The 57,671-nt window shown below is 47.9% G+C and carries 54 protein-coding genes (2 of these 54 cut by a window edge); 30 read left to right on the top strand and 24 right to left on the bottom strand.

The window, feature by feature from the left end; genetic code table 11:
• The 5 genes from N186_RS08275 to N186_RS08255 form a co-directional block, all read left to right on the top strand.
• Window positions 1-737: the 3' end of an ASKHA domain-containing protein gene (locus tag N186_RS08275; protein ID WP_020963356.1), read on the top strand. Its footprint begins 1,159 nt before the window's first position; 737 of the gene's 1,896 nt are visible here — the last part of the coding sequence; the start codon falls outside the window, past its left edge; the stop codon is at window positions 735-737.
• Between the two features lie 128 nt (window positions 738-865).
• Window positions 866-1,219 carry a PadR family transcriptional regulator gene (locus tag N186_RS08270; protein WP_187147015.1) on the top strand — a complete coding sequence of 118 codons (354 nt, stop codon included), beginning with the start codon at window positions 866-868 and terminating at the stop codon, window positions 1,217-1,219.
• Between the two features lie 43 nt (window positions 1,220-1,262).
• On the top strand, window positions 1,263-2,831 hold the full coding sequence (locus tag N186_RS08265) for a COG1361 S-layer family protein (RefSeq protein ID WP_020963354.1): 1,569 nt from the start codon (window positions 1,263-1,265) through the stop codon (window positions 2,829-2,831).
• Window positions 2,832-2,841: 10 nt separating this feature from the next.
• Window positions 2,842-4,023, top strand: a complete 1,182-nt coding sequence (locus N186_RS08260) for an ABC transporter permease (protein ID WP_020963353.1) — start codon at window positions 2,842-2,844, stop codon at window positions 4,021-4,023.
• Complete coding sequence (locus N186_RS08255) at window positions 4,016-4,759, top strand: ABC transporter ATP-binding protein (protein WP_020963352.1); 744 nt, start codon at window positions 4,016-4,018, stop codon at window positions 4,757-4,759. Before N186_RS08260 ends, N186_RS08255 begins: the two co-directional genes overlap by 8 nt.
• On the opposite strand, the gene N186_RS08250 is transcribed toward N186_RS08255, so the two are convergent.
• The 3 genes from N186_RS08250 to N186_RS08235 form a co-directional block, all read right to left on the bottom strand.
• Window positions 4,734-5,081 (bottom strand): hypothetical protein, encoded by a 348-nt coding sequence (locus N186_RS08250; protein ID WP_148682173.1) that lies wholly within the window; start codon window positions 5,079-5,081, stop codon window positions 4,734-4,736. The genes N186_RS08255 and N186_RS08250 overlap by 26 nt on opposite strands.
• 73 nt (window positions 5,082-5,154) lie before the next feature.
• Window positions 5,155-5,607 (bottom strand): hypothetical protein, encoded by a 453-nt coding sequence (locus N186_RS08245; RefSeq protein ID WP_020963350.1) that lies wholly within the window; start codon window positions 5,605-5,607, stop codon window positions 5,155-5,157.
• A 602-nt stretch (window positions 5,608-6,209) separates the two neighbouring features.
• Window positions 6,210-6,767 carry a formate dehydrogenase accessory sulfurtransferase FdhD gene (locus N186_RS08235; protein WP_020963348.1) on the bottom strand — a complete coding sequence of 186 codons (558 nt, stop codon included), beginning with the start codon at window positions 6,765-6,767 and terminating at the stop codon, window positions 6,210-6,212.
• A 375-nt stretch (window positions 6,768-7,142) separates the two neighbouring features.
• On the opposite strand from N186_RS08235, the gene N186_RS08230 reads away from it, so the two are divergent.
• The 6 genes from N186_RS08230 to N186_RS08205 all read left to right on the top strand — a co-directional run bounded on the left by N186_RS08230 (window position 7,143) and on the right by N186_RS08205 (window position 11,144).
• On the top strand, window positions 7,143-7,505 hold the full coding sequence (locus N186_RS08230; RefSeq protein WP_020963347.1) for a hypothetical protein: 363 nt from the start codon (window positions 7,143-7,145) through the stop codon (window positions 7,503-7,505).
• Window positions 7,506-7,536: 31 nt separating this feature from the next.
• Window positions 7,537-7,764: a hypothetical protein gene (locus N186_RS09765; protein ID WP_020963346.1), complete on the top strand. Its 228-nt coding sequence runs from the start codon at window positions 7,537-7,539 to the stop codon at window positions 7,762-7,764.
• The gene (locus N186_RS08220) at window positions 7,758-8,117 is read left to right on the top strand and encodes a nucleotidyl transferase AbiEii/AbiGii toxin family protein (RefSeq protein WP_020963345.1); all 360 of its coding nucleotides are present in this window, start codon (window positions 7,758-7,760) and stop codon (window positions 8,115-8,117) included. The genes N186_RS09765 and N186_RS08220 overlap by 7 nt, the downstream gene beginning before the upstream one ends.
• A 78-nt stretch (window positions 8,118-8,195) precedes the next feature.
• Window positions 8,196-8,705, top strand: coding sequence for a 4Fe-4S dicluster domain-containing protein (locus tag N186_RS08215; protein WP_020963344.1), 510 nt, complete (start codon window positions 8,196-8,198; stop codon window positions 8,703-8,705).
• Window positions 8,702-10,579, top strand: coding sequence for an aldehyde ferredoxin oxidoreductase family protein (locus N186_RS08210; RefSeq protein WP_020963343.1), 1,878 nt, complete (start codon window positions 8,702-8,704; stop codon window positions 10,577-10,579). Before N186_RS08215 ends, N186_RS08210 begins: the two co-directional genes overlap by 4 nt.
• Before the next feature lie 10 nt (window positions 10,580-10,589).
• The gene (locus N186_RS08205; protein WP_148682171.1) at window positions 10,590-11,144 is read left to right on the top strand and encodes a CD3072 family TudS-related putative desulfidase; all 555 of its coding nucleotides are present in this window, start codon (window positions 10,590-10,592) and stop codon (window positions 11,142-11,144) included.
• A 186-nt stretch (window positions 11,145-11,330) separates the two neighbouring features.
• Here N186_RS08205 and N186_RS08200 read toward each other — a convergent pair whose 3' ends face one another.
• Window positions 11,331-12,032 carry a diacylglycerol/polyprenol kinase family protein gene (locus N186_RS08200; protein WP_020963341.1) on the bottom strand — a complete coding sequence of 234 codons (702 nt, stop codon included), beginning with the start codon at window positions 12,030-12,032 and terminating at the stop codon, window positions 11,331-11,333.
• Between the two features lie 161 nt (window positions 12,033-12,193).
• Here N186_RS08200 and N186_RS08195 point away from each other — a divergent pair, with 161 nt between their 5' ends.
• The 3 genes from N186_RS08195 (at window position 12,194) to N186_RS08185 (ending at window position 14,941) form a co-directional block, all read left to right on the top strand.
• Complete coding sequence (locus N186_RS08195; RefSeq protein WP_020963340.1) at window positions 12,194-13,015, top strand: alpha/beta hydrolase; 822 nt, start codon at window positions 12,194-12,196, stop codon at window positions 13,013-13,015.
• Window positions 13,016-13,115: 100 nt separating this feature from the next.
• Window positions 13,116-13,460: a hypothetical protein gene (locus N186_RS08190; RefSeq protein WP_052885576.1), complete on the top strand. Its 345-nt coding sequence runs from the start codon at window positions 13,116-13,118 to the stop codon at window positions 13,458-13,460.
• Between the two features lie 89 nt (window positions 13,461-13,549).
• Window positions 13,550-14,941: a CehA/McbA family metallohydrolase gene (locus N186_RS08185; protein WP_020963338.1), complete on the top strand. Its 1,392-nt coding sequence runs from the start codon at window positions 13,550-13,552 to the stop codon at window positions 14,939-14,941.
• A 438-nt stretch (window positions 14,942-15,379) separates the two neighbouring features.
• Here the strand turns inward: N186_RS08185 and N186_RS08180 are convergent, their stop codons facing one another.
• Together N186_RS08180 and N186_RS08175 are read right to left on the bottom strand one after the other, a co-directional pair.
• Window positions 15,380-15,784 (bottom strand): transcriptional regulator, encoded by a 405-nt coding sequence (locus N186_RS08180; RefSeq protein WP_020963336.1) that lies wholly within the window; start codon window positions 15,782-15,784, stop codon window positions 15,380-15,382.
• A 2-nt stretch (window positions 15,785-15,786) separates the two neighbouring features.
• Entirely contained in the window at window positions 15,787-17,103 is a 1,317-nt protein-coding gene (locus tag N186_RS08175) for a DUF438 domain-containing protein (protein WP_020963335.1), read from the bottom strand.
• Window positions 17,104-17,337: 234 nt separating this feature from the next.
• Here N186_RS08175 and N186_RS08170 point away from each other — a divergent pair, with 234 nt between their 5' ends.
• From N186_RS08170 to N186_RS08145, 6 genes are all read left to right on the top strand, one after another.
• Entirely contained in the window at window positions 17,338-19,863 is a 2,526-nt protein-coding gene (locus N186_RS08170) for a molybdopterin-dependent oxidoreductase (protein ID WP_020963334.1), read from the top strand.
• 13 nt (window positions 19,864-19,876) lie between these two features.
• Window positions 19,877-20,473 carry a 4Fe-4S dicluster domain-containing protein gene (locus N186_RS08165; protein WP_052885575.1) on the top strand — a complete coding sequence of 199 codons (597 nt, stop codon included), beginning with the start codon at window positions 19,877-19,879 and terminating at the stop codon, window positions 20,471-20,473.
• Between the two features lie 6 nt (window positions 20,474-20,479).
• Window positions 20,480-21,325, top strand: coding sequence for an NrfD/PsrC family molybdoenzyme membrane anchor subunit (nrfD, locus tag N186_RS08160; protein ID WP_020963332.1), 846 nt, complete (start codon window positions 20,480-20,482; stop codon window positions 21,323-21,325).
• Between the two features lie 53 nt (window positions 21,326-21,378).
• Window positions 21,379-22,005 (top strand): TorD/DmsD family molecular chaperone, encoded by a 627-nt coding sequence (locus tag N186_RS08155; RefSeq protein WP_020963331.1) that lies wholly within the window; start codon window positions 21,379-21,381, stop codon window positions 22,003-22,005.
• Between the two features lie 210 nt (window positions 22,006-22,215).
• The gene (locus N186_RS08150) at window positions 22,216-22,875 is read left to right on the top strand and encodes a cobalamin B12-binding domain-containing protein (RefSeq protein ID WP_020963330.1); all 660 of its coding nucleotides are present in this window, start codon (window positions 22,216-22,218) and stop codon (window positions 22,873-22,875) included.
• The gene (locus tag N186_RS08145; RefSeq protein WP_020963329.1) at window positions 22,872-24,302 is read left to right on the top strand and encodes a trimethylamine methyltransferase family protein; all 1,431 of its coding nucleotides are present in this window, start codon (window positions 22,872-22,874) and stop codon (window positions 24,300-24,302) included. The genes N186_RS08150 and N186_RS08145 overlap by 4 nt, the downstream gene beginning before the upstream one ends.
• 479 nt (window positions 24,303-24,781) lie before the next feature.
• Here the strand turns inward: N186_RS08145 and N186_RS08140 are convergent, their stop codons facing one another.
• Window positions 24,782-25,021: a ribbon-helix-helix domain-containing protein gene (locus tag N186_RS08140; protein WP_020963328.1), complete on the bottom strand. Its 240-nt coding sequence runs from the start codon at window positions 25,019-25,021 to the stop codon at window positions 24,782-24,784.
• Between the two features lie 202 nt (window positions 25,022-25,223).
• On the opposite strand from N186_RS08140, the gene N186_RS08135 reads away from it, so the two are divergent.
• Window positions 25,224-26,477: a S8 family peptidase gene (locus N186_RS08135; RefSeq protein ID WP_020963327.1), complete on the top strand. Its 1,254-nt coding sequence runs from the start codon at window positions 25,224-25,226 to the stop codon at window positions 26,475-26,477.
• Window positions 26,478-26,486: 9 nt separating this feature from the next.
• On the opposite strand, the gene N186_RS08130 is transcribed toward N186_RS08135, so the two are convergent.
• Window positions 26,487-27,308: a GNAT family N-acetyltransferase gene (locus N186_RS08130; RefSeq protein ID WP_020963326.1), complete on the bottom strand. Its 822-nt coding sequence runs from the start codon at window positions 27,306-27,308 to the stop codon at window positions 26,487-26,489.
• A 142-nt stretch (window positions 27,309-27,450) separates the two neighbouring features.
• Between N186_RS08130 and N186_RS08125 the strand changes: the two genes are divergently transcribed.
• Window positions 27,451-28,317, top strand: a complete 867-nt coding sequence (locus N186_RS08125) for a TFIIB-type zinc ribbon-containing protein (protein ID WP_020963325.1) — start codon at window positions 27,451-27,453, stop codon at window positions 28,315-28,317.
• 416 nt (window positions 28,318-28,733) lie between these two features.
• A complete protein-coding gene (locus N186_RS08120; protein ID WP_020963324.1) occupies window positions 28,734-29,444 on the top strand; it encodes a class I SAM-dependent methyltransferase in 711 nt (236 codons plus the stop codon).
• 17 nt (window positions 29,445-29,461) lie between these two features.
• Here the strand turns inward: N186_RS08120 and N186_RS08115 are convergent, their stop codons facing one another.
• Together N186_RS08115 and N186_RS08110 are read right to left on the bottom strand one after the other, a co-directional pair.
• The gene (locus N186_RS08115; RefSeq protein ID WP_148682167.1) at window positions 29,462-30,358 is read right to left on the bottom strand and encodes a DUF58 domain-containing protein; all 897 of its coding nucleotides are present in this window, start codon (window positions 30,356-30,358) and stop codon (window positions 29,462-29,464) included.
• Window positions 30,342-31,196 (bottom strand): hypothetical protein, encoded by an 855-nt coding sequence (locus tag N186_RS08110; RefSeq protein WP_020963322.1) that lies wholly within the window; start codon window positions 31,194-31,196, stop codon window positions 30,342-30,344. The genes N186_RS08115 and N186_RS08110 overlap by 17 nt, the downstream gene beginning before the upstream one ends.
• A 79-nt stretch (window positions 31,197-31,275) precedes the next feature.
• Between N186_RS08110 and N186_RS08105 the strand changes: the two genes are divergently transcribed.
• The 4 genes from N186_RS08105 to N186_RS08090 are packed head-to-tail and all read left to right on the top strand — an operon-like array spanning window position 31,276 to window position 34,978.
• Window positions 31,276-32,334, top strand: a complete 1,059-nt coding sequence (locus tag N186_RS08105; RefSeq protein WP_020963321.1) for an AAA family ATPase — start codon at window positions 31,276-31,278, stop codon at window positions 32,332-32,334.
• Window positions 32,334-33,245 (top strand): ABC transporter ATP-binding protein, encoded by a 912-nt coding sequence (locus tag N186_RS08100; RefSeq protein WP_020963320.1) that lies wholly within the window; start codon window positions 32,334-32,336, stop codon window positions 33,243-33,245. Before N186_RS08105 ends, N186_RS08100 begins: the two co-directional genes overlap by 1 nt.
• Complete coding sequence (locus N186_RS08095; RefSeq protein WP_020963319.1) at window positions 33,217-34,017, top strand: hypothetical protein; 801 nt, start codon at window positions 33,217-33,219, stop codon at window positions 34,015-34,017. Before N186_RS08100 ends, N186_RS08095 begins: the two co-directional genes overlap by 29 nt.
• A gap of 13 nt (window positions 34,018-34,030) precedes the next feature.
• The gene (locus N186_RS08090) at window positions 34,031-34,978 is read left to right on the top strand and encodes a hypothetical protein (protein ID WP_148682166.1); all 948 of its coding nucleotides are present in this window, start codon (window positions 34,031-34,033) and stop codon (window positions 34,976-34,978) included.
• On the opposite strand, the gene N186_RS08085 is transcribed toward N186_RS08090, so the two are convergent.
• The 8 genes from N186_RS08085 to N186_RS08050 all read right to left on the bottom strand — a co-directional run bounded on the left by N186_RS08085 (window position 34,911) and on the right by N186_RS08050 (window position 44,103).
• On the bottom strand, window positions 34,911-35,888 hold the full coding sequence (locus N186_RS08085) for a vWA domain-containing protein (protein WP_020963317.1): 978 nt from the start codon (window positions 35,886-35,888) through the stop codon (window positions 34,911-34,913). The genes N186_RS08090 and N186_RS08085 overlap by 68 nt on opposite strands.
• On the bottom strand, window positions 35,885-36,847 hold the full coding sequence (locus N186_RS08080) for a vWA domain-containing protein (RefSeq protein ID WP_020963316.1): 963 nt from the start codon (window positions 36,845-36,847) through the stop codon (window positions 35,885-35,887). Before N186_RS08080 ends, N186_RS08085 begins: the two co-directional genes overlap by 4 nt.
• Window positions 36,822-37,733 carry a hypothetical protein gene (locus N186_RS08075; RefSeq protein ID WP_020963315.1) on the bottom strand — a complete coding sequence of 304 codons (912 nt, stop codon included), beginning with the start codon at window positions 37,731-37,733 and terminating at the stop codon, window positions 36,822-36,824. Before N186_RS08075 ends, N186_RS08080 begins: the two co-directional genes overlap by 26 nt.
• A gap of 196 nt (window positions 37,734-37,929) precedes the next feature.
• Complete coding sequence (locus N186_RS08070) at window positions 37,930-39,366, bottom strand: elongator complex protein 3 (protein ID WP_052885705.1); 1,437 nt, start codon at window positions 39,364-39,366, stop codon at window positions 37,930-37,932.
• 55 nt (window positions 39,367-39,421) lie between these two features.
• Window positions 39,422-40,174 (bottom strand): carotenoid biosynthesis protein, encoded by a 753-nt coding sequence (locus N186_RS08065; RefSeq protein WP_020963313.1) that lies wholly within the window; start codon window positions 40,172-40,174, stop codon window positions 39,422-39,424.
• A 57-nt stretch (window positions 40,175-40,231) separates the two neighbouring features.
• Window positions 40,232-41,086 carry an ABC transporter permease subunit gene (locus tag N186_RS08060; protein ID WP_020963312.1) on the bottom strand — a complete coding sequence of 285 codons (855 nt, stop codon included), beginning with the start codon at window positions 41,084-41,086 and terminating at the stop codon, window positions 40,232-40,234.
• Window positions 41,086-42,561, bottom strand: a complete 1,476-nt coding sequence (locus N186_RS08055) for a carbohydrate ABC transporter permease (RefSeq protein WP_020963311.1) — start codon at window positions 42,559-42,561, stop codon at window positions 41,086-41,088. Before N186_RS08055 ends, N186_RS08060 begins: the two co-directional genes overlap by 1 nt.
• A 42-nt stretch (window positions 42,562-42,603) precedes the next feature.
• Window positions 42,604-44,103: an extracellular solute-binding protein gene (locus N186_RS08050; RefSeq protein WP_020963310.1), complete on the bottom strand. Its 1,500-nt coding sequence runs from the start codon at window positions 44,101-44,103 to the stop codon at window positions 42,604-42,606.
• A 150-nt stretch (window positions 44,104-44,253) separates the two neighbouring features.
• On the opposite strand from N186_RS08050, the gene N186_RS08045 reads away from it, so the two are divergent.
• Window positions 44,254-46,311, top strand: a complete 2,058-nt coding sequence (locus N186_RS08045; protein ID WP_020963309.1) for an alpha-amylase family glycosyl hydrolase — start codon at window positions 44,254-44,256, stop codon at window positions 46,309-46,311.
• A 1-nt stretch (window position 46,312) separates the two neighbouring features.
• Here N186_RS08045 and N186_RS08040 read toward each other — a convergent pair whose 3' ends face one another.
• The 6 genes from N186_RS08040 to N186_RS08010 all read right to left on the bottom strand — a co-directional run bounded on the left by N186_RS08040 (window position 46,313) and on the right by N186_RS08010 (window position 55,949).
• The gene (locus tag N186_RS08040) at window positions 46,313-49,648 is read right to left on the bottom strand and encodes a glucodextranase DOMON-like domain-containing protein (RefSeq protein WP_020963308.1); all 3,336 of its coding nucleotides are present in this window, start codon (window positions 49,646-49,648) and stop codon (window positions 46,313-46,315) included.
• Window positions 49,649-49,784: 136 nt separating this feature from the next.
• The gene (locus N186_RS08035) at window positions 49,785-50,963 is read right to left on the bottom strand and encodes a glucodextranase DOMON-like domain-containing protein (protein ID WP_020963307.1); all 1,179 of its coding nucleotides are present in this window, start codon (window positions 50,961-50,963) and stop codon (window positions 49,785-49,787) included.
• 243 nt (window positions 50,964-51,206) lie between these two features.
• A complete protein-coding gene (locus tag N186_RS08030) occupies window positions 51,207-52,394 on the bottom strand; it encodes an MFS transporter (protein ID WP_020963306.1) in 1,188 nt (395 codons plus the stop codon).
• Window positions 52,395-52,945: 551 nt separating this feature from the next.
• On the bottom strand, window positions 52,946-53,743 hold the full coding sequence (locus N186_RS08020) for an energy-coupling factor transporter transmembrane component T family protein (RefSeq protein WP_020963303.1): 798 nt from the start codon (window positions 53,741-53,743) through the stop codon (window positions 52,946-52,948).
• A gap of 4 nt (window positions 53,744-53,747) precedes the next feature.
• On the bottom strand, window positions 53,748-54,317 hold the full coding sequence (locus N186_RS08015) for an ECF transporter S component (protein ID WP_020963302.1): 570 nt from the start codon (window positions 54,315-54,317) through the stop codon (window positions 53,748-53,750).
• A 24-nt stretch (window positions 54,318-54,341) separates the two neighbouring features.
• Window positions 54,342-55,949 (bottom strand): ABC transporter ATP-binding protein, encoded by a 1,608-nt coding sequence (locus tag N186_RS08010; protein ID WP_240366734.1) that lies wholly within the window; start codon window positions 55,947-55,949, stop codon window positions 54,342-54,344.
• 139 nt (window positions 55,950-56,088) lie between these two features.
• Between N186_RS08010 and N186_RS08005 the strand changes: the two genes are divergently transcribed.
• A complete protein-coding gene (locus N186_RS08005; protein ID WP_148682165.1) occupies window positions 56,089-56,361 on the top strand; it encodes a hypothetical protein in 273 nt (90 codons plus the stop codon).
• 155 nt (window positions 56,362-56,516) lie between these two features.
• A protein-coding gene (locus N186_RS08000; RefSeq protein ID WP_020963299.1) for an MFS transporter crosses the window boundary here: on the top strand, window positions 56,517-57,671 show its 5' portion. It continues 12 nt past the right edge of the window; only the first 1,155 of its 1,167 coding nucleotides appear in the window; its start codon is at window positions 56,517-56,519; its stop codon lies off the right edge, out of view.

Genomic DNA, 57,671 nt, shown 5'->3' with positions numbered 1-57,671 from the left:
CTTGCTCCACGCCATCTGGACCAGCCCTAGAAGGGGGACACATAACTTTCGGGATGAAGGCTGTTGAGGGGGCGATAGAAAGGGTAACAATTGATGAGGGTGGAGACGTAGAATACAGAACCATAAACAATGCCCCTCCGAGCGGCATATGCGGCTCTGGAATTATAGACGCTGTTGCCCAACTATTCCTGCGGGGCATAATAGATAAGCGTGGAAAATTTGTCGGGGGATCGGCAACTGAGAGACTTATCAGAGACGAAAAGGGCCGCGGATATGTAATTGCTTGGAGCAACGAGACAAGCATTGGGAAAAACATAGTGTTGTGGGAAAAGGACATTAGCGAGTTCCTGCTTGCAAAGGCCGCGATATATGCGGGAATATCGATAGCATTAAAGAGAAGAAAACTGGATCCAGAAAACCTTAGCGAGGTTCTCATTGCCGGCTCCTTCGGCTACCACATAGACCCATTCCACGCGAAGGTTGTCGGGATGATCCCAGACGTAGAGCTGGAAAAGATAAAATTCGTTGGTAACACGGCGATAGCTGGCGCTGATCTAGCACTACTTTCGAGAAAGGCACGCGAAGAAGCAGAAATAATTGCCAAGCGAGCAAGATACTTCGAGCTCTCCCTGGATCCCCTCTTCAACAAAGAATTCGCTTATGCGTTACAACTGCCTCATCGGGAACTGGAAAGATTCCCAAGCATCGCTGAAATAGTTGCGAGAAAGGATTTGTGAGGTCTCATCTAGATGGAAAAACTTTATATAGGTAAAACATATCGGTTACTGATATGCACATATTCATGGGTAGATTTGCGAAAAATCCTCTCACGTTAACAATCCTATCCCTATTACGGAGACGTCCCATGACAGGAATCGAGATAATCGAAGAAATAGAAGCAATGACGCTTGGCTTCTGGAAACCTTCTCCTGGAGCCGTATATCCAACACTAAAGCTCCTAGAAAAGAATGGGCTTGTGAGGCACGAGGAGAAGGGATGGCAAAAGGTCTACTATTTGACAGACAAGGGAAGACTAGAGCTCGAGAAGATGTGCATGCCTGGGCAACCTGAGACATTGGAGGATGTCTTGAGTATAATAGAGGGCTACGTTGAATACCTCAAGGAGTCAGGTTTGGCACTGAAGGTATCGGCCGAGTCGAGAGAAAAACTAAAGAAAATAGTTGAAGAACTTGCTAAGCTTTCGTCTTCTGCGCAGTAACGATAAATATATTAATATCGGTAAACGATAAGGTCCGATTAACATGTGGACGCTTAAAAACAAAAACAGATTTGCTGCCATAGCCACTGCCGTGCTTCTCGTTATCTCCGTCTCAACTTTTTCTCAACCGGTGACCAAGGGTACCCTCGGGAGCAAGGTCGTTGTCTTTACCTTGGAAGGCATCAATGTACTGGACAGTAGCTATCCCGCCAGCGTTGTACAGGTAACAGTCTCGTATTTTGGAACATATACCTTGCTAGGCTCATCCATGCAACTAAAGATTACCTGCGGCAACTCTACATATACAACGGACCCCGTTAGCTTGGGTTCCTGGCGTCCATCAACACAGAAAATTGCTACCTTCACAGTGGACACAACCAAGCTAAGTTCCAATTGCCAGAGCGAAATAGTTATTTCCTGGAGCGACTCGTGGGACGATTCCCTAAAAATGAATACAGGATACGGTGGGACAACATCTCTAGACACGACTCTCACGGCTTGCTGGGGAGAACAGCTACAGGTCTCCCTGAATCCACAGCCCACGTATTTGTCCTCTGTTAACCCTGTCTTCCTAACGGTCGTGAACAGTGGACAAAGTAGCGTTGACAATTTAGTGATTACGATTATTCCCCAAGGCTCCCTACTGCTTAACACGTCGATACCCACGGTACTAGAGGTTGGCCGGCTAGATCCCGGCATGAAAAAGAGCCTGCCCCTACAAATTATTCCTCAAAGCAACTTTCCATCTCTAGCAGTAACACTCAGCTACACTGACTGTATGGGAAACAAGAAGACATCTTCCCTCCAAATCCCATTCTATGCAACAACAGGCCAAAGCATACTCGTAGTCCCCGAGCCGTCTGTCCTCGCTTCGGGCCAGGCCTCCAACGTCAACCTAAAGGTGATAAATGCTGGAAACGTTCCAATAAAGAACCTTAACATTATACTGAGCCTCCAAAAAAGCCCGCTAAGCATTTCTCCGGCAATGCTCAGCATCGGTGATCTCCGGCCAGGAGAAGTAAAAACAATACCGATTTCCGTGTCTGTCCCAACGACGGCCTCAAGCAGCGAGACTGTCTCGTACCAGGCCCTATACACTGTTGAAGGCGGCGGAGTCGTAAATACGGCTGGAACATTCTCCTTCTATATTGCACAAACCTCTAGGGTAACAATAACTTCGACAGACATTGTGCCACAGAGCCCGCAGGTAGGGGGAAACGTCATTGTCGCAGTGGGACTCATAAACGACGGCTCTTTCCCAGTATACGGAGTAAACGTTTCTGCAACGGCATCTCAGGGACTAGCACCTCTAAGGTCAACCTACACGTATCTGGGACAGCTCAATCCACAGGTCTTAACGTCTCTACCATTCAGCTTCAAGGCTACACTGGAAGGAGTCCAGGAGGTAAAATTCATTGTAACATACAGGGATGCCTATGGCAGAGTCATGAACACCGAAAGAACAGTCTTAATAAATGTCTCCCCGGCTACAACAAGTAGCTCTACTCAGCAAGCCTCCAATTTCAGAGACAATTCTTTACTCATAGCCCTTACACTAATAATCATTGTAGCGGTTGCATTTGCCGCATATAGGAGAAGGGCTAAAAAGTAGGGGTTAGCTAATGAACCTGTCTGACTATTTCTATATTTCCTATACAAGCATCAAGGAAAAGAAGGGAAGAGCCGTAGGAGCCGTTCTCGGAGTACTTATAGCCGTTCTTGCCCTAAGCCTCGCTCTAGGGGTTGGGGAAAGCTTCCAGAAAGCATTTGTCGAGCAGCTACAGTCAACCATAGCGGCAGATAGTGTATTTGTTATAGGTGGACCAACCGGGTTAACAGATGCAGACATAGCCTACTTCAAAAGCATACCTGGCGTTAGGAACGCACATGGCATCCTCATGGCTTCTGGAACTGTTTATACCGAGAAAGGGGAGCAACAAGTAAGCATAGTAGCTGTAGATCCAGACTTCTTGCCGAGATACCTCGGCGTGTCAGACATGAGGAAAGCTGTAGCTGAGGGCGAATCCTTTCCAAAAGGGCTGGGGGTCTTAGCCTCATATAACCTTTGGATGGACCCGGGAACCGGCAGGAAGCTACTTGATGTCGGGTCGACTCTTACAGTGAGGGTTAGCGGAAAAACGATCCAGCTGTTTGTCACAGGCCTCCTTGAACAGACAAGCTCCTCCATGTCTATGGGGCACGAGTTCCAGACAGCAACAATCTACATGGACCCCGACGCTTACTTCACGTTTATAGGTAAAACGAGGAACTATCCAGTAGCCATAGTCCTAGTAGATGACCTCAACAGGCTAGACGCGATCACCGAGAACATTAGGGCTCTGGCTCCGCCAGGTGCAAGAATCATCTCTGCCGCGGCCATGGTGAAACAGTTTACCATGCTTGTAGGCGCGCTACAAGCATTTGTTGCAATTATATCTGCGGTTGGGATGGGCGTGACGGCGCTCTGGATCTTTGACAGCACGACGATAAGCGTGACCCAGAGGACAAAGGAAATAGGCATCCTCAAGGCGCTTGGATATACAAGCAGAGACATCTTGATAATTTTCCTTCTAGAGACTGCAATCGTCTCCTCGATAGGCGTGTTCATCGGCCTTTCCCTTGCCTATATGGCTTCCAACTTCATGAAGGTCTCTGCATTCGGAATAGTAATTTCCCCCGTCTTGTCTCTGAACACCATTCTGCTGGCCGCCCTTCTACCACTTGCTTCAAATGTTTTGGCGGCATTCATACCTGCAAGGAGGGGCGCTTCGCTGAACCCTGTAGAGGCGTTGAGGTATGAGTGAAATTATCAGGCTCGAGGAAGTCTGGAAGATCTACGGTAAACCACCTAGCGAGACAATAGCGCTGGGAGGAGTCTCGCTGACAGTCAGGAAGGGCGAGTTCTTCGCAATAGTTGGTCCAAGCGGTAGCGGGAAGACAACTATGTTGCACTTGATTGGGGGCCTAGACAGGCCCACGAGGGGCAAGATATATGTCGACGGTACAGAGCTGACGGCAATAAGGAGCGACTCTGAGCTGAGCAGGTACAGGAACAAGACTGTTGGCTTCGTATTCCAGCTTTTCTACCTTATACCTAGGCTGAACGTCCTCGAAAATGTAGAGCTACCACTAGTGAAGCGCGGTATGCCTAAGGCCGAGAGGAGGAGGCTAGCCCTGGAAGCGCTGAGGACAGTCGGGATAGAGATGCTTGCATACAAGTACCCAACACAGCTAAGCGGTGGAGAACAACAAAGAGTAGCAATTGCTAGAGCCATCGTTGGTAGCCCAAGGGTTTTGCTAGCGGACGAGCCGACAGGGAACCTCGACGCGGCGAACAGCCAAATAGTTATGGATCTCTTCAAGAGGCTTAACCGAGAGCTAGGAATGACAATAATAATGGTTACCCACAACCTCGAGCTTATATGGAACTGTGACAGAGTTGCCCGGATGTATAGTGGGAAACTCTTGGGCATCTATACTCCTGAAAAGTACAGCGAGCTCATAGCCAGCTTTGTCAAGAAAGGCCAGCAAGAAACCTAGTGATGTCGCTTTTCTTCTTTCTCTCCAGCGTCTCAATTATTCTCCTGATGAGCTCGTCCCACGCTATAGCGTCCCGTAAAGCCCATTGAACTATAAAACCGGTAGCCTCCTTAAGCATAGACATAAACATCTGCCAAGACACACCCTCGTGCCTAAGCGTCTCGCCCCAGTGGCTCCAAAGATACCTTGCCAATATGTTCCCCGTCCACACGGCTAGATTGTCTCCTTCCTCGCCCGGGCCCAGCGCGGAGCGAAGAGTCTTTATCTTTGCCTTTATGTCTACGGGCTCTGAAGGCACACTCAGCCTGTATTCATATGACAATATGAGCCCCAAGAGTCAATGATAAGCATAGAAATTAAATTAACGTGTAAAAAGTGAAAGAAAAAAAATTGTTTTAGGTACTGAAGGAAACCTTGACCCCGAAGAAGTCCTTCACGTGCGGCTTAAACATGTACCAAAGTATCAAGGCAGCGATCAACAATCCGATAAGCGACGTGGGGTCTCCCCTGGCTGTTCCAGCCAATCCGCTTAGAAGCCCCAACGCTTCAAGGATCACTGTTAGCCACCATGCCCATCCCTTGCCCGTCCAAAGCCCCCAGCCAACCACGAGCCCTATCAAACCAGCGATGAGGAAGCCTATTCCTAGGGCACCAACTAAAACAGAAAATATTGGTGGCAGGCCCGATGCGATTTGTGCCATTATAGGTCCGGCAGCAATGAAAACTATCCCTAATAGGATTGCTAGTCCTCCACCAATAAAGTTGAGTAGGGCAAGGACAGTTATTCCAGTTGGTCTTTGACGCGGCGGCGGAGGAGGAGTAAAAGCTATCTGTGCTCCGGGTTGCATATTTCTATCAATATATTTTTATTTTACCTGTATTTAACACTTTTGGCTTTAAAAATTTTTTAATGCAGGACGTCGTTATTTTCAATGGAAAATATCGGCTTTTAATACAATTAATTAAAATACATGTACATAAATGATATTTAAGATTCATCATTATTATCATTAATGCCTATGCTACAACCAAAAGATATTATAGAAAAGCAGTTGCACGGACTTCGAGAAGCATTGAACCGCGAGGCACAACTTATGCCAGAAGCCGACACTTATTCTTGTTCGCGAAAAGCCCGAACTCACGTATATTTCTAGGGAGACAAAAGCCAGATGCATATGTGGCCACGAAAAAGATATCGAGCCATATACTTGTCCAAGCTGTGGGAGGCAGGGACGCGGCAACTTCGAGGTCTATGTTGCCCCTGGAAGCTCTGTAAGGGTCTATGTCTGTAAGAACTGTGGTCACAGGTTTGCAGAGATACAGGATACGGGTCTAGGCGAGAAAGAGCTCCAGGTACTACACGGGGCTATTAGGCTCCTTCTAAGAGAAGTGGAGCTCTCTAGCCATGAAACTGGGTAGAAACAAGTTATAGTTGGGCTCCCTCTCTTGGTCAAAAAATTATTCTTTCTGGATGCGTATAAATGTTGAACCTATTATTCCTAGCGAAGCCTATCAGAGTTATACCGTTCTGCTCGGCGACCTGTATTCCCTGAAGGGTGGGAGCCGCCTTTGATGCTACAAGCCTTACCCCCACCGAGGCAAGCTTCTCGACGATGCTCTTTGTGAGCCTACAGGACACGGCAAATCCCACAGCTGAGGGTTCAATATTTGACTTTGCCAGGAACCCTATACACTTGTCCACGGCACAGTGCCTGCTAACGTCCTCAACATGGAACAATACTTCGCCGCTTGGCATAAAGCAAAGCGCACAGTGAAAAGCCCCCGTTTCCCGAAAAGCCGAACCCCTAGTGTACAAAGCCTCGACAGCAGAAATTATCTTTTCGACAGGGAACCTGGCTTCCCTCCTCGTGAAGACCGCCTCAACCAGCTCTTCATCCACCTTTATCTTTCCATTCTCAATCCTTATTTGTGTAGGAGACTTAGGCTTTGAGCTCCGCTCTGCTAGGAAGCCGTAGGCCAGCTCCTCTATATTATTTGGAGAACACATGTACGAAGCCTGCCTGGACCCATTTATATAAAGCTCGTATTCCTCCTCAACTGCAATCTTGTCTCTGCACCTCTCTGTTTTGCCCCCCCTGGAAACAAAGTATCTCCCGCTCCACTATCATTGAGACTTGTTGGTAAATGCTTGCTATATAACTGTTAAACCCCCTTTATCGCTACTAAGGCTTTTATATGGGTGAAAAGTTTTATCCAGGTAACAAAACTGTTACCACGATAAAACAATGAAGATATACGAGATACGCGACCATGCCCTGTCCAGCGGCAGGCTAGTTTACAGCATAAGGCAACTAGCAAAGGATCCATAGCGTTTACGCATGACACATTCATCATTGCCTCACAGCTCATAGAGCCGTCATACGTGTCAATGCACTCGGCCCTCTACCTAAGAGGCCTCATAGACCAGGTCTCAAGCACAGTGGAAGCAGTGACTACTAAGCGTCCAGCCTGGCTACGTGAGCTCGGTATAAGGTACAGGAAAATAAGTGGGAAACTCTTTTTCGGTTACGAGCGCCTAGCTAGGGCTAATAGCTACGTGTTCGTCGCTACTCCCGAAAAAGCTGTGCTAGACACTGTGTATTTCGGTGGGAGCCCAGACCCCAGCGTTTTGAACCAGCTTGACAAAGAGAAAATCCTCAAAATCTCGGAGGCATTCCTTGGCCTTCGGAGCTACCGCACCAAGAGAGTGGCGAGGTGGATAAAATGCTACGTGGAGAAGAAATAATAAAGATAGCCAGGCTGAGAAAGCTGGAGCCTTGGCAGGAGGAGAAAAGGTACCTCCAAGCACTAATATTTCCACAAACAAAGCAAGAGAGATACCTGAAGCTCTAAGGCTATTCGGAGCCGAAAGCACAGCGGAGGTACTAAAAGATGACATATACACATTGACTATACGTGTAGCTGTCAAGGGGCCGCTCTACAGGACAGAAAAAGACACCAGCTATGTACGCCTAGATATCAGCATAGGGAAAAACCATTGCTAAAACCTATAAGTGTCAGGCTGGACGAGCCCCTATATGGCATACCCATTGTATACCTTTGGGGCCTAGACCTAAAAGAGGCACTGGCAGAAAAGTTGAGGGCCTTCTACGTGAGGAAAAGCCCACGAGACCTCTACGACGCATGGTTCCTCATACACAGAGGCATCAGCATAGACTTGGGGCTACTTGAAGCAAAGCTACAGTTCTACAACCTCAGTTTTAGCACAGAAGAATTCTTCTCAGCAGTCACACAGATAGAAGACAGCTGGAGAGCAGAGATGGAACCGTTAATCATTGGCTCACTGCCCAGCATCTCAGAGGTCAAAAACACATTTTTACAGGTGCTCGGCAAATAAAAACCCGCGAAAAAATTCAATCACTTCCCCAAACATGTAGCAAACAGTTTTAATATGAGCTATGCGTAACCAGAAAACGTGTCAAGGCAACCTATCTTTATTCTACGTGACCCACTAAAATGCTCAGGCTGCAGGCTCTGCGAAGTTGCATGTAGCCTAAAACACGAGGGAACAGTCTGGCCAGAGGCAAGCAGAATAAGGGTATTCGAGTTCTTCCCAGGAGTAGACGTCCCACACCTCTGCACACAGTGCAGGGACTATCCATGCGTGAAGGCATGCAAGTACTCAGCCCTGAGGGTAGACGACTCTACTGGGGCAGTGCTAGTCGACGAGGAGAAATGCACGGGCTGTGGAGATTGTGTACGTGCATGCCCGGGAAAGGTCATGAGGCTACACCCGAAGACGAGAAAGGCACTTGTATGCGACCTCTGCGGGGGCGAGCCAGAATGCGTAAAGGCTTGCCAAGAAGCGGGCTACGGGGCCCTGAGGGTCGTGCCCTACCGGAGCGTATCCTTCAAGATATACTCTACCCTGCCCGAGGCCGTAGCACAAAGGCTCTACGAGACAATGTATGGTGGTGAGAAATGAACATACCCGGCTATAACGGGAAAATACTAGAGGTAGACCTCTCAAGAGACAAAGACAGGGTAATAGAGCTCGACGAAGAGACAGCCTACAAGTTCATAGGGGGCAGGGGCCTAGCTGCGTACATCCTCTGGAAAGAGCTCGGGCACAAGTGGGAACAAGTGGACCCGCTGGGGCCCGAAAACCTCCTACTATTCCTGACAGGTCCCCTGACCGGCTACTATCCAGGCGTAAAGCTCGCTGTCTCGGGCAAGTCTCCTCAGACAAACGGCGTCGTGGGCTCTGTAGTGTCAAGCGAGCTTGCAATCGAGCTACGGGCCGCAGGCTACGACGGCCTCATAGTAAAGGGAGCCTCGAAGGACCCCGTATACATCTATATAGAGGGAGAAAAGGTCGAGGTTAGGTCTGCAGAGCACCTATGGGGCCTCAGGGGCAGGGAAACGTTCCAGAAGCTCTTCAGCGAGGTCTGGGGCGAGCTCAAGAGGAAAAACCTTGCCCACGTGGGCTTGACAAAGGAGCCCTCCTTCGTCTACATAGGGCCAGCCGGAGAAAATATGGTCAGGACAGCCGCTGTAATGGCAAAGCTTACACATGCAGCGGGCTACGGCGGGTACGGGGCTGTAATGGGGTCCAAGAAGCTCAAGGCCGTGGTAGCCAAGGGCTTTGGGCCCATGCCGCCGGCCAAGCACCCAGAATGGGTAAAGCTACTGGTAAGGGAGGCGTGGAACAGGCTGAACCAGAACATTTTCTGGAAACAGTGGGGGACAAGCAGCGGTGGATACGAGGTAGCAAACCTTACGAGTAGCGAGCCGATAAGGAACTGGCAGGAAGAGTGGCACGATGCCAGGACAATGGGCGTAAACAACTATGAGGCACACTGGGTCAAGAGGTACTGGGGAGACTATGGCTGCCCATCAACATGTATGAAGATCTCGAGGCTAATCGGTGGGAAATACAATGGTACAGTTACGGACGGGCCGGACTACGAGCTACAGGCGTACCTAGGCCCCAACCTCGGCGTCTTCGAGCCTAGGGGAAACATATACCTCTCGAGCCTAGCAGACGACCTAGGCCTGTGCGGCATACAGACAGGAAACGTTGCCGGCTTCGCCGCCGAGCTATGCGAGAAGGGGATCCTCACAAGGGAAGAGGTAGGCTTCGACCTGAAATGGGGAGACACCGAGGCGTTCGCAAGGCTACTCGAGGCAATAGCCTACAGGAAGGGCATAGGAGATATACTAGCAGAGGGAGTAGCAAGGGCCGCAGACAAGCTGAGCAAATTAAAGGGACAAGACCTGTCGCGCTACGCCGTACACGTAAAGGGTATAGGCATAGGTGCCCACGGCGCGAGGAGCGGAAAAGACTTCCCACAGGCTTTTACCTATGCTGTAGGCGTACAGGGAGGAGACCACACAAGCCCGCCAAGGTTGCCAGTAGAGAAGGCTTGGGGCGAGTTCACAGCTGCATTTGAGGACTCCGCGGTCATATGCTCCTTCAACGCCGTAGACGACCTGCCATACCAATTCCTGACAGCAATAACAGGCTGGGAAATCTCTAGCGAAAAATGGTTCAGGGAGCACGCCAGGAGAATAGTTTCCCTCCAGAGAGTGTTACTCCTCCTCGGAGGGCCAGACCTCTATTGGGACCCCAGGATACACGACGACAACCCGCCCAGGTTCTACGAGCCACTTCCGTCTGGGCCATTCAAGGGCAAGGCAGTGGATAGGACAGAGCTCGAGAAACAGAAAAAAGAGTACTTCGACTACCTTGGCTGGGACCAGTACGGCATACCTCGGGACGAGACACTAAAAGAGCTCGGGATAAGCGAGCTCTCAGAGGCAACTAGGCGCATAAGGAACAGGCTAAAGCTAGAGTAGGGAATCAAGGATGTCCATGGGAGACGCTAGAGGAATGAAGATAGCAGTCGTAGCGCACTGCATACTAAACCAGAACACCGTGGCCCCAGGTCTAGCCAGCCACAAGGGAACAGTCGAATCACTAGTAAAGCTACTCGTAGACAAGGGATACGGCATAGTACAGCTACCCTGCCCAGAAGCAACATACCTAGGCATGAACCGCTGGTGGATGACCAAAAACCAGTACGACACACCAAACTACAGGGCACACTGCAGACACATCCTAGAGCCAACACTAACCCTACTCCAGGAGCTCACAGGCAAGGGCGCCCAGTACATCGTCATAGGCATAAAGGGAAGCCCCTCCTGCGGAATATACACAACAACCAAGGGCGAGTGGCGCGGCGACCCATCGACAGCAACAGGCACACAGACAACAAAGGCGAGCGAACCTGGCCTATTCATGGAGGAACTATTCGCACAGATCAAGTCGAAAGGAATAAAGGAGCCCACCAAGGTACTCGAAATAAGCCACGAAGAAATAAGCAAAAAAGGACTACCAAAAGAAATAGCCAACCAGCTGTAATTTTTCTTTCTACTAGTTAATCTCTTCTCCAAGGTTTTCTCATAAGATAAATTCTCTGCGTAGTATAGATTCAAACATGAAAACTTCTTCTATACAATCTTTTTTCTAATCCATTACCACACGAATAATGCGATTTCAAGAAAACACTTGGAAATGTTGTTTGATTTTTCAGACAATTTTTGGGTGCTATGGAGTTGGGCGTAAGAGCATTAGGGCGTATAGTGTTAAGAAGGATACTGTGGGGACGGTTATGTTGTCGTCTAGCCTTATTTTCCCGACGTATTCAAACTTTTCGACTATGCTTCCTAGGAGTGCCGAAAGTATTCCTGGTATGCCGAAGCCCATGACGATGGCCATTGCGGCTGAAACGATGAACATTGCTAGGTTGCCGCTCCAATGCTTCACCCTTCTCTTGAAGAGCTTGTTTCTGACTATGCCTGTGACCCCGTCTCCTACGGCCATTATGAGGAGTGGTAGGGCTGGGAAGAGGAAGGGGTTCTGGAAGCCTAGCTGTTTGCCCGCGTACCAGCCAAGGGCTGTGAATATGCCCCAGGCTATGCAGAAGTCGACCTCGTAGATGTTTTCGGGGTCCTGGAACCAGTACATCAGTTTGCCTGTCTTGTGTGGGAGGTATGTTAGGAGTGCGAGGACGAGTGCCATTATGAAGGGCATTAGTGGGGAGGAGAATATTGGTAGGTATGCTATAATTACCGATACTGCGCCTCCAGCAAGTATGTGTATGACTTTTCTAGCATAGTATATTGCTACGCGTTGGGGGTTTCCCCTTTTTACAAAGAAGTTGTAGGTGGCTTTGGCAATGACTGTTACAACGAACATTACCCATGCAAAGAGGCCTAGCGTCCAGAGTATTTCGCTGGTTGTGACCATGTGTAGGATTGCTTTGAGGTAGAATATAAATTTTTGTCGAAAGAAGATACGTTATTTGGCATAGTTTCTTATTTGTGGCTCAAAAACTTTGAACACAATTTACGTCGCAATGGCATTTAGGTGGCAAACGGTTTAAATATTTTTTGACAGTAAAGAAATACGTGAGCGAGGAAAGCATCCGTTTATCCACAGGTCTTTCTACGATCTACAGGAAGTGGATTCCCCAGGGAGACCCGAAGGCGATCATAGTTGGTGTACACGGCTTCGCAGAGCATACGGGCCGCTACCATAATCTTGGAAACTTTCTAGCACAAAACGGGTACGCGCTCTACATGTATGACTTACGGGGCCACGGCAAAAGCCAAGGAGAAAAAGGCTACATCGACAAATTCGAAAACTTTGTAGAAGACACCGTCGCATTTTTTGAGAGTGTTAAGACATTTTTCCCAAACAAGAAGGTATTCCTCCTTGGACACAGCATGGGCGGCCTCATAGCTGTTCATACCGCCAGCGTTCTAGGAGACAAAATAAACGGGCTGATAACGAGCGGCGCCGCTGTCCAGCTGGAGGCATCTACCAGGGACAGAATAATGGTCTCGTTGATGAGCAAGATGGCTCCAAAGTCTAGGGTGAAGTTGCCCGTTAAGGTTGAGTGCCTGTCAACGGATCCAGAGGTGGGCAAGAGGTACATTGAGGACCCCCTTGTACTAAAAGAGGTGACGATGAAGCTTCTATTCGAGTTTTCCCGCGGGGTCTTGGGTGCCAGGGATGCCATTCAAAAGATAAGGGTCCCGGCGCTTGTGATGCATGGGTCTAGGGACTGCCTTGTCCCTGTTGAGGCTTCTAAGATGCTTTTTGAGGGGCTAGGCGTACAGGACAAGACCCTAAAGATTTATGATGGTATGCTACACGAGATCTTCAACGAAGTTGAGAAGGAAAAAGTGTTCAGGGATCTGGCTGACTGGCTGAACAAGCATGTGTAAATCTCTTCTCATGAAAAAATCTTAAATCATTTTTCTTTGTTTCAGACACGTGTACACGGAAAAACTTGCCCAATTTTTGGGGGGTAAACCTAAGATTATCATGTGTATCTCTGTTTTCCACCTATTGCTTGGCCTTCTCGGCTTTGTATCTGGTATAATCTTTCTTACATGTTTTTCCTACAAAGTTGAAAACGCAATTATGGGAATAACTGCACTCCTAGCAAGTTTCTTTGGACTTGTCGTCGGGACAAGCCTCTTGATTGGCGGCTCGTGGGCATGGTGGCTAACATTTATCATCGAAGCCATGGTACTCATAGTCAGTGTTTCGACTATTCTCGTGGGAGACCTATGGGGCCTTCTCGGCGTATTATACTCTCTAGCTGTGTTTCTCATCCTCGCCAAGCGAGATATAAGGAGGTATTTTGGGGTAGAAAAGAAAAATTGATGACACGCTTGCCGAAAAGGTCTCGTTTACATTTAATTTGACTGCCATATTTGCAAAAAACATTTAGGGGAATAAAACGATTCTATTTTGTGAGCATATCTCGTCTAGATTTAAGGGGGACTATTAGCCCCCAGGACAAGGAAAAGAGCGACTTCCTGCTTATACCTATGGATGTCCCTTCTGGCGTAAAGTCCATCGTAATAGAGTACAGCTACAGGGCAAAAGACACTGGGGTATGCGAAATAGACATCGGCCTGTTTTCTCCTGGCAGGGTAGACTTCCCTGCTGAGCCAGAAGCCTTTAGGGGGTGGAGCGGGACAGCAAAAAAGAAGATAGTAGTTGGGGAACGCTATGCTACTCCTGGCTACCTTCCCGGCGAGGTAAAGCCTGGAACGTGGCACATTGTCCTTGGGCTTTACAAGGTTCCGTCATGTGGCTGCGACTACGCTATTTCCGTGGATATGAGGGGCTTCGAGGAGGAATATACATACAGGAGAACAACAAGCACATCCGTTCCGTATGGTGGAGTAAGGTGGTACAAGGGAGACCTTCACACGCACTCGGTTCACAGTGATGGGGATGCTGAGGTCTGGGAGATAGCTGAAAAGGCCCGCGAGAAGGGTCTAGACTTTGTCGCACTTACGGATCACAATACTATCAGCCACGTGCGGGAATGCCTGGAAATTGGGGGGCCGGTGAAAATCTTTCCCGGGATGGAGATAACCACGTATTATGGGCACATGAACCTGTTTGGTGTGCGGAAATGGATAGACTTCCGCGCGAGAACTGAGAGTGATATGACCAAGATAATAGAGCTGGCCGAGAAGTATGGCTACATCGCGTCAATCAATCACCCAAAGCCGGACTATCCTTGGCTGTTGGGGAACTGGGAAAAAGTCTGGGTGATGGAGGCTTGGCAGACAATGTGGGAGTACTTTAACTATCTCTCCCTGAGGAAGTACGTCGAGCTTCTTAGTAGCGGTAGAAACGTGGTCGCTATTGGTGGGAGCGATGCCCACAAGATAAGGCACGAGGAGGGGATCCCCAGGCTGGGCGAGCCGACAACATTGTTATACATGGAGAGCTTGACGGAGGAGGCATTCCTCGATGCGATCAGGCAGGGAAGAGTGGTAATAACAAGCGGGCCTAATGGACCCCTGATTGAGTACGAGGCCGAGGGCAACGGCAAACGGGCAGGCATAAAGACCACGAGGATAATAGCCAGAGCTGACAAGCTAAGAGTAAAGGTTGAGGGAGGCAACAACTCTCTACTCTTATTTCTTACAGCCAGGGGGCCAATCAAGGTCGACCTAATAGAAGACAACTTGTATACGAAAGATATACCAATAATGCTCACAACTGAAGATGTTTTCGCCCTGCCCCTACTCATGGACCCAGACTATCCCACCGACGACCCTCTGTCAGAAGAGGCAGTCGTCAAGGCAATGGCAAACCCACTCCTATTAAAGGAAACTCGTTAGAAAACAACCTTCCTATTTTGGTTTGGTAGACCAAGGGTATAAGTAAAGGGCCACGTTAACAACATTTTAGAGTAAATCTTTAGTAATAATGGAGTCAGGGTAAGTTATTTATCCTTGGTCTAATATGTATTACCAAAGGGTTAAACAAAAACTGAAAGTGGGCCCAAAGGGACAAATAATTATCCCAAGATATTTAGGGAAAAATATGGCATCAAAGAAAGCGGATACGTTATTGTAGAGGCAAGGGAAAACGAGCTAGCCATTTTGAGGGCTCCAAGTATTAATGAGGCACTTGTATGGGTAAGGCAGAGAAGAAGACGGCTCAAGGCAAAACAGGCTAAACTCGGGGATCTCGAAGAAGTAGACCTAATCTAACGTAATTAAATGCCGTAATATCCATTGTCCTTCTTGATATAGAAAAATGCTACTTTGAGTCATCTATCTAAGCTCTGGGCTTAGAGAAGAGTTTTTGAAGAGGCTTGGACATATTTGGCATTTTGTCGGGTCTATGTCCGGTACAAGAACACGGTGCACATTGCAGAAATACTTGTGGGACAAAAAGTAGAGCACAATGCGGTATATTTGTTCCTCTACTTGTTCCTTTGACATGCCCATAGATTTCTCGGCGAGTTGAGATATAAGCATGGTTACGTCCCTGTAGGGGGTTAGGTCGAGCATGTTGCCTCTTTGCCCAGCTATGTAACGGGTAACGAGCGAGGACGATATGCCGACGAGTTCTACTATTCTGCGCCTGTCTACGCCTCTTTTGTAGAGCTCGAGGACGAGCTGTCTCCTTACTGCGGGCTCGATGTACCGGTATGCAAGTTCAAATATGCTTCTCATGGCTAGAGTACCACTACTTTCTTTAATATTTCGTCTCTGTTATTAAGAATTTCAGTGAAGTCTTCGACTATCTCCAGGATGCCTACTAGCTGTCCATTCGAATCGTTTACCCTAGAAACAATTACTCGGAGTATCCTGTCTCCCATCCTGGTCCAGAAGACCCTGTATCTCTCTTGGCCTCGCTCTAATTTTTCGACGTTTAGTTTCACATAGTTTTCGAGCCTTGGTGGGTGGCAGAACTCTAGCCTCCTGCCAATAATTGTTTTCGCCCTGGGGAACCCTTCTGCTGTCTCGCTCTTGGTGAATAACCTGACTCGCCTGTTTGTGTCGGCAAAGGTTATCTCTAGTGGAAGAGCCTTGAATATGCCTTCTAATTCAACTTTGTCCAGGAAACCCGTCGACAGGTTTAGGTCTCCATCTCGGTTTACTTGATAGTCGTCTGGCACCAGTTTTTCGGCGACGACTTGTCTGAATTCTTCGGGAACCCTTGCTAGCTGTTCATCTGTTATTATAGGCTTGATTTGGTAGGGCAGTACGGGCTCAACGTTAGGTTTCCAAGCATGTATGTCGACATCCACAATGTAGCCGAATTCGCCGGCAATTTCGTGTATCGCAACCCACTCTCCTTCGCCAAGCAATGTCCAGAGTGCTGGGAACAGAATCTTGGCTTCTCGAAAAGCCAAGTCCTGTATTTCACGGGAGAGCTCTAAGAGGCGGCCAGCAAGGTTTTTGTGGTCTATAGCTTCTTTGCTCTTCAGCTTGGAATCGATCTCTGTTGACAATTCACGTAGTTTGCGGAGTGCTTGGTCTTCTCTTCCCCAGAGGACTCTTGGAACAGCGATGATGCCCCTCCTCTCAAGGTAGGGAAAAACTATCATCTGGAGCTTCCTGTAATGTAGCCTCAACTTTTTCAGGTCACCTAGAATCCTGTTAATGTTTTCCAGAAGACCAGGAGTCCTGGCCTGATCTGCCGCCAATAGAGAGGAGGCATACATTCCAAGGATCTCGGCCCTCTTTGCAATCCAGTCGTTTTCCTTCATTAGGAGGTCCAGTGGATGACCACTGGGCACACCTTGTAGTGTCCTGGTTTCGAGTGACTCCCTGAAAAGCTCTACATGTAGATCGCACAGTTTAAGTATATCGTTCACCGACACAAGTCCTTCTCTTACTAGCTGTTGTTCCAGGAATGGTATCTCCAAGGGTGAAACCTGTCTAAGAAGATCTGAATATTGTTCCTTTAGCTCCTGGACGCTTTTCCCCTCATGCAATAGCTTGATAATTGTTTTCAAGGTCTCTATCTTTTCCAAATTTGTTGACACGTGTCATCGCCAACAATAATGAATTAGAGTCAAATATATAAAGTTGACGCACGTCAACAACCTAGACAAGCGAACTACTTCAGCTTATAATGACGCTCCACAGAAGAGGAAGAAATAGGGGATCCCAAAAAACATGTTATTAAAAATATATGTATGAAAAACGATATTCAAGTCTAGGAATATTAATATTTTTACATAATCATTTATATTGATTAATAACAAACAATATATTGTATGACCGATACAACCAGCAGAACCAGTTTAAGCCGCAGAGAATTCCTCAAGGCCGCTGGGATCGTCGGCGTAACAGCAACCATGTCCACACCTACACTTAGGCTTCTCAAGCCCCAAACACAGAGAACTGAAGCCCAGGGAGAGGAGAAGTGGGTTCCCACAATATGCATGATGTGTCCTGCAGCGTGCCAGCTATTGGTTAGGGTTAGAGACGGCAAGATTGAGAAGATTGAGGGTAATCCAAAGGGGCCTATAAACCTTGGTAAAATATGTGCGAGGGGCCAGTCTGCACTGTTTAGGACATATAACCCGGACAGGCTGAAAAAGCCGCTTATCAGGAACGACCCCGGACAGAGGGGCAGTTTCACCGGCTTCACGGAGGCAAGCTGGGACCAGGCGCTCGACGCTGTGGCTTCTCACTTGAAGAAGCTGATCTCTGAGGGAAGAATAAAGGAAGTTGCCATGATCGGGGGCTGGCCCCTCTGTCTCTACCTTGAGCCTTTAATGAAGGCCTTTGCAGAAACTATTGGCACTCCCAATGCTATAGGAATACCCGGAGGGGCATGCTTCTTCCCCAAAGCTTTCGGATGGTCTAGTGCTATCGGTGTAGGCACTCACGCTCAGATCCTCACAGACTACGAAAACATAAAGTATCTCGTTGTTATAAGGAGAAACTTCTTTGGAAGCATCTCAGTGGTGCACGGGACACGGGCAGGCCAGAAAATAGGAAACTACAAGCTCGTAGTTGTTGACCCGCGTTTCAGCGAGACAGCCGCCAAGGCTGACCTCTGGCTCCCAATAAGGCCTGGAACAGACCTAGCCTTCCTACTGGCACTAATCAACGTCGTAATTTCTGAGGGGCTCTACGACGCAGACTTCCTGAGAAAGTTTACAAACGCACCGATGCTTGTAGCAGAAGACGGCACGCCTTTAACTGCGGGAACTGACGCTGCTGGAAAGATCAAGTACCTTGTCTGGGACCTTGCACAGAACAAGGCAGTCAAGCACGAAGAAGCTATACTGCCCGCACTCGAGGGCGAGTTTACGGTTGGAGACAAGAAGGCAAAGCCCGTCTTCCAGATCCTCAAGGAAAAAGTAGCAGATTATACTCCAGAATGGGCAGAGAAAATAACCGGCATACCCGCCGCTACAATTAGGCAAGTCGGAATAGAGTTCGGAAAGACTAGGCCAGCCGCAGTAGACACTGGGTGGCACGACCCCAAGTATAAGAACAGCGTTATGACGTGGAGGGCAGCAGCTATCCTCAATGCCCTTGTTGGTGGCCTAATTAAGGACGGAATAATAATTACAGGTGTTGGTAGCACAGCTACACCAACTCCAGACGTCAGCGAGGAAAGCGTAATGAGAATATGGGGGACAAAGCAGGGCGTAGCCATGGCCTCTAAGGGCTTTACTTTCCAGGGCTTCCTAGACGCCATCGAGAAGGGAGACCCCTACAAGATCTCGACTGTTTTCCTGTTTACTACAAACCTAGCTATGACAGGCCCCGACTCTACAAGGTGGAGGAATGCCTTCAAGAAACTGGAGAAGGTTATTGCTGTAGACATTTATCCGAACGATACTGTTCTATACGCCGACATAGTATTGCCCGAGCATAGTTTCCTTGAAAGGGATGATCCCCTTTATGGAATGGCTTATGCGCCCGTGCTAGGCTTCCATACACGTGTGGCCGCCGTGCAACCACTCTACGACACACGACACGTTATAGACATCGTCGTAGGCATAGTGAAACGTCTAGGCGAGGACTACTATAACAAGTTCTGGGTAAACTTCGCAAAAGCACTAGGAGCCGCTGACCCACAGGCAATGGGAGCAAAGCTCAAAGATGCATACGAAAAAGAAGGGGTAAAAGGCATACGCAAGGTACAAGCCTCGGCGAGGAACCTCGACGTAGCTAAGCTCGAGAGCGAGGGACTCATCGTTGTCAAGGACGCTGTGACGCTCCGCAAGGAAATGATACAGAAGACGCTAAACGGCCAGCTGTTAACCCCGTCTGGACGGATCGAGATATTTAGCTTCGCATTGAACAACATAAAGGCAAAGAAGGGCTACCAGCCGTACTGGGATCCCATAGTTGCATGGGCAGAGCCAGAGGTATACGGCAAGGCCGACGGGAAGACAACTTTCTATGTGGTGTATGGGCGTGTCCCCACCATGACGCACACGTCTACTGCCGACGAGCCGTTCCTGTCAGTGCTGACCCCCGAGTTTAAGAGGATGGCATGGATAAACAGGAGCGTTGCTGAGAGCCTGGGCATAAAGAAGGGCGACAAGATAAAGCTGATAAGTGTTGAGACGGGAGCCAGCGTGGAGGCTGTCGCCTTCCCGACAGACCTTGTCAGAGAAGACACTATCTGGGTCTCAAGCGACTTTGGCCACAAGAGCGAGGCACTGCACTTTACCAAGTTCGGTGTACCATACCATACTTTGACAGGTGTAAAGGCTGACCCCGTGGCGGGTGGAATCATGTCACAGGAAGTTGTTGTTCGTGTTGAGAAGGCATGAGGGGTGAATGGGTATGGCTAGGTATGGAATGGTAATAGACCTGAACAAATGTGTCGGGTGTGGAGCCTGCGTGATGGCATGCATAGCCGAGAACCGCAGGGAGCAAGCATTCAAAGCTATCGCGGAAGGTCTGCCGGCTCTTGAGAACTTCAAGAAGAGAACCTACGTTAACACCTATATTGTGGGAACATACCCCAACGTAGCCGTCTACTATACCCACATGATTTGCCAGCACTGCGAGAACCCGCCTTGTGTCTCTGTATGTCCGACAGGTGCAAGCTTCAAGACAAAGGACGGCATTGTTCTAGTAGACAAGACAAAATGCATTGGATGCGAGTACTGCGTCCAAGCGTGCCCGTACGGTGCCAGGTTCTGGGACCCATACTTGAGGTCGATTGACAAGTGCACGTTCTGCGAGCACAGACTGGAGAAGGGTATGGATCCTGCATGTGTGACTACGTGCCCGACAGGTGCAAGGCTGTTTGGAGACCTCGACGACCCCAACAGTGCCATATCCAAGCTGGTCAACTCTGGCGCAACTACTGTATTCAAGAAGGAGGAGGGGACAAAGCCGAAGGTGTTTTATATTCTTCCCATGAGGAAGAGGTGAGGATGAATGATAGAGCCGCAACACGCTTGGGATATTAAAATAGTGCTAGACTTGACGTTTGGAGGAATGGGTGTAGCAACCTTCATCATAGCTTTCCTCTACTACCTAAAGGGAGAGAAGGAATTCAACATCAAGGCGGCCCTCGCGGGCATGGTATCCCTGCTACTTGGTCTACTCGTACTGATAACACACCTCGGCAAGCCCGAGGCCGCGTTCTACACCATGCTTACACCGAACCTTGGCTCAGTTATGACGTGGGGCGTATTCTTCAACGTTTTTGCACTGCTTTTCGGGGGGCTCTTCGCTCTACCCGGACTCATAAAGCTACCCTACGCCGCTAACGAGAAGATTATGAAGATCCTGGGAACACTGGGCTCTATATTCTCGTTCCTCGTCATGACCTATACTGGTACACTGCTTGCCCGTAGCTCTATCCACTTGTGGAGGAGCCCAGCTACACCACTGCTTTTCCTCCTCGTAGCCCTCTCCAGCGGAGTAGGCCTCTATGCACTGGTAGCCTATATTCTTAAAAAGGATGTACCGGGCGAGCTCGTCAACTTCTCGATGATCACAACCCTCTTGGCATTCGTAACTATGACGCTCTACTTCGCACTGGCAAACATCTCGACTGAGGCTTTCATGTTCTCTGTTGAGCTAATGTTGACCGAGTACATGTGGGCAACACTCCTGCTGTACCTGCTGGGCTTCATTGGACCATTCGCTGTGTACTTCTACAACAAGAAGAAGCCTTCAAAGACAAACCTCCTCATACTTGCAGTCCTACTCATCCTGCAAAGCTTCCTAGCACGGTATCTCCTTGTATACGCCGGCGCAATGGAGCTACCCTGGTGAAAATAAATTAAATATTTTTTCTTTTTCCTTTCTATTTGGAGAGGTAGTCAAAATTGTTAAGTCCAAAGATTTTTGAGGAGAGAGCACTACTGTACAAGGTTCTGAGCCTAGCCCTCTATACTCCGAGCGACATCGAATCCCAGAACGAGCTAAAAACACTGTTGCCAGCCGTCAGACAAGTCTCTTTAGTCAAGATGAATCCCGAGACAATAGACAAATTTGTAGATGCATGGATAACTGCCTGGGAAAACTCACAGGGAGACCTGAAAGGAGAGTATACTCGGCTCTTCGTGAACGACTATCCAGAGCTCAAGTGTCCCCCCTTCGAGACATACTGGGCGACTGGTGAGAGAACGATCTACGGCCACAACTATGACTCGCTTCTAAGGATTTACCGCGAAGCCTGCCTAGACAGGGCCCCGGACGTCGGCTTGCCCCTGGAGCATGTAGCCCTAGAGCTCGAACTAATGTACTACCTCGTCGCGTCTAGTACCCGGCAACCAGAGTATCTGTGCCTCCAAGAGAAGCTTTTCCGGGAACACATTGAAAAGTGGGCCGATGGATATTCGAGGTGTCTCGAGGAAAACGCTAAGCTAGAAAACTATAGAGGTACGGCTAGGCTACTACGGGAATTTGTAGCCTCGGAACGGGCCTTTTTTGAGGAGTCCAAGTTTTGCTAGTAGAACAATTGATTTTTTATTTTTTGTAGCGTGTGAAGGCTCTGAGAGAGCTTTAAACTAAAATTGTACTTGGCATAAGGGCCACGCATGGTGCATGATAGATTCATAGACTTGTTTCAGTATGCCGAGCGCGCTCTGAATTTTTCATGCTCTATAGTAATGAAGTAGACAAGTTTAAAAATCGGTTTCTCACTTGGACCCAGAATTCCTATGTCAGATGCTAGCGAAGTGCTATACAGGGCTATTGTCGACGGCGATGATAGGCTTGCTTCTGATGCTACCCAAAAGCTATTGGAAGAGGGGCTGTCTCCCAGAGAAATAATCTCGAACATACTTGTTCCAGCGATGAGGCGCGTGGGGGAGCTCTACGAGAAGGGCGAATACTTTATCCCCGAGTTGGTCGCGTCGGCTGAGGCTTTCAGGGCTAGCATGGATGTTCTAAGGCCACACATCAAGGGGTCATCTGATGTTCCGGTTACGGGTGTAGCTGTGTTTGGCACTGTGAGGGGAGACATACACGAGCTTGGCAAGAATCTGGCAGCGGCTGTCTTCGAGGCTGAGGGCTTCCAGGTTATAGATCTTGGCGTTGATGTGCCTCCGGAGAGGTTCGCAGAGGCCGCCGAGAAGTATAACGCGGACGTTGTCGGGATGAGTGCGCTCATGACTACAACGATGCTTGAGCAGAGAAACGTTATAGAAGAGCTTAAGAAGAGGGGTATTAGAGAAAAGGTCATTGTAATAGCTGGGGGTGCGCCTGTAACTGAGGAATGGGTAAGAGAGATAGGAGCAGATGTCTGGGGTAGGGACGCGTTCGAGTCTGTCAGGATAGTAAAAGAGATGCTTGCAAAGAGGAGGGGTGGAGCTAGATGAAGCCAAACCTATCCCTGCTTAGCAGGGATGAGGCAGAAGAACTACATGCCGAGGCACTCAGGGTTCTGGGCACCGTTGGAGTGTTCTTCGAAGATAAAAGCGTAGAAGAGATAGTTGTCAAGGCTGGTGGTGTCAGGAAGGATGGAAGGGTTGTTTTGCCTGAGAGCCTTGTCGAGGATTCGCTGAAGACGGTGCCAAGGAGAATAAGGCTTTATGACCGAGAAGGAAACCTTGTAGGAGTCCTTGGAGAGGGGGCGAGGATCTTTGACCCAGGGTCTGCGGCGATCCGTATCCTTGACTACGGATCGTCGGAGCCTAGAAACCCTACCCTTATAGACCTAAAGAATCTTGTAACCCTTGTCGATGCATCGCCCGGCTTGAGGGCTCAGAGCACTGCCCTTGTGCCTTCAGACGTACCAGTAGAAGTGAGAGATGCTGTTAGGCTGTACGTTGTCCTAAAGTATTCCACGAAGCCAGTGGTTACTGGCGCATTTACGGTGGAAAACCTCCCGCTAATGGTAGATATGCTTGCAAGCATAAGGGAAGACTACGCAGAAAAGCCCTTCGCAATATTTGACATATGCCCCACACCTCCCCTGTCCTGGAGCACCGTGACGTCGAGGAACCTTGTAGACCTTGCTAGGCTAAACGTTCCAGCCGAGCTCATATCGATGCCGGGTCTAGGCGCAACATCACCTGTGACAATATATGGCGCATTGGTACAGCACCACGCAGAGAACCTGAGCGGGATAGTTATATCCCAGGCAGTCCGACCAGGAGCGCCGATAATATACGGTGGTAGCCCCACGATGATTCACCCATACTATGGGACAGCATCTATAACTTCTCCGGAAGCTGTCCTCATAAGTCTCGGATATAGAGACGTTGCGAGGCTCCTTGACCTACCTACACATACATACATGGCTTTGAGCGACTCTAAGCTGGTAGACTACCAAGCGGGGGCAGAGACGACATACACTGCTGTGGTCGCGGCGATGGCGGGCTTCGACATAGTGTCAGGAGCCGGGATGCTTGAGTATGAAAGCGTGCAGTCTCTAGAAAAACTTGTCCTGGACAGTGAAGCAATATTAGTTGCAGATAGACTCGCGAGGGGCTTCGAAAAAGACAATATGGCCTTGCAGGTCTTAGGAGAAGGCGTGCTAGATAAGAGGGGAAACTTCTTGGCGCTCAAGCATACGAGGCAGAACTACAGGAAGGAGATATACATTCCAAGTATATGGGATCTAGGGCCCAGAACAAAAACTAAGGGAGTAAGCCTACTTGAGAAGGCACATGCAAAAGTCCAAGAAATCCTCGCAAAGCATACCCCCAAGGGGCTAGAAGGAGACCAGCTCGAAAGGCTCGACAATGTTCTAGCAAGGCTCTACGAGCTTCACAATTTAAAGCCTGTGAAATCGATCATATAGGGAACTGTACTCTTTTTGTTGAACCTATGGTAGCTCTATTAGCGTTTTGTTTGCTCTTCATATCCAAAATTATGGAGTGAGCCTTGCTGTTTAAAATCTCCCTTCCTATCAATACTTCTCCCGTGAGAAGCTCGGGCTCTGTGGGAATGTAAACTTTAATATCTCCGCGACTTGTCAGACTTCCTACTTGATAAAGGAAGGCTTCAGCCGTATAAACCTCAAACTCTGATAAGCCGTAGATGGGTTTTCCAGGAAAACTTTTGTTGGTGGCTTAGACCCTCAAACATCTTTACTATTTCCATGTTTGGATAAATGCCACCATCAAAGCCATATCAACTATTGCTGGTTCACTCGCCCGCTTTCTACCGACCTTTATAATGAGATGTACGATAGGTATATTTGGAATCTTTTCGCCCAACTCTATGTACCTGTCTTCAGCAAAGTAATAGCTTATCCTTACTCTTCTTCAACCTCTTCAACTATCCACTCTCTTTTATTGTTCTGCCTGGGTACCTAGGAGATCTAAGCCTGTAGTGCCCCTCTTTGTATGGCTTCGATATGAGAGCAGGATACTTAGGAGGGTCCCTGTCAGCCTCTACACCTAGGGCCTCGACTAGGATTCTAGTGATGAGCTCGCTGCGGCTTATTTTCATTGACCTGGATATATCGTCTACTCTTTTAAAGACGGCTTCGGGTAAGCTTATCTTCACATTAGCCATACTACTAAGTATTACCATTTACCACTATTTCAAGAATTGCCATAGATGCGCAGACAAGCGTGCTAAGATTTTGAACCAATTTTTTAAAAAGATTTTATCTTTAAACGAAGAAATAATTTAGTTTTACCATGATGATGAACCTTATAATTTTACATTTGTAAAGAAATAAAACATTTATTATTTTATATGGAAGAGAACTGCTATGAAAAAAGTAACCAGCCTCTTGCTGTTTTTACTGATTGCACAGCTACCATTGGTCCTCCTTGCGCATGCAGATTCCCAGTTCGCAACATACCTTATCACAATAGACCGCGAAAACTTTGACCCGAAGTCTCTGCAACTTGTCTGGGGTGAAGTAGTCTATATTGCTGATAGTTTCCCTGTTGCGGTTGTAAGGGTTCCTGTGGGTGCGGCTGGACATATTGCTCATCTTAAAGGCGTTAAGCATGTGAGCCAGGACGGCGTTATGAGTTTAATGGGGAAGCCTAGCTCTCAGCCGCCCCAGTCTATACCGTGGGGAGTACAGAGAATTGGTGCGCCGAATGTTTGGGGTACTACGTCTGGCTGGGTTGACGTCAATGGGGATGGGAACTCTGAAATAGAGGTGGCGATATTTGATACAGGTATCGACACGGATCATCCTGACCTCGTTGGAAACATAAAGTGGGGCGTCTCGGTGCTCAATGGCCGTATCTCAACGAAATACACCGACCTAAATGGCCACGGGACTCATGTAAGTGGAACAATTGCGGCACTAAATAACAACATTGGAGTAGTCGGTGTAGCTTCCAAAGTCGAAATCTACATGCTTAGAGTCCTTGGGGCATCTGGCTCCGGTAGCTGGAGCGACCTAGTAATAGCAATCGACCTCGCAATAAAGGGTCCAGACGGGGTCATAGACAAGGATAGTGACGGCAAGATAGTTGGAGACCCCGATGACGACGCTCCTGAAGTTTTCTCGATGAGCCTTGGAGGCTCAAGCGCTCCTGAAGAGCTCCACACAGCTATCCAGACCGCATACAACTGGGGAATCACCATCGTCGCTGCGGCCGGGAATGATGGTGCATCGTCTCCCAGCTATCCAGCGGCATATCCAGAAGTCATAGCTGTGGGCGCAATTGACTCTAGCAATAATGTTCCAAGCTGGAGCAACAGAAAGCCGGAAGTAGCGGCGCCTGGTGTAAATATTCTAAGCACATACCCGGACAATACATATGCTACTCTCAGCGGGACATCTATGGCAACGCCACACGTCAGCGCAACAGTAGCCCTTATACAGGCAGCGAGGCTTGCAAAAGGGTTGCCGCCTTTACCGCCTGGAACCTTCAACGACTCTTCGACGAGTACCGTTAGGGGCTTGCTACATGTTACTGCCGAGGATCTCGGCTCTGCCGGCTACGACGACCTCTACGGGTATGGAGTCGTTAGAGTCGACAAGGCACTGGAAAAGGTCTAAAAATTTTTTCTAGTATTCGTCTCCAAGTATATTTTTTAGGCTCTTTTTTAGTAGGACATGGGCACCATAGTTCTCATCTATCCTAACATAGTGGCAGGCAATGTAACCCTTTCCGAGGTAGAAGCTTAGTGCTCTTCTTAGCGACATACGCCATGAAAGAGCAAGCCTGGGATTTTTAGCCTTCACGTTATTGATGTCTGAGGGTATCTTGAGCAAGACTTTTGGTGCATAGACCCTTACTAGGCGGGGCCTGCCTCTGTAGACTTCGAGGGAGACCTGTGAGTCTTCTAGGGCTGGAGCTACAATTTTGCCGCTAGACCTGTTCTCTACACGCTTGCTCTTTATGAACCACTCAGCTATGACCCTATCCGTGGGCAAGCCATAGTTAAGCTCGTCGAAAAGCTCGCCATAATAGTTCTGGTAAAAAACCCTCGCGATTGCTCCGAGCTTTGTAAAGTTGAAGTAAGAGTTTCTGGCCTGCAAGGGGTCAAAGGTCCACTTTATCCTTGACAGGCCCATTTTCAGGGCATATTCTCTCTGCTTCATCTTCAGGAGGAAGCCGACGCCCTGTCCCTCATACTCTTTCGCTACGCCCGTGTGGTGGCTGTAAAGGTAGAGGCCATACTTGTCCCTCGCGAGGAAGCCAAACGAGTAGCCTATAAGCCTGTCCCCGTCGAATGCTCCAAGAACGATACCGCTGTTCCTAGATATGGCGATGAGTATCCTTGTAGGTATAACCTCGATGTCAGGCATGCCCCAAGCGGAACGCTGGACTTCTATTGCCTGCCTAAACTCTTGGGGGCTTTTCAGCGGCCTTACTTCTATGGACATAGCGGGCCACATCTATCTAAACTATGTGACCTATATCCTTTACGAGCTAACTGAAAAATTTTCACGCTTAAGATGCAACAGTCCATTTGTGATAAAATTATATTAGTATCCCAAACGTCTAAACATATAAGTGTATTGAGCTATGAGGAACATTATCCCAGCGTTGCAAGTTCATTCTCATGGTGCTTCACTAATCAGATTCAAAGTAGACTTTACTAACTATGGGGGACAAGAGAAGGAGAAATGGAGAGAGTTTATAACTTTGACCCCCGATGAAAGAGTAGTTCACGTATACGAAAAAGTTTTGGCATACATTGAAAAAGGTGAAGGCGATAACCTGGAGAGCGGTAAAAAGCTTGTCCTGGGAGACCTGTTGTTGACAAATAAGAGGATCATACACCTGTCTTATATGCTGGGCCGCCTCCCAGTGGTTTTGTCGAAGACCACTAGCCCCACTTTGAAGAGAGTTATGCCCCTTCTCTTTGCTCTATTGCCTCTAATTTTATTCCAAGTCTTTTTACCTGCCCTCTACTATTTTTCCTCTTACAACGCTACGAACACGATCTTTCTTTTTCTGTACGCCTTGCCTATGACTATGATGGTCGCTGCCCTCTTTCTCAGCTTTCTAAATGACTATGATGAAGCATCCATCGATATACCCCTAGAAGACATTACCATAATCGATGGAGCCGTTCCAAGTTCCCTAGTTTTAAAGCCGAGAAACGACGATACAGTTGTCCTAGAGTTTAAAGATGAAGCCGCGAAAAACAGCTTCAAGGAAAACCTATACAGCCTGGTCAAGCAATATACGGTGTACCGGTCATACGCGAGAGAATTCATCCTAAACCCCGACGAGACAATAACCGTGAAGTGTCCAAATTGCGGTGCTCAAACCCTCCTAGACAAAAGGCAAAGGGAAATAATATGCAACAACTGTGGCAAACAATACCTGATACCAGACAAAATCCTAATGCTCATAAAAGAGGAAAGCCAATCCCAGAAACCCTAGAGCGCTCATGCCCTATTATAAAGACCTACCTAGAACACATTTATGAACCTTTATGGGTTTCTCAAAAGCACACGAAACTAGCTTAAGCTATGCGCGCAGACAATATACATGTAAACGGTTTACCACAATAAGAGAAGGTGTGTATTTTTATTACCTTTTATTACTTTCTAAAAAAAGTTAACATGCGTGGTTTCCACAGCGCTAGCATAACACCGATGGGAAGAAGCTTCCTGGTCCATGCTTGGCATATTGAGTAAAAAGCTGGATAGAAGGCAAATAATAGGGGTGGTACAGGGGTGTTAGTTACTCACAGGGATGTTCGCTACATGATGATGTACCTGTATGTCTCTAAGATTTCAAGGAAGAAGCGTTAAAGATTTTGATAGGAACATTTTTGCATTAGTGGGCATGGTGACGTGTTTGGGGCGAAAAGTTACCTCTATGACACCCTTGTAACTAGGAACAGCTACACAGCTATAGCTGAGGGATACACTTCGTGGAGAAACAAGCCGTGGCCGATAGCCCTGATAAGTCGTCCCGGCATTATCCTCGATCTCGGCTCGGGCGCCTGCATTAATGGTGTTGAAGCCGCTAAAAAGACACAGTCCTACGTCGTGTGCCTAGACTACTCGCCGTCCATGATAAGGCTGGCTAAGAAAATAGCGGAGAGAAAAAATGTTCCAGCAGATCAAATCGTAGCCGACATGTCTTTTTTACCCTTTCGAGAAAAATCATTCAGCACCATCCTTGCGATCGCATCTCTTCACCATATACCCCCGATCCTCACGGGTTTTCTGGCGCGCCAGCTAAACGCTGTGTTAAAGCGCGGGGGCCTCTTAATAGCTACAGTGTGGTCGTGGAGGCAGACACAATTTGTTCTACAGACCTTGATAAATATGATAAGAACATGTCTTGGTCAAACTGGATACCCGCGTAGATACTCTGTTAAGTGGAAGACGAGAAAAAGCACATATACAAGGATATACTACCTATACACATTAGAAGAGCTGGTTCACCTCTTACAAGAAGCAGGGCTCAAGATCATTTCGAAGGGTTACTATTCACCTTTTAAACGCAGGAGCCAAAACATCTACGTGATAGCTACGAAACCTCAATATGGCTTTTGATTTTTCAGCGCGCTAAGTTATACGTTTATTGCTAGCTGTCTTGCTTTTAGGTATGTCTCTATTATTTTGACTGTTCGCATCTGTGCGTCGCCTATTCCCTGTATTTCCAGGTGACTTATCCTGGCTTTCGAGAGGATCGCCTGGACGTGGGTGATGTGAGTGTTTATTGCCTTGTATACTTCTTCTAGTCTGCCAGTGATGAGAGTGCCTGTTTCCGGGTCCAAAAGGGTCGCCGTGGTGCCTGTTGCCGGTAGCTGTGTTTCCCACATATGGGCTACGAGGTATATGGCTGTGGGCGTCATTAGCGTGTTTTTCAGCTTTGCCAGCATGGAGAATTCCTCTGGGTCGTGCGCGTAGTCGGTAATTACTGTGAGCGTGGTATTTTTCTTTGCATAAGCTTTGACGGTGCTCAGGACGGCGCTTAGCGGTGTGTTCCCGCCTGTCTGCGAGCTGTTACATATTATTTGTTCGAGTAGATGTATCGCTTGTCTCCCCTTGAGTCCCGTGTAGAGCCTGGGTTTATGTGCGAGGGCTACGAGGCTCACCTTGTCTGAGAGTCTGTGTGATAATTCGAGGATTAGTGAGGATATGTAGAATAGGGAGGCTATCTTCTCGTATATGAGCATCGAGTCTGTGAGGTCTGCGACGAGGATTAAGTTCTTCATTTGTTCGACGTGGAACACTTTGGTGTATGGCTTGTATTCTCCAGTATTTGGATTTATGGATCTAGCTGTGAGGGTCCAGTCCACGTACCTGACGTCGTCTGTGTCCTGGTATTCCCTACGATCCGCGTATTCGATCCCGATTCCGAGGAATCTGGACTTGCTTACCCCCAGTTCCATGGATGTGGCTTTTGCTTGTCCAAGCAAGGCGTATGTCCTAGCGATAGTGCAGAGCCTATCTCGAGATGACAAATTCCCCAACCCTTACTATTTCGCTATATGGAATGTCTACGTATTCTGTTCCTGCTTCCTCGGTCTCTATATAGTTCTGCATGGCTCCAAGTATTTTCTCCTTCTCCTTCATTCCTTCTAGGAGCTGTTCAATCTCGTTGGTCAATGAGAGGTCTACCTTGCTGTACTTGTATGGGTCTCTAAATTCTACGAGTTTTTCGTAGGCTTCCTTTAGGCCCATCCTCTTAACATGGGCAGTAAAAGCTATCCAGTTGACAACTTTTTTCCTGCTCCTCACCCGGTAGACCCTAAAGCCGAGCATTCCTGGACTCACAACGATTTCCTCTGCTACACCCAAAATGCCACGAGAAGCGCTAATGACAAGTTTGCCGAGTACATGCTGAGGCCTGTAGGTTTGACTGTTGGGGTTTACTGGGAGCCCGCGGAAAATTGCCTCTCGGGGGGTAGAGAGGAGAACAATTTTGATGTGAACTCTTGTATCGTCAATGAAAAGTTGCTTTGAGTCGATGAGTACCACTTCAGACAAGGGGACGTAGCCTTTTATCCATTTGACCTCCTTCTCGGTAACCTGCCAAGGTATTTCTATGTTTTCTTTCCTTGCTAGAGCCACAAGGGTTTCGAGGGGCTCATTGCCTTCCAAAGAGACACGGCTAGAGAGGATAGACTTAAGCTTTTCAACGTTTATAGCTGGCTCGTTTATCTTGAACAGGGTGTAGGCAACTAGCTTGGCATTGGATTCTTCGATAGTTATGTCTTCGACATAGCCGTATAGAAGGCCCTCCGAGTCAATTATCGTTGCATTTTTCAGCTCGTCTATGCTGTAAAACTTCTTTTCCACGAGAACCCCGAAATGATTCTTAAATAACCTATATAAATGTCACGATTGTTATTGTAATATACTTAATGAAGTGGCCACCATGAGGCTTGATGCCGATTCAATAAGGCAATGCTCCCTAGATATCTTGAGACAGCTGAACAGGGCTGTAGTCGGCTACCCAGATGAAAAAAGGATAGTGCTTGCAACCCTACTAGCAAATGGACATGTCTTGCTGGAGGGTGTTCCAGGCATCGCAAAGACAACCCTGGTTAAGGCGCTTGGGAAGACCCTTGGCTTGTCAGATAAAGACAAATTCACGATTAATGGTGTCCCCTTTGTGGGCTTCTCACGTATACAGTTCACGCCAGACCTCATGCCTGCCGATATAACTGGGTCCCAGATATTCAACGTTGCAAGCAGAGAGTTTGAGACAAGGTTTGGACCAATTTTTGCATACATAGTTCTAGCAGACGAGATCAACAGGGCCGTACCGAGAACACAGTCGGCGCTCTTACAGGCAATGCAGGAGAGAGAAGTCACGATCGGGGGCAAAACCTACAGGCTTGAAGACAGAGAAGCCGGCAAATTCTTCTTTGTACTTGCCACGCAGAACCCGGTCGAGCAAGAGGGCACGTATCCCCTTCCCGAGGCCCAGCTTGACAGGTTCATGGTAAGGGTGTTTATGGGTTATCCTTCTAGCCTAGAAGAGGAGAGGAAGATAAGCGAGCTACATCTTTACAGGCTGACTGAGCCACTGGAAGACCTAGAAAAAGTGGTTGAGCCTGCATGGATAATAGCGGCCCAAGAATACATTGCAAGGAACGTGAAGGTCGACAGCTCAACCCTAAACTATGCTGTGTCCCTGGTGAGGGCGACTAGGCCTGAGACCTTCGACTCTATCTCTAGGTACTTCGAGCTTGGAGCTAGCCCTAGGGCTACGATAGCCTTGCTTAGGCTCTCAAAAGTGCTTGCCACGTTAAGGGGCTCGGAGACTGTAACAGTAGAGGATATAGACCAAGCCTCTTACTACGTTCTCAACCACAGGGTTATACCAAACCTAGAGACTGTAATCGAGAGGGGCGGAGGATTTAAGGCTCGCTTATCTGTGATAAGTGAAGGCCTGGAACTCGCGAGAAAGGTGGCTAGGGGAGGCAAGTAATGGCTATAGTAGAGTTCAGCGGCGTAACCAAAAGGTTCAGGAACACGGTGGCCTTAAGAGAGGCGTCCTTCACGATTCCCGAAAGGAGCATTACTGCATTCTTGGGACCGAATGGCGCTGGTAAAACCACTTCGATGAAGCTTATCATGGGTTTTCTTAGGCCAACAAAGGGTAATTTAACTGTTTTCGGAGAAGACCCGTTTAGAAGAGAAGAAGTAAGAAAGCGAATAGGGTTTATGCCTGAGAAACCTGTCTACCCGATGGATCTGCCTGTTGAAGATTTTTTAGAGCACCTGGCAAGACTCAGGAAGGTAGGTAAGACCGACCTCAACCGCTTAGTTAGGCTCGTGGGACTCGAAAAGGTGCTTGACACAAAGATTGGCGAATTGTCAAGGGGATATATACAGCGGGTAGGCATAGCTCAGAGCCTCCTGGGAGACCCCGAGCTCCTGGTTCTAGACGAGCCAACTGCAAACCTTGACCCTGCGTCGAGGCGAGAGATTCTTGAGCTTTTAAAGCTTCTCCATAAGGAGCTGAGGGTTTCTATGATAATTTCTTCTCACATAATCCCAGAGCTCCAGGAGGTCTCAAGCTATTGTGTCTTCATCGACAAGGGTATGGTACTCGACTATGGATATTTGGGGGACCTATGGAAAAAATACATGACGGAAGCCGTCTTTACAATTGAAACACGAGACATCAATACTCTGGCCAGAATTCTTATAGAAAAGCCCTACATAAAGCTTGTCAAGAAGGTAGACAAAAGCTTGTTAGAGGTGGCGGTTGAGCCGGAATACTATAAGTCATTTGAGGGGCTCCTTTCCGAACTAGGCCAGATTGTAACCGGTTTTAGTTTTAAAACCGCCAGTCTGGGTGACCTGTATGGTAAGATCGTTGGGAGTAGATCTTAGGAAAATTTACGAACACGCCTCCTTCACGGCGAATAGATATCTGTCATCCTACGTTGTTGCAATAATCGTGTCCAACTTACTGCTGGCAGTCTTCCTCATAATTTTTGGCGCCGGGCAAACATTTTCACTGTGGCTTTACGGGCCACTCTTCATCGCAATCATTATTTATAAGATCTTCTCGAGTATCCAGGCTTCCCGCGCAGCGAGGGAAATCTCGTCAGGCGAGGCAGAGCTCTACCTGGCCCATACACTTAAGAGGACAAAATACCTTGCCAGCACGTTTCTCGTGGTAGTCTTCTTGCCGGCGCTTGTTCTTCTTTCCACATTCCTCATGATAGTAATCACCGTCGCCCCAAAAGCTTTGTCGAGCTCTACGTTATACCTTCAGCTTATCTACATCTTGGCAGAATTATCCGTCCATGGGACATTCGTTCTATTTCTAGCTATATCTGGGCGAGAAGGGCTAGCCTCCTTCCTTGGAACAATGCTTGCCTTCTTTGTTCCTCTTTTTCTCAGCATCCTGGTATCCATCATTTACTACGGTAATCTCCCACCCCAATACTACCAAGCGATGTACACAGTTACTTGGATTTTTTCATTTCTCTCTCCATACACTTACAACTATTATTACCTGATGTATACACAGTCAACGATACCTATGCCTGGACAAAACCCCCTGCCAAGTCCATGGGAAATACTCGCCTCTTCTATATTCTCTCTCATGTTCTTAGGGGGGTTGATCTTCTTGAGATTCAAAAGGAAAGATCTATAGAGGGGTGGCTAGAATGATTAAAGTTCTGCTTGTTTCTTTGGTTATTTCCTCTATAGTTGTCCTAGCTATCCTTGGATGGGCAATGCTACATGAAACCTCTGTTTATCAAAGCTTTTACACTTTGTCCTTATCTGTGGCTACTAGAAAAGCAGCTGTCTCTATTGTTGGCGACAAGGTCTGTTACCTCTATATGTACGACGTCTTTTATCAAAGCCTTCCTCTTCAGGTGCCTCCTTCCGACCTCTATGTGTACAACACATCGGTAAACAATCTGCTGGTGAATGTAAACATTTTTGCTTCTCAGCTCGGCCCGTCTAGCTCCAATATTTCCGTGAGAATTTTCGAAATAACTAAGCCTTTTTCTCTCGATGTACAGAGAATAATCAGTGCCGAAACCAGCAGTTTAAACTATTCATTCTATATTCCACTAATTTCTAGGGACGCCTACCTAGAAATAAGGAGGCAACTCGAACAAAAAGCAATAGAAAAAATAAATTGTACCCAGATAGGACTAAATGCTCCGCCTGCCTTTCTACAGTGCAAGGCCCAGAGCCTTCCACGGCTAGGCAATGTTCAAGTGGTGGAAATGTGCATAGCCCGGGACACAGTCATCAAGCCTTTCTCGTCCCCAATAAATGCTACGAGGATAGACAGGCTGATAGACATGGTAGTTAACTCGACGAAGTATGGTGTCTCCGAATCAGTTTTGAAGGAAATATCAGCAGTCCTAGATATCATCGTTGATGTGCATGCAACTATCTCCGAAAATATAATCTTACGACCACAAACAAGTCACCTACTAAGGGTCTCAGCATTTCTGGTAGTGTTTTTGGGCGGACTGTATCTCCACTATAGGCTTCGCCCAGACGAGTATAAGGAGGTGAAGCGCTTCATCAAAAAGTTGTCCCGGCTTGCCTATATGCCATGTATCGGTAGAAGAGATAGAGGAAAACAAGTATAGCTAGGATTATGCTGTTCAAAGACCTGTAAACATTAACTGTTTTCGTTATTCTGGTGTTGACCTCTACTTTCTGGATGGACTGCGTAGCTTTTTCAAGTGCAGTGTTTAGGACATCTGCAAGGCTATCGACAGTTTCCGCTACAAAGGCTTCTCCTCGGGTCTCTGAAGCTATGTACTTCATCTCGTTTATGCCCTCGTTTTCCATGCCTATAAACACTGTATAGATTGGTATCTTTTGTTCCTTGAAGCTTGCCAGTACGTCTCTATACTCTAATAAGTCGCCAGGCATGCCGTCCGAAACGAAGACAACAGACGCCGAAGCGTTCAGGTCGCGGTAGGGCTTCAGCCAGTTTAGAGCGGTCTTGAGTGGATACGTGTACATTGTGCCCCCGTCGGCAGTAGCCCAAGATACGGCATTGAGAATTAGGCTCCTGTTCATGGCTGGGGGCAACGCCTGCTTTATGGAGTGCGCGAAGTCTATGAAGCCAACATCGATGTCACTCGACAGGCTTGCTAGGAAGCTCTTTATTGCATTTTTCGCGGTTTCTAGCTTTGCGTTTTCACCCATGCTCCCAGAGGTGTCTAGAATAATTATTAGTGCAGGCCTTGTATTGAGTCTTAGCTCAGAGACCTGCTTTGATTCTAGGTAGACTTGTTCCTGTATTACTAGGTAGGGCTGTGAAAGAGCCAGAGAAAGGAGGACAGCCATTACGAGCTTGAGAGCGAGACTAGATATCCTCGTATTCTTCTTTGCGCTAGCCACCCGCCTAGAAACTACCCTCACTAGTGGATGGTAATACGTGTAGCTTTTCGAGTAGATTCTTGGGAACCAATAGTGGAAAAAGACTACTATTGGCACGAGAAGAGCTAGAGCCATAGCAAAAGCTACTGGGTTCTTTATTGCGATCATAGGCCCTCCGCCAAAGAGAGGATAAATATAGGCACCAGGAGCGCCAAGAGATAAAGCTGTACCGTGTAGTCCTTAACCGGCACCTGGAACTTTGTCTGCCCCGAGACGGCCAACGCTTCAAATTTAAGCTCCGAATATAGTCTCTCAGATACATACCTTAACGCTTCCTCTTCCCCAGAGCCCATAGAGACCCTGTAGGTAGGTATCCCGTTCTCTCTGCAGTATTGCTCCAAATCAGTGGCACGTGGATCGTTGCCGACCAGGATAAGGGCGACGGGGACCCGAGAAGACTTTATGCTCTGGAGAGCTTCTAAAGGAGATGAGCCATAATTGTATGCGCCATCCGTTATTACTAGGATAGCCGCTGGCATACGGGAAGCTCTAGCATACATGTATCCATAGATAAAGGCGTCTCCTATAGCAGAGTATTTCTTGAGATTGATACCCCTTATCTTGGCCATGCACGCATCCACTGTAGAGCTGTTTAGGGATATGCAGAGCGGCTCGACTTTGTCGCTGAAGACATAGACGTCCACGTAGTCGCCCCGGCTCGTAGCAGTGACAATTATCTTCTCCACGAGTTCAACAGCGTTACTGATTCTCGAGGGATAAGTATCCGTGTTTCCCATGCTTGCAGATATGTCCAGAAAGAGGACTAGTCTCGTCGAGGTAGCATTTATGTATAGGACGTTCTCGGGCGTAACAGTCACATATGTATAGGTCAAAACATATGGCTGTGCGGCTGCTACACATATTAAGACTGCCGTGGCAAACTTTGCAAAGACAAATAGGAGTGGCCACCTTGAACCACCAGCTTTGCCGAGACGCCTAGCCAATGTCTGGGACTTTTTTCTGCCACGTACATAGAGAAAAAGCAGGACAATTGTCGAAGCGGGTATTAGTAATAGCATTTGGGGCTCTTCGAATCCAATGCTAGTCGTCAGAGCTTGGGGGAACATAGCCTGCGCCACCACCCTGATCTCCAGATGAACTCTGACCTGAACTAATTTGCCTCTCTTGGCCGGCTGGGTTTCTGGCAACGAGTCCTATAATCGCGTTCCTAGCATTCATAATGTCGGGGGCCAAAGGTCCCGTAGCCTTTACCTTACTTGCATCATTGAGCAAGTTGCTCAATAGGTTATCTGTGCCAGGAGAATTCCCACTACACAAGATTTTCAGCAAGCTTCCGTATTTTCGTGCTGTTTCCATTAGGAGAGTGGCGTTTCTAAGAGAGTTTAGGCTTTTCCAGAGCCTCTCTTGAGAGGAGTCGATTATGCTGACATGGTTTTCGGCTACCGTAGCCTTGTTTACCTTTGATAGCGCATTGTTGGCGTTTTCTATTTGATATGTAGCGTTAAGTATCCTCAGCTCGATTTCACTGTAGCGTTCCAGAGCCTCGTCTATTCTACACCTAGCCAGGAGCGCTAGAGCCTCCTTTAGCTCTTTCCCCGTATTGTTTAGTGATACAAGTGCCAGTGAAGAATTAGACGAGGCCTCAGCAACGTATAGATAGCTCCTGGCCACTTGTACAATGAAAGTATCCATAGAGCCGTATGCATGAGACAAGTTGTCAACATACATCTCAAGCTTGTTTCTGTTTGTAACGGCTTCCTCTGGGGTAAAGTCCAGAGCTTGGATTGGGTAGCCAGCTAGCTCCGACTCGATAGCTAGAGCCGACTTGTTAAGATACATAACGGCCTTAACGTATTCCTCGAGAACATTTATATTTGGCCTGCTCGGCACAATTGGCCAATAGCTGTAAATGATATATAGAGACGCGAGAACCATCGCTAGGAGAGAAAAAACAACAGAGATATCGAGGGGTAGCTTTTCTTTCCGAACCACTTCAAATCTAAGATTACAGCCAAGTAATACATATATAATCTTGACTTCAAAGCAACCTAAGTTAGAGCGACATGTGAGACTCATTTCACTCTTTGTGGAATCGTAAATGTTTGAATGTCGCGCTCAATTGTTAACAGAACTTCCCAGGAGGAAAATAAAGCCCCATTAGTAAAAGTATTCCTGTTTTTTGATACATTTAGGGTTGAAGAATCTTCGTCATGTATGGCGAGTCCCTGGGTCTCGTATAGCCGTGTTTTCTATAGTATTCCCTCGCACCTACACCTGACAAGACAAGCATCTTGGTTCTGTCGTATTCCTCCAAGGCTATTCTTTCGGCTTCTTTTAGGAGCTTGGAGCCCCAGCCCTTGTGTTGCCACGCCTCTTCGTCGTACCCGCCTATTGGTACCTCTGGGCCGTAGACGTGTAGCTCCCTTATGATCGCGGTTCTGCCGTCTATTTCCCAGCGGTGCGCGTATTGGGAGGGAATCCTCATCCTTATGAGCCCTACGAGGACGTTGTTTTCCGGGTCCTCTGCGGCGAGGAAAATTTCTTCGCCCATGCTTGCTTGGTATGTTTCCCTTGTTATCCTTATTTCCTTGGGGACTATACCTCTCCTTATCTGGCGGCTGACCTCCCTGTACCTAATGTCGTTGATTGTGATCCCCTTCTCTATCGCTTTTCTCTCGACGAGCTCGCGCAGGTTTGACTTTTTAGGCCCCGCTATTATCTGGTTAGCTGGGACGTCGCGTTGAACCCTTATTACGCGGACCCAACGTGGAATGTACCTGTACATCTCGGAGATGAGTTCTGCTGCCTCCTCGTCGGTCAACGGCTTGTAGAGACCTCTTCTCCATTGCTCGTAGAGGCCTGTACCCTCCATGACGAGGGTTGGGTAGATCTTTAGCATGTCTGGCATGAAGTCTGGATTGCTGAAGATTTCTCTAACCATCTCTATGTCCCTATCAAAGTTGGATCCCGGCAGACCCGGCATAATGTGGTATACGACCTTGAAGCCCGCGTCCTTCAGTATGCGCGTCGCCTCTACGACCTCTTTTACCCCGTGGCCCCGGTTGACCCTTTTCAGGACGTCTTCGTGGATGCTCTGGACTCCGATCTCTATTTTTGTGGCGCCCAGATAGAGGAACCAGTCTGCGTCCCCCTCTCTGGCCCAGTCCGGCCTGGTCTCGATTGTCAGCCCGACGACCCTGATTTGTGCGGTCTCGTTTCGTAGCTGGGCCTCCTCTAGGCTCGGCAGTTCTTCAGGTGGATCCTCGGGGTACCTGTTGAAGGCCTCAAACATCCTCGTGACGAACCATACCTGGTAGTCTCGGGGCATGGCGTTGAAGGTCCCGCCCATAATTACTACCTCTGCCTTGCTGGGGAGATGTCCCATGGCCTGGTACTGTTTGAGCCTGAGCTTTACCTGTAGGTATGGGTCGAAGCCAGCATGTATCGCCCTCATTAGTGCAGGCTCGTTGCCAACATAGCTTTGGGGTGTGCCCTTGTCTGGTCCCCCGGGACAGTAGAGGCATTTTCCATGTGGACATGGGTAGGGCTTAGCCATGACTGCGAAGACGTGGACCCCTGAGAGCATCCTTGTAGGCTTGATGGGCTTCTTTACAGCCTCCTGCATAACTCCCATATGATAATTGTACATGCCGGCTTTAAAGGTTAAACCAAAACGTTGTTCATGAATGGATGTATTGCTCTCTACGGGTCGCCACAGGCAATTTCTTGGTGATGTACCTTTGTAAGACTAGACCGAAAATTAATATTGCAATTGTGAAGCTGATAGAGACAGCTAGAAGAGCTTCTCCATTAGCAAAGTAGAAGAGTTGCGGATAGGTAGCCAAGTACGGGAGATAGAGTGCTGGGCTTCCCTCTGGATTGCTTTTCGCTATTTGTGTGTATAGGAGCGTAGCAACAAAGGATACGGTAAACCAGCCTACAAAGTTTAACATGGGTATTCCAAACCATGACCCAGTATCGAGCCATTCCCAAAAGCCAGCACTAACCATGGCAGGGTCTATGGCGAGGTCTAACAGAACCATGAGTAGGGATGCCAGTACGAGCCTTCTCCACTTGTCTCTCGTCAGGGGTAGTGACGCGAGATATGATGTGTAGAGGTACGTTCCCCATGCAATGATGATTGGGATAGGTACGTTAAAAAGCGTAGCGTTCCTGAATCTTAGATACCTGTAGCGTCCAAACGGGACGCCGAAGCTTAGCCCCAGAAACTCTGAAAAGAATCCTACCAGTGAGCCGAGTATTACGAGTAGGGGCGCCTCTTTCCACTCTTTATATGCGGCGAGTAAAGATGCTACGAGGAATCCAAGCAACAGGGTCTCGCCGACTTGCCTGGGAAGAAACAGCGCAAATGTAAAAGACAATAGGTAGCCCGTTCCAAGGAGAATAGCGGCTAAGGCGAGTCTACCAGCCATAGATCTAAAAAGGTGCGAGAAAATATTAGTAATTTTCTACTTTGAAAAAAGTCATTGTTATATCTTGGCAGCGCCGTACCTCATTGCTTCTCCTATGTATTTCTGTGTAAACACATATATCGCTATGATTGGTATAGCGAAGAGAAGGGTTCTAGCCGCAAAGTCGCTCCAGAAAATTGTCTGGCCTGTCGCAGTGGCATAGACGTATGCGGCCAGGGTCTCCACCCTTAGGAAGTTTGCAATGATGAATTCTCCCCAGGCGCCCATAAAGGCGAAGAGCGCGATGACCACCATTGTTGGCTTCGAGGCGGGAAGGACTACGTCGAATATTATTTGTCTCCAGTTGGCGCCGTCAATGAACGCGGACTCGTCTATCTCCCTCGGCAAGGCGTCCAGGTAGTTTTTGACCATCCAGGTCTGGAATGGTACTGCTCCCGCGGTATAGATAGCCGCCAAGACGACTGGGTTCCCGATGACTGGTAACCCGAGCTGGTTGAGTTTTAGCAACATTACGTAGAGCGCTATGACTGCGGCCACACCGAATCCTCCACCGACCTGGTTCATTACCAGGTATGCTACCAGCAACGTGTCCCTGCCTGGGAACCTGAACCTTGAAAATGCATAGGCAGCTGGAGTAATCACTACGAGAGCAAATATTATGTTTATGAGTGCTACTAGGAGGCTGAGGAGCGTGTCGTTAATGAATCGTGGGTCGCTTATAGCCTTTACATAGTGCTCTAACGACAGTCCGGCCTTTGCTACTTGCGAAATGTCTGTTACGATCATTTGTCCCCTTACGAGGCTTGACAGCAAGGCAAAGAGAACTGGGTATAATAGGATAAAGACGATTAGTGCACCGAAGGTTGTCAAGACTATTGATGCTACAAATCGGTACCAGTACCTTCCGACCATCACATACCACCTGGAGTCGTCCTCTTGTAGATTAGGAAGTACCATATGAGCGCGTATATGAACAGTATGGCTACAACTACGAGGTAAGCCGCTGCTGACAATCCGTATAGCTGGTCTAGGTAGGCCCTATTGTAGCCGAAGAGAACAATCATCTCGTTTACGCCTCCGGTCGTCCGTGGGAACCACAAGAACTGGATGTCCTTTGTTGGTCCTCCATTGTTTATGAGTAGAGGAACCATGAATGCCTGTAAAGATGCTCCAGCCGTCAGTATGCTGGCGAATAGTACTGGCCTAGAGATTAGGGGTAGCATTATGTCTTTAAATCTCTGCCAGACAGATGCACCGTCAACCATCGCGGACTCAATGAGCTCCTTAGGTATAGAGGTGATAGCGGCCATCGTGACAGTCATTATGAATGGATAGGCTAGCCACATTTCCACGATGTTGTAGGCCAGGAAGGCGTCCCACTCCCTGTTATAGATGTTTATGTCGATGCCAAGGCCTTTAAGGAAGTACCACAATGGACCCATCTGTGGGGCCATAAACATTCTCCACGTTGTGACAGAGAGGAGCACGGGCAACGCCCAAGGGACAAGCAAAGCCGCCCTCATTATTTTTCTCCCATAGATGAGCTCTGACGAGAAGAGGAAAGCCAGGAAGACTCCGACCGCTACCTTTAATGGCACGCTTGTAAGGACAAAAAGAAGTGTCTTGTATATTGAGTTAGGGAACCTCGAATCCGAGAAAAGGGTTTCAAAGTTCTTGAGGCCAACAAAGTGCATGGATATTTTGTCTATCTCCTCGTCTAGGCCTTTAGTAGCAGACGCGACAAAAGAGTCATAGTTTGTCTCGATTTGCCTTAGCATGTCTCTAGCCGTCTGTAGAAGTGACAGGGCTTGGTCTATTTTTGGGACAACGCTTGTCCTGAGCTGTGCGAGGTCGTCCTCGGTCAGGATAAGCTTAAATCCTACTATTTTGTCGATGTCCGCCCAGATGCCTCCATCAATAAGGGTAACAGCCTTGGAGACAACATCGCCTAGATTGGCATAGTAGTAGAGAAAAGTTGTGTTACTCGTTATTATGTTTGAGGCATATGCAAGAGCATTGTCAGTGGTGCCTCTTATCTCGGAGATCTTCGCAACTGAAAAGTTCTGAGGCGTAGAGGACTGTATAATTTGTTTCAGCGTAAGCAAGGAGGAATAGGCATTCCCGAGATAATTATCTACTGCATAAACCTGTTTCAAAACGTTTTCCCGGTTATTCTGGAGATAGTTGATTATGTTGGCGCGCTGTGCCTGGAGTTCACGTATCCTGGGCTCAGAGGCTATGTTGTAATTGTTGGCGTCTGTAAAGGCAACATAGATCGAGTATGCTATTGGCCATATTGAGAAGAAGAGGTACATGGCCAGACTCAGGAAGATAAGCATGAAAGCTACGTGTGAGGGATACAAACCTTTACTCTTGGACTTGGCCATAAAAAAACCTCTTTATCTTATTATTCTTCCCTTGTCTAGACTTTAACTCTTTATTTTTGCTAGGATCTTTGCCTGTGCATCGTTAAGTAGCTGGCTCAGCGCCTGGACAGCGGCGTCGGGACCCTTCTCATTGTAGGTTGTCAACACTGAGTTTAGAACGTCGGAGACTGGAGCCCAGACGTACTGCATGTTCGCGGATTTGGGCATTGGAACGCTGTTTGAGACTGACTGTGCAAAGCCGAGGGTTGTCGGGTACTTGTCTGCATTAGCTTGTAGGTATTGTAGTATGGATAGCTTTACTGGGATGTATCCCGCGTCGACCAGGGTCTTCAATGTGTCATCGTTGAGTGTGAACCACATCGAGAATAGGATGGATGCATAGAGCCTGTTCTTGTCGTTGGCAACGACACTCGTGATCCATAGTAGCTTGATTCCAGAGAAGGGCCTCGGAGTCTTCCCGTCGATTGATGGAATCGGGTACACAACAGTGTTTGGAATCGTTTCCTTGATTGTCTTTATGTTCCATGGGCCCGTAACCATGCATGGGGTTCTCTTTTCGAGGAGTATTTTGAGCTGGGTCTCCATGCCTGTGTCAGACGTATACATGTACTTCATAACGTGGGTGATGTAGAACTTTAGCCCCTCGAGGGTGCCAGTTGTGTTGACTCCGGCCGTGTTCTTGTCGTCGTCATAGTAGAAGCCTCCAAATGCGGTAACAAATGGGTAGACGTGGTAGGGGTCAATCTGGTAGGCTATACCATACGTGTTCTTAGATGGGTTGTACCATTGTTGCATTATTTTCTCGTAGTCGCTCCAGGTCTGTGGAGCCGTCGGTACAAAGTCCTTGTTACATACGAGGGCTATTGCTTCTGCCGCCCATGGGAAGCCGTAGAAGTGTAGCTTGTAGACGCCGCTTGAATAGGCAGAAGCCATGTATTGTTGCTTGAGGTCTGTCAGGGTCTCAACTGGGAGATACTGGTCAAGCGCGATTATTGTCCCGCTGTCCGCCAGGTCTCCCGTCCAGTCATGTGCCCAAGTAAACACGTGGGCGGTGTTCTCGATGTCCCCTGTCAAGACGCCTGCCTTTACCTGTTCCTTCAGGTTCTGGACATTTGTATATTTGATAGTTATCCCCGGATACTCTTTCTGGAATTTGTCTATGACCTGTTTCATTACTTGGACTTCCCAGTCACTCATCCCAGTCCAGAAGTTTATTGTGACCTTTACTTGTCCAGCTTTAGCTTTCTGGACAAAGTCGTAGAAGTCGCTGGGGACTCTTATCTGGCTTGTTCCAATAGTGAGTGTTTGGAGAGTTGGGCCAGAAGGCTGCTGGGGCTGTGATGGCTGTGAGGGCTGCTGGGGCTGGGAAGGCTGGCTCGGCTGGGAGGGTTGACTAGGTTGCGAGGGCTGAGAGGGTTGAGTAGGTTGGCTTGGCTGTGTGGGCTGTGGAGATGGGGGCAGGGTTAGGTAATATGCGCCTATTATGCCGACAGCTACAATGACGAGAACAATTGCTATGAGCACGTTTCTACTTATGTTCATGTTTCCACCTGCAGTTAAATATTTGTTGGGCTTCCATAAATAAATTTCTTTGCTAAAACTTTATAATACCAAAATTGTTCAACGATTAACACGATCTATGAATACTTAAAGCCTTAATTTATAGACTATTATACCCTAAGGGTCTAAGCCGTGTACAAGGTGATAGGACGCGAAAAGCTAGGAGATAAGAGACTAGGCAGATACATTGTGGAGTTTTCTTGCAGGTGGCCGCAAGAGGCAAGCTTCCTTTATCTTGTCTCCACTTTTACTTCTTACTTTCCAGGAAGGATAGAAATGAAGAGAGAAGAAAGTCGTGGAAAAGCCATCGTAAAGCTTTGGGAAGGAGTGTATCCATACAGGTTTGCATCGACTTGTGGAGCCAGCTTTCTAGACGAGGAAAACACATTAAAAGAAACGTTGAAGCCTTGGCCTGACAGCGACTATACGGCAGAGTTCTCGCTGGCAATGATTGGCGTGGAAGAATTCATTAAGGCCTCGAGGGAGGAAAAAGCACCTCCAGAGCTCATAATACATGACGAAAACGATCCAGCCTTTATCAGCCACTACCTAGGCGACACGATTATTAGGCTAAAGGCTCCAAGGAACACCCTAAGGGGAGCCTACATAGAAACAAGTAAAGGAAAAGTTGTCCAAATGGAGAAGTTTCATAGCAACAAATTTGTTGACTATTTCCAAGGAAGGGTGGCTGGCAGGGTAGACGCATACAGGTTTCTACTTAGGCTTGAGGACGGAGACGCCGTTTATGGAAAGAATGGCGTAGGGGATGAAGAATACATTTATCCTGTCACTATTAGAGGAGTAGATCATGCTGAATGGTTTCTCGGTGCAACTTACTATTTGATTTTTCCGGACAGCTTTACACGTGAAAAAAAGGTGATACAGGGGGACAGGCCTAGAACAAGGCTAGGCGGAAAAATAAAAGATATTACGCTTAGCCTCGACCATATAGCCTCGCTCGGCGTCGACGCTATATATCTCACACCCATCTACAAGGCCCAGAGTTATCACCGTTACGACGTGATCGATCACTTTTCACTTGACGACGACATTGGAACATGGGAAGACTGGGAGGAACTTGTTCGTGAATCAGAAAAAAGAAACATAAAGGTTGTTGTAGACGTTGTCGCCCACCATGTATCGCCATGTAGCAATGAGTTCAGAGAAGCGATTCTAAACGAGAACTCGAGGTACAAGGGGTGGTTCAGGTTTAACCGTGAGCCCGAGCCCGGTGAGCTCGAAGCCTTAAGAAAACTGGTGTCAGGGGGCTGTGACAAGCCTTCAAGCGATCTTTTGGGAAAAAAGCCTTTCTACGAGACGTTTTTCTGCAACTGGTTCATGGCTAAGCTTAACTACTCGAACCCTGAAGTCAAAGAGAGACTAGTTAAGCTGGCACATTTCTGGCTCGAGAAGGGTGCTAGGGGATTTAGGATAGATGTTGGACACGCTATCCCAGATGATGCCATGCAGTTTTTCTATGAAAAGGTAAAAGAGAAGTGTCCCAGCTGTCCAGTAATACTCGAGATCACGAATGGCGATAGCCTTTACCCATTAGGCATCACGGCCGACTCAGCGATGAATTACGACCTCAGGGCACTCCTGCTAGACTTTTTCATAAACAAGTCCATCGATGCCTATAGCTTTGTTGAGGGTGTAAAGAATCTTTACGTCGACATGCCACTCTACGCCGCAAACTCCATGTACAACCTGCTTGGTAGCCACGACACACCCCGAATAGCGACACTTGCAGAAAAGTGCGGAGAAAAATGCCTGAAAGCCTTGTATGTTGCAATGTTTCTCCTTCCGGGCTCGCCCTCAATATATTATGGGGACGAATTCGGGATGAAGGGGGGACATGACCCAAACAACAGGATGCCTATAACATGGAACTCCAACGAGTGGAACATTGAACTGCTTGAACTTATACGCAAACTCTCGGAGCTGAGAAAGAAGTTTCTCTCGGTAAAGTATGGATTCTTCGACGCCGAGCCCCTCAACACGGAGGCAGTAAAAATAACTAGGTGGATGGACTCCGAGGAAGTCCTCCTAATAATAAACCGTGAAGGAAATATAGAGGTAACGCTAAAAGAAGAATACACGGAGCTTAACAGTGACAGGAGAACTAGAAGAATAGAGCTGGATCCCTATTCCTGGGTGATACTCTACAAGAAAAAAATAAAAGAAAAATAATTTATTTTGTCTGTTTTTGTTCCTCTTTTCTGGGTCTAAGCAGTATACCTATCCCTGCACCGAGCAGGATACCGGCGACGAGGCCTACAAGGAGGGAGCGCGTAGCCTCCTCTCTACCCACGCCTGTAGCCTGCATAGCCTGTAGCTGGCTCTGGAGCTGGGCTATCTGGGCTTGGAGAGAAGACAGTTGTCCCTGGAGGTCTTGAACCTGACTTTTAAGGTTGTCCCTCTCCTTAGTCACTGCGTCAAGCTGAGCCTTTAGCTGGTTTATAAGCTGGTCTCCAGCCTGCTGTGTAGATACAGCAGATATTCCGTGGATCTTTGCTGGCTTGGCTTCCTTGTCGGCCACATACGAGCTGAGCTGGCTGTATTGGTCCTCAGCGGTAGGCGCAAGGAGATCCATTATGCGCGGTATCACATTGAACAAAACTGCTTTTGCATGTTTGGCGCCCGCCCCTACAACCCAGACGTCTGGGTCTAGGCCAAATGGCCTTATCTTTTGTGGACCGTATCCGTCGTAGCTTGTCAGAGCCACAGTATATACCCATTTTGAGGCATTTCCGGCGTCAGGCAAAATGCTCTTTGACACTTCTCCAATTATTGCGTTTCTGGCAGGGTCAGCGTAGACCTTGAACCTATTTCCGTCCTGGACATATACTGTGCCGTCAGAGAGGTATATGCCCGACTTTTCGCCGTTCGGGACGGGGTCAGAGCCCCATCCTGGTGCAAGCAATACAGCTATGTGCCAAGCAGAATCGTCAGTAAGGTTAACATTTAAGCCAAAGGTATCAGTCCTTCCCGGGAGCTTCAAGGTTGTATGGATGTAGATATGAACAAGTTGCAGGCAGAAGCCGTTTGGCCCGCCCCACGGGTTTCCGCCTAGGTTCTTCACGTATACTTCAAAGACGAGACTCGTGCCAGTGTCTAGAACCCTGACCTTTGTCAAGTCGAATACCCCAGGCACAAACACGTCGGCTTTGGGGTACTTGTAGCCTCCCGCGCCGTCGTCGTCCCCCTCTGGGTCAGAAGCCTCGAACACCGTCTTGGCTCCAGCAACCGTAGTGGCTCTTGGGACGACCAGCTGGTAGACCTGCCCGATACGGGTAGAGTATTCGGCTATGTTTCCAGAGTCATAGGTGACAGAGGATATATAGACGAGCTCTCCCTGTGAGAGGGCAAGGTTGCTCCAGGGAACATATGCCTCCACAACATCGTTTACCGACGCTGAGCCGTAGAATAAGGGGATCCATCCGCCCTTGCCGTCTGCCGCGCTTACAATTATTGTTGAATTGGCTGGGTAGATTAGGATCTCGTAGAACAGGCCCATGCCTAGATCCAGCTTGGAGTATCTTGGGATGGAGTTGAAGCCTGGATGCATGGGGCTGACACTCCTAGACATTGCAGTTGTGTAAATGCCAATCGCAACGCTAGGCCTTGAAAGCACTGACTTATCAACTGGTACAACGGCCAAGTAGAGACCATTTCCAGTTGGCGAGACAAGTATGCTTTTAGCCACCTTGTTGCCCATAGACATGTTTAGGGCGCCGTTCCACTCGCCTGGCGCTAGAACCCCGTCAAGCTTAGGCTCTACACTTGGCGGCTTTGGCGTATCCGTGTTTAAGACGCCCACAGGCGTGGCGTCAGGGTTAAACTGGGTCAAGAGGTAGTCAGGCGGCGTCATGCCGGCGTCAATGTATGCTTTTCTAAGATAGCCTTTGTACATGGGGTTTGCTGGGAATCCTCCACCCATGTCGCCACCATACCAGAATGTCCAATCGCTTGCCTCGGCCCTCAGAATGTCTTCGACAACGTTTGGATTAATGAACAAGGCGTCCTGGAGTCTAGAGACACCCAGTTTTTGTAGAACATCATTCCTGGTTTTTATCAGCATCATCCATGCGGCGTTTTCCTGTCTCTGTCCAATCCAAACCGCGAGCTCGCCTCCCGACCATGAGCCTTCAGGTATTCTTCCCTGGACGTCTTTCCTTGGAAGAGAAGTGTAGGCGTCGTCCGTGTAGCTTAGAGGTACGTCGGATATGTCTCTACCAGCTAGGTCTAGGTACTTGTATGTTTTTAGTGGGAGCTCCCTTGTTGTGGAAGAGAACTTTGAGAGGTATTCAGCTGGCGTGGTTGTAACAAGTATCCCCTTTGACTGGTAATCGCTTAGCAAAGAGTATAGTGCTTCCAGGAATGTGTCTCCGAATTCCTGGTAGTTTTCCCAGGGGTTTTCCCCGTCAAGCGCTATAACAATGATGTTTGTGCCGTCACTTTTCTTTGCAAGGTTTAGTAGCCTGTTGACAAAGTCTTGTGCTGCCTGTTTCGGGTCCTGTCTGCTGTACTGGAAGCCTATCAGGTCGCTGAGCTCGTAGTTCCTGAAGAACACATATATCTTGCTTCCCCCGTATGTAGCGTACCAGCCCCTCATGCCCACATTTGGATCCGAGGGGTCGAGCCCGGCCTTGACCAAGAGTGACTCGTCGGTGACTGTCCAGAGGTAGCCTTCACTGGCAAAAATGTTGAGTACCTGGTCGTTTACCGCCTGCTCAGCTGGCCAGATCCCCTTCGGCTTATAGTTGAATACTTTCTGGAATAGTTGTGTGCTGAGGCTGACGTGGAGCCTGACGTCGTCCTGTAGGCCGAAGTCTGCGAGGATTGGCGCAAGTGGGTGGCTATATGGGACAGGTATAAGCTCTATCTGGCCCTTGCTTGCAAGCGTTCCATAGATGCCTAGCACCTTGCCTAACAAGTCTTTGTGAACACTTAGTATGTCCTGTAGTTGCTGCCTCGTGAAACCCTTGCCTCCGCTGAGTGCCTGTTGCCTTAAGGTGTATACTTGTGGGTACTGCTCCCTCAGAACCTCAGGATCTATCCAGAAGAGGTTGAAGAGAACAGCTAGATCCACAAAGTCTTGGTCGGTGAACTCTGAGACAACCTTTGCCTTGTAGTCCTGTTCCGGCAGGTACCTGTACTTCGAGAGTGCACTCTGCGCCCTGTCCCTGAGCTCTGTATACCGTGGAACAACATTGACGACCCTGTCCCAGTTGACGTCGAAGAAGCCCCCTGGCATCACCAGCATAGAAAACTTTTCGTCTATGCTGAGCGACGCTCCAGAGGCAATTTTCTCAGACAATATTTGCCTGTAATCTTTTATGCCCTGGTTGTAGTCGAGGATTTGCTGTATGAGCGAGCCGGAAAAGGTAAATGTTGCTTTTACCGATGGGTACTTGCTGAGAATATATGCCATCTTGTAGTAGTTGCCGACCGTGTGCATCCTTGTCCATGGCAGGATGAACGCCTTGCCGTCTGCGTCATAGTACCAGGCTGATGATAGTGCCAAATAATAGATACATAGAGAGGCTTTGTCTCTTGCGCAGACACGAATGAAGCAAAGGGCTGAACAATGAGTAGCGCCAGAAGAACAAGCATAACTAATTTTTTATCCATAAAGAATCACCAGGAGAAAAAATATTTTTTTATTGTGGGGCTTTAGGCGTCTCCTTCTTCTTTCCTTTCCCCAAGAAGTAACCAACAGCGAGGCCGACTATGAGGAGGACTATGGCGAGGCCCACAGCCGTGCCAGTGTTCATGGTTGAGGCTTTCAGGGCGTCAAGATCACTCTTAAGCTTCGAGTTTTCGTCCTGCAGGCTCTTAACCTGGCTCTGTAGAGTGTTGACTTGGCTCTGGAGCTGTGATATCTGGCTCTGCAAACTGTTTACCTGGGTCTTCAGGTTGTCCCTCTCCTGTGCAACAGAGGCAAGCTGGGCTTTGAGTTGTGGTAGGATTGGCGGGATGGTGGCGGGAGTCTTTGTGTTTACGTCGAAGCTACTTAGCCACTGGTATTGTTCTTGGTCTGTTATCCCGTTGGGGTACTCAGGACTATATACAGCAATATCGTATACCCTAGGCTCGATGCCGAACTTTATCGCGTTTGCCATTGCTAGTTTCTGCTCATTGGTTGCCGTGGCAACTGCCCAGATGACCCAGTCGCCCTTGTCAAGGCTTGTACCCCTAACCTTTAGTGACCCGAATCCGTCGTAGCTGGTAAGAGCAACAACTATTCTCCAGTTCTTTATGTTTGCAGGGTCAGCCTGGTCGAACAGCGACCTGTCGAGGGTCGCTACGATAGCGTTTCCTTGTACTGAGACTTTGAAGTTGTCTCCCTGAACGACCTCATCGAAGGGCCTATAGAGGACGGCGCATTGTCCCTTAGGTATTGGTTGTGGCGGAGTCTCCCAGCATGGGCCCAGTATAATTGCGTAGTGCCATGCCCAGGACGGGTCAAAGTTCAAGTTTAGGCCAATGGCAGAGGAACGGGCTGGGACATTTGGTGGAGCATCTGTGTGAAGATATATCTGAAGGTTTTGGAGGCAGAAGCCGTTCTTGGCGCTCCATGGGTTTCCACCTGTGTCCTTCAGGTAGACCTTGAAAGTGACTGTTTTGTTCTCGACATATACTTCGAACTTGACTATGTCGAATATTCCTGGCTTGAATACATCTGCCGTTGGATAGCCATAGAAGCCAGGACCCTTGTCGTCTCCAGTAGGGTCAGAAACCTGTATTGTTGGGTTTTGTGCCCTGACAGGCACAAGTAGAAACGGCAGTATTAGTACGAGTAGCAATGTCAGTACCCTAATTTTGTTTGTGTTTTTCATGGTATCTGCAAGATTTTACTGTATATAATTGTATTTAAGTTTTTCTTGTTATAAATAAATAATCCTGGACAAATATTTTACACGAAAAGTGAAGATTAATTAATTAAAAACATTAAAAACTGCTGGAAGAAAGTTTTGCATAAATAGACTTTGAAGGACAATACGACTGGGAACAACTTAAGATGGATCCAGAAAAAGTTTGCATTTTATGCCTAGCTGTAAATGTCCAAATGGAAATGACTTTTACTTAGTTTTAGAAACATAGGCTAGTAGGGAGACGGACAACAGCTGTGTTGCCAACACGTAGGCTCCGATCAGCCAAATGGGAGCGTTAAGGTCTATCATAAGTCCGTATAGCGCTCCCGCCCCGAGAGAGCCTAGGCCAACCATTGTGCTGAAGACACCGTACGCGGTAGCCCTAACACTTGGGTCTGTAAGGTCGCCTACAGCAGCGCGGTAGACAGACTCCTGCGAGCCCAGGACGATACCAAAAACTAACGCGGATGCAACTATCATTGCTAGGCTCCTCTGGAACGCTAGGAGCGGGATCAGTATTGAGAGGGTGAAGGGGAAGAATAGGACGCGGAACTTGTACTTGTCATACAATAGACCAAAAGCCAAGGCGAAAACTGCGTCTATCAACTGTATAGCCGCGTAGAGGAGGGGAGGGAACCATGGGCCCATAGCTTTGACCTCGGGTGTCTCACCGGCTAAATAGAGGATGAGTGAGGCTGGGAAAAGTCCCAGGGCGTTTATACCTACGGCCGTTATATAGGCTGTTGCCCGCCGGGATAGAACCTTTGAGCCCTTGTTCTCGTCTTTCTTGTTGTTTGTCATTTCCTCTGGTAGCTTTGTTTTGGCTCTGAGATAGATCAATGTAAACACAAGCAGAAGGTAGGGTATAAAGGATAGGTAAAACGCGTATCTAAAGTTGCCAAAATATGCAATCGCTACTGCAAACAATAGTGGACCAAGAGTTGCCCCGATCTGATCCATGAGCTCGTGTATACCGAAGGCTTTCCCACCGCCTATGCTCTTCGATGCAAAAGAGATGATCGTGTCCCTAGAGGGCGTCCTGATGCCTTTCCCAAGCCGCTCGAGGATGACTAGTGTAGCCGCTAGTGCCCAGCCTAGGCCGAGGACCTCGCTGAGTGGAATAAGGGGAATTGCTATGATAAGACCGTAGCCCAGAAACACCAGAAGCCAGTAGCTCTTGGTTTTGTCCGCCAGGTAGCCTCCTAGCAGTCTGGAAAAATAAGACATGAGTTCTCCAAGTCCCATCACGGTGCCGACGACGGCCGCGGAGGCTCCAAGGAACTTCATGTATTCTGGTATGGTGCCGCGGGACCCCTCATAAATTATGTCTCCTAAGAGACTCACAATGCCGAAGGAGAGAATAATACTATAGGCTCTCCGCTTTTCATCATTCATATGACGCGCCAAGAAATCTTACAGGGAAAAAACATATTTATCTTATGCTAGATTCCATCTTTGAATCTTTTGATACCTCGAGACTCCAGCCAAAAAAGGTGATACAGTTAGCTACAAAAGGAAAAAGAGGAAAAACTTCTCAAAAGAGATTCGTCTCTAAAATTTTTGGAACACATTAAACTTATGAAATATTCGAAGTTCTATGGTAACAGAGTAGGAAAAAACCGGTCAAAATCTGAAATAACACCGAGCAAAAAAATTTACTTTACGAAAAAACTGGCACGATTCTTCATAAATAGTTGCTACCAGGCAATTTTATCAAGATTATGGTCTCTAAGGGGAATCCAGAAGAAAAAAGAATTATTTTAGAGATGTTATTTTTTTGTGGCTTCTTTTTCTTTTCCTTTCTTTTTACCACAACCTTTCTTCTTAGTTTCTTTTTCTGCCATAACGTTACATTTATGCAAAACATGGAGTTAAATAATTAACGCTTAAGTATTAGTCTCGAACCTTTCTTCATACTTCTTAAACCATAATAAGTCCAAGTTTACTTAGAGCCTAAAAATAAAATTCTTTAAGAGAAATGCAAGGAAGATCGTTGCACCTATGATCACGAGGAGGTAGTCCTTGAATGAGAACCTGAGCTCTCGGTACCACGTGTGACACTTCTCGGAACCGAAGCCCCTCAGCTCCATCGCGTCTGCTATGTCGTATACGTTCAAAGCTGAGCTAACAGTTACTGGCAGGATCAAGGGTACGACTTGGATTATTCTTGCTAGGGGGTTTTTGCCTCCTCTTGGCCTATAGCCTCTAGCCATCTGTGCCTCGAGGGTCTTTCTAAGCTCTCTAAACATCTCAGGTATATACCTGAAGCTTAGCTCGACTACGTATGCGGCTTTGTATGGTACTCCTAGCTGTCCAAGTGCAGGGGCATATAGGTTAGTGGGAGTGGTGAATACGAGTGCGAGGGTAACTGTTGCAATGGATAGGAGCCTTAACACGGGTGTCACTGATGCGAGTAGATTCTCTTCGGTTATCTTTATTGGCCCCCACTCTGCCAGTACGGTTCCTCCTTTGGGGTAGAGTAGGGTAAGTGTAAAAAGGTTAAGGAAGGACAAGACAACTATTACGAGTATTAGGAACCTCCACGTTGCATAGGTTTCCCTGAAGGGTAAACGTGCAAGCATATAGAAGACAAAACCAGCTACAAGTAGAAAGGCTACTTCTATTAAGCCGCGGGCGATCAGCGTGGACAAGATAAAGAGAAAAACAAATATGATTTTTGCCCTGGGGTCAAGCCTGTGTATTATGCTTTTGCCCTCAATGTACCTAACAAAGCGTTCTCCCATATCGTTATGCCCTTCTAGCTCTCCCCGCGGCTGCCTTGTAGTATGCGGCTACTAGGAGGGGCGTCAATATTGCACCGTTAACGGCGTCTGTTACTGCCGCAGGCAGGAAAAGTGCATATATTGCCTCCTCAAGTGTAGAAATGCCGTAGCCGAAGATATAGTCCGTGAAGGCGGCGAAGCCCATGCCGATAATCGAGCCAACAACCGCAAGTATTGCGGCCCAGATTAGTCCGACCTTTTCTCCCCTCTTCTCTTCTGGTAAGAAGTATACCACAAGCCCCGGTATCAAGCCGAGGAGACCGTTGCCAACGTCCCAGTTCCACCAGAAGCCTCCCCAAGATATTGCGTCGCTTATAATGTTTCCCAGGAAGCCAGAAACGAAGCCAACTATGGGTCCAAAGACATAGCCGAAAAACATTGGTATCGAGACGCTTGGTCTAAGGGATACTAGCTGGGTCCCCGGTAGCTGTAAAACGTTGAAGAAAACGTTGAGGGCAGCGTAGAGGGCAGTACCTACAGCCATTGCAACTATTTGGGTAGTGCCAAAACCTTTCTTAGGTGTTTTCGCGTTCACGATAGATTTTCGACATATTTAAATTTAAGTTTTTTGTAGGGCTTTCTCGAGCTCTCTCCTCCTGTACACCCTTTTCCCGTTGCTCAGCTCTCTGCCAAGCCTTATTAGCTGTGTCTCGCGCAGACTACCCTGCCTCAGAATGTCCTCCCTAGCTAACACCTCTACTGTTGAGCCATCGGCTATGACCCTGCCCCCAGACAGAACTATGGTCCTGTCTGTGTACTCGAGTGCTATGTCTATATCATGCGTTATGAGGATGAAGGTGCGGACTTGGTTCAAGGAAGTCACAAAGTCTAGGAACCTGACATAGTTAGCGTAGTCTTGCCCAGCAGTAGGCTCATCCAAGATGAGGATGCTTGGATACATTGTGAGAACAGCTCCAACACATATACGCTTCTTCTCTCCATAGCTAGAGGAGAAGGGCGACCCGTCAAGGAGATGGCTTATCCCGCATGCCTTTGATACTTCATCTACTCGTTTATCGATTTCTTCCTGTGGAACCCCGAGGTTCCTGGGTCCAAATGCTAACTCTTCCCTCACAGTCCTGGCAAAGAGCATTGAGTAGGGGTCCTGCACGACAAGCCCAACCTTGCCGGCTAGCTCGTAGGGCTCCTTTCTTCTAGTGTCCTCTCCGTCAACGAGGACTCTACCTTTGGTCGGCTTAAGGAGGCCGAGCATAAGCTTAGACATTGTGGACTTACCTGCGCCGTTGTTGCCTAAGAGTGCCACTCTTTCGCCCTCTCTTATCGTTAGCGAGACATTTTCCAGCGCATATCTTGTCCCATCGTATGAGAAGTAGACGCCCTCGAAAATGATTACGTCTTTTCCAGAGTCACGCGTGGTAACACCGTTGATAGGTAATAGAGACTTATTGACCATTTGGGCGGAGTATATAAGTGAAGAGGGAACCCTAACCTTATCCCTGTATTCTGCTAGGCCTTCCGGGGAATCGAGCTCCTTTAGAACTACGCCTTTATCCATTACGATTATCCTGTCAACCCTTACTCCCTCGAGTATCTCTTCTGTCTTGTGCTCGGCAATCACAATGGTCTTGCCCCGCTGCTTAAAATCCTCTACACGTTCCAGGACAAGCCTTACACCCTCACTGTCAAGGTTCGCCAAGGGCTCGTCAAGCAGGACTACCTCTGGATCCATGGCAAGTATCCCAGCAAAAACTACCCTTTGTTTTTCGCCGCCGCTAAGTGCATTTATGTCTCTTTCTCGCAAGTGGAGGGCGCCCACTGCTTTTAAACTGACCTCGACACGTCTCCTTATCTCTTCTCGGGGCATACACAAGTTGGCAGGGCCAAAGGCAACATCGTCCTCTACTGTCTGGGCTACAAGTTGCTTAGAAACCTCCTGCATGACAGTACCAACTATCCTTGAAAGGGCCTGCGGAGAAGACTCTGCAACATTGACCCCAGAGACGGTAACACTTCCCTTATATTCGCCCGCGTACCTGTGCGGTATAAGACCATTGATGGCCCTAATTAGTGTGGACTTGCCGCACCCGCTTGGCCCAACTAGAAGAATTGTCTCCCCCTTTTCTACCTCTAGGTCTATCCCTCTCAGTGCAAAGTCTTTTCCGCCTAGATACTTGAAGCTTAGACCCTTAACCTCTATCACTGCCACGCAACACGAAAAGAACACAAAAAACTTAACATTATCGGTGACTTAGCATTTGTAGAAAAATTTTCTCAGGGGTAGATTCTCCTCTACATGTTAAACCAATATAGGCTTTGAACATCAAAAACGAATAGCTGTTAAGGCCTTGAGTACTTTACACTACGTCCAAGGCGCAAGAGAGATGCACCCCCTTAATTGTCAGATAGAAGTTGCACAAATGATCTCAAGACCGGAGACAGCTGCCCTTTGGGGCATTATCCACGTATCTATGCCGTTTTTGCTCTTCTTTCTAGCAGAACTACTCGTAAGAAAACTAAAGACAAAGGAAGCAGTATATCTTTATTTGGCACCTGTAACTTATGCTATTTTGACGTGGGCGGCGGTAATCAATAACTTCTTTATAATAATTCATAGGTAACAAAGGAAGCTCTCCAATTGATACTAGTTCATTTTTCCTCTTAAAACCTATATGAAGTAGTTTTCAAGGCTATTGGAAAAGTATGTGTAAAGCTTCTATGATATAGCTAAATTAAACTTTATATATCAGTTGTTTTAATCATATCTTGAAAACGAATGTTTGAGAGAACAAAAAACCTTGGGAAAAATGTAACGGCACTGCTCTTGCTGGGCTTCTTTAGCGCCCTTGGAAACGGTATGATAAATGTCTTTATACAGCCGTATCTTAAGCACATAGGGTTAAGCCCACAGGAAGTAGGGCTACTCCAGCTGGCCTCTAGCATTGCTCTTTCTGCATCCCTTATCCCTGCGGCTTTCCTTGCAGACAAGTTTGGCAGGAAAAAAATTGCCTTATCCTCGCTTGTCCCTATTCTTCCTGGCTTCCTGATAGTGCTCTACGCCCCATGCTTCAACTATATGCTTGTCGGATTCGTATTGATAGGAATAGGTAATGCAATAGCCGGCGTCACACTTAATCCCCTCATAGCTGATGTCACACCTAGAGACAAGCTGGATCTTGTAGGCTCTTTGTCACAGATACTTGGGCTGGTCGGCGCCTCTATAGGTATGGCACTCTCATGGGTACCACAGCTAATAGCCAACAGCCACAGCCTGCTAGATGCCTATAGAACCTTCATGCTTTATGGAGGAATAATTGCTGCTACCAGTTTCCTATTGTTGTTGCCAGTCAGGGACAATGTGAAACCTTCGGAAAAGTTTGTGCTCGGCTTCTCACGGGAAACACTTATATTTACTGTTCTCTCGGCTATAACTGGTCTTGGTGCGGGAGCCTCCATCCAGCTGATCAACTACTATTTCATGACTAAATTCGGCGTGGAAGCAGGGGAGCTCGGCACGAGGATGCTCGTTGAAACCCTGCTCATGATACCCTTCACGTCGCTAGCCCCAATTATTTCGAGCCGCTTGGGCACCTTGAAAGCAGTAGTAGCGCTACAGCTAGCTTCAATCCCCCTACTCGTAGCTACTGCCCGGGCCCCCAGCTTCCTAATGGCCGCGGCATTCTTTACCCTTAGAACAGTCCTAATGAATGCCGCCAACCCCCTCTTCTGGTCCCTAACCATGAAGACTATAGGCCCCGAGGAGAGGTCACGCTACACAATGCTGAATATCCTAGCATCACAGATAGCCACTGGCACGGGCTCGGCAATAGGAGGAACACTCATGAACATAAATCTTGACTCTCCTCTCTACCTAACAGCATCCATATACCTAGTACAGACAATGCTACTCTACACGCTCTTGAAGAAGCTA

Origin of the sequence: Thermofilum adornatum, assembly GCF_000446015.1 — an archaeon.
GTDB lineage: Archaea > Thermoproteota > Thermoprotei > Thermofilales > Thermofilaceae > Thermofilum > Thermofilum adornatum.
Note: the sequence above shows the minus strand (reverse complement) of the source record. Positions and strands in the feature narration are given on the sequence as shown.

Bases quoted from the DNA above. Each gene is read 5' to 3' on its own strand.
- N186_RS08260 (WP_020963353.1), top strand. From the start codon at position 2,842: ATGAACCTGTCTGACTATTTCTATATTTCCTATACAAGCATCAAGGAA.
- N186_RS08090 (WP_148682166.1), top strand. From the start codon at position 34,031: ATGATTAAAGTTCTGCTTGTTTCTTTGGTTATTTCCTCTATAGTTGTC.
- N186_RS08135 (WP_020963327.1), top strand. From the start codon at position 25,224: ATGAAAAAAGTAACCAGCCTCTTGCTGTTTTTACTGATTGCACAGCTA.
- N186_RS08035 (WP_020963307.1), bottom strand. From the start codon at position 50,963: ATGAAAAACACAAACAAAATTAGGGTACTGACATTGCTACTCGTACTA.
- N186_RS08245 (WP_020963350.1), bottom strand. From the start codon at position 5,607: ATGCAACCCGGAGCACAGATAGCTTTTACTCCTCCTCCGCCGCCGCGT.
- N186_RS08150 (WP_020963330.1), top strand. From the start codon at position 22,216: ATGTCAGATGCTAGCGAAGTGCTATACAGGGCTATTGTCGACGGCGAT.
- N186_RS08205 (WP_148682171.1), top strand. From the start codon at position 10,590: ATGTCCATGGGAGACGCTAGAGGAATGAAGATAGCAGTCGTAGCGCAC.
- N186_RS08145 (WP_020963329.1), top strand. From the start codon at position 22,872: ATGAAGCCAAACCTATCCCTGCTTAGCAGGGATGAGGCAGAAGAACTA.
- N186_RS08085 (WP_020963317.1), bottom strand. From the start codon at position 35,888: ATGATCGCAATAAAGAACCCAGTAGCTTTTGCTATGGCTCTAGCTCTT.
- N186_RS08270 (WP_187147015.1), top strand. From the start codon at position 866: ATGACAGGAATCGAGATAATCGAAGAAATAGAAGCAATGACGCTTGGC.
- N186_RS08055 (WP_020963311.1), bottom strand. From the start codon at position 42,561: ATGGCCAAGTCCAAGAGTAAAGGTTTGTATCCCTCACACGTAGCTTTC.
- N186_RS08050 (WP_020963310.1), bottom strand. From the start codon at position 44,103: ATGAACATAAGTAGAAACGTGCTCATAGCAATTGTTCTCGTCATTGTA.
- N186_RS08165 (WP_052885575.1), top strand. From the start codon at position 19,877: ATGGCTAGGTATGGAATGGTAATAGACCTGAACAAATGTGTCGGGTGT.
- N186_RS08235 (WP_020963348.1), bottom strand. From the start codon at position 6,767: ATGTGTTCTCCAAATAATATAGAGGAGCTGGCCTACGGCTTCCTAGCA.
- N186_RS08130 (WP_020963326.1), bottom strand. From the start codon at position 27,308: ATGTCCATAGAAGTAAGGCCGCTGAAAAGCCCCCAAGAGTTTAGGCAG.
- N186_RS08255 (WP_020963352.1), top strand. From the start codon at position 4,016: ATGAGTGAAATTATCAGGCTCGAGGAAGTCTGGAAGATCTACGGTAAA.
- N186_RS08080 (WP_020963316.1), bottom strand. From the start codon at position 36,847: ATGTTCCCCCAAGCTCTGACGACTAGCATTGGATTCGAAGAGCCCCAA.
- N186_RS08030 (WP_020963306.1), bottom strand. From the start codon at position 52,394: ATGAATGATGAAAAGCGGAGAGCCTATAGTATTATTCTCTCCTTCGGC.
- N186_RS08070 (WP_052885705.1), bottom strand. From the start codon at position 39,366: ATGCAGGAGGCTGTAAAGAAGCCCATCAAGCCTACAAGGATGCTCTCA.
- N186_RS08140 (WP_020963328.1), bottom strand. From the start codon at position 25,021: ATGGCTAATGTGAAGATAAGCTTACCCGAAGCCGTCTTTAAAAGAGTA.
- nrfD (WP_020963332.1), top strand. From the start codon at position 20,480: ATGATAGAGCCGCAACACGCTTGGGATATTAAAATAGTGCTAGACTTG.
- N186_RS08100 (WP_020963320.1), top strand. From the start codon at position 32,334: ATGGCTATAGTAGAGTTCAGCGGCGTAACCAAAAGGTTCAGGAACACG.
- N186_RS08190 (WP_052885576.1), top strand. From the start codon at position 13,116: ATGTGTATCTCTGTTTTCCACCTATTGCTTGGCCTTCTCGGCTTTGTA.
- N186_RS08095 (WP_020963319.1), top strand. From the start codon at position 33,217: ATGGTAAGATCGTTGGGAGTAGATCTTAGGAAAATTTACGAACACGCC.
- N186_RS08125 (WP_020963325.1), top strand. From the start codon at position 27,451: ATGAGGAACATTATCCCAGCGTTGCAAGTTCATTCTCATGGTGCTTCA.
- N186_RS08065 (WP_020963313.1), bottom strand. From the start codon at position 40,174: ATGGCTGGTAGACTCGCCTTAGCCGCTATTCTCCTTGGAACGGGCTAC.
- N186_RS08180 (WP_020963336.1), bottom strand. From the start codon at position 15,784: ATGAGAAGCATATTTGAACTTGCATACCGGTACATCGAGCCCGCAGTA.
- N186_RS08265 (WP_020963354.1), top strand. From the start codon at position 1,263: ATGTGGACGCTTAAAAACAAAAACAGATTTGCTGCCATAGCCACTGCC.
- N186_RS08200 (WP_020963341.1), bottom strand. From the start codon at position 12,032: ATGGTCACAACCAGCGAAATACTCTGGACGCTAGGCCTCTTTGCATGG.
- N186_RS08210 (WP_020963343.1), top strand. From the start codon at position 8,702: ATGAACATACCCGGCTATAACGGGAAAATACTAGAGGTAGACCTCTCA.
- N186_RS08170 (WP_020963334.1), top strand. From the start codon at position 17,338: ATGACCGATACAACCAGCAGAACCAGTTTAAGCCGCAGAGAATTCCTC.
- N186_RS08105 (WP_020963321.1), top strand. From the start codon at position 31,276: ATGAGGCTTGATGCCGATTCAATAAGGCAATGCTCCCTAGATATCTTG.
- N186_RS08020 (WP_020963303.1), bottom strand. From the start codon at position 53,743: ATGGGAGAACGCTTTGTTAGGTACATTGAGGGCAAAAGCATAATACAC.
- N186_RS08060 (WP_020963312.1), bottom strand. From the start codon at position 41,086: ATGGTCGGAAGGTACTGGTACCGATTTGTAGCATCAATAGTCTTGACA.